This window comes from Pseudomonas sp. PDM16, from assembly GCF_014851865.1.
In the GTDB taxonomy this organism is placed as follows: Bacteria; Pseudomonadota; Gammaproteobacteria; order Pseudomonadales; family Pseudomonadaceae; genus Aquipseudomonas.
Genome location: NZ_JACVAM010000002.1, coordinates 903,752 through 961,422, shown reverse-complemented (window position 1 = coordinate 961,422; position 57,671 = coordinate 903,752). Strand labels below are relative to the sequence as shown.

Annotated in this window: 44 protein-coding genes and 2 pseudogenes (2 of these 46 running past the window's edge); 25 read left to right on the top strand and 21 right to left on the bottom strand. The window is 62.5% G+C overall.

Going from position 1 to position 57,671, the window contains the following annotated elements:
* A protein-coding gene (locus IB234_RS10955) for a type I secretion system permease/ATPase (RefSeq protein ID WP_192317814.1) crosses the window boundary here: on the top strand, positions 1-2,041 show its 3' portion. It extends 107 nt beyond the left edge of the window; the window shows 2,041 of its 2,148 coding nt (coding positions 108-2,148); the start codon falls outside the window, past its left edge; its stop codon occupies positions 2,039-2,041.
* 10 nt (positions 2,042-2,051) lie between these two features.
* A complete protein-coding gene (locus IB234_RS10950) occupies positions 2,052-3,410 on the top strand; it encodes an HlyD family type I secretion periplasmic adaptor subunit (RefSeq protein ID WP_192317395.1) in 1,359 nt (452 codons plus the stop codon).
* A 14-nt stretch (positions 3,411-3,424) separates the two neighbouring features.
* Here the strand turns inward: IB234_RS10950 and soxR are convergent, their stop codons facing one another.
* The gene (gene soxR, locus IB234_RS10945) at positions 3,425-3,877 is read right to left on the bottom strand and encodes a redox-sensitive transcriptional activator SoxR (RefSeq protein WP_192317393.1); all 453 of its coding nucleotides are present in this window, start codon (positions 3,875-3,877) and stop codon (positions 3,425-3,427) included.
* A 74-nt stretch (positions 3,878-3,951) separates the two neighbouring features.
* Here soxR and IB234_RS10940 point away from each other — a divergent pair, with 74 nt between their 5' ends.
* Positions 3,952-4,308: an antibiotic biosynthesis monooxygenase gene (locus IB234_RS10940; RefSeq protein WP_192317391.1), complete on the top strand. Its 357-nt coding sequence runs from the start codon at positions 3,952-3,954 to the stop codon at positions 4,306-4,308.
* A 5-nt stretch (positions 4,309-4,313) separates the two neighbouring features.
* Here IB234_RS10940 and IB234_RS10935 read toward each other — a convergent pair whose 3' ends face one another.
* The 6 genes and pseudogenes from IB234_RS10935 to IB234_RS10915 all read right to left on the bottom strand — a co-directional run bounded on the left by IB234_RS10935 (position 4,314) and on the right by IB234_RS10915 (position 11,004).
* Positions 4,314-4,904: a tRNA-uridine aminocarboxypropyltransferase gene (locus IB234_RS10935; protein WP_192317389.1), complete on the bottom strand. Its 591-nt coding sequence runs from the start codon at positions 4,902-4,904 to the stop codon at positions 4,314-4,316.
* Positions 4,905-4,979: 75 nt separating this feature from the next.
* Positions 4,980-5,945 (bottom strand): annotated as a pseudogene (locus IB234_RS24395) (methyl-accepting chemotaxis protein); the annotation flags it as partial.
* 318 nt (positions 5,946-6,263) lie between these two features.
* A pseudogene (locus tag IB234_RS24390) lies at positions 6,264-6,545 on the bottom strand (PAS domain-containing protein); the annotation flags it as partial.
* A 152-nt stretch (positions 6,546-6,697) separates the two neighbouring features.
* Positions 6,698-8,425 carry a bifunctional isocitrate dehydrogenase kinase/phosphatase gene (gene aceK, locus IB234_RS10925; protein WP_192317385.1) on the bottom strand — a complete coding sequence of 576 codons (1,728 nt, stop codon included), beginning with the start codon at positions 8,423-8,425 and terminating at the stop codon, positions 6,698-6,700.
* A 221-nt stretch (positions 8,426-8,646) separates the two neighbouring features.
* Positions 8,647-9,939: a dicarboxylate/amino acid:cation symporter gene (locus tag IB234_RS10920; protein WP_192317383.1), complete on the bottom strand. Its 1,293-nt coding sequence runs from the start codon at positions 9,937-9,939 to the stop codon at positions 8,647-8,649.
* Between the two features lie 288 nt (positions 9,940-10,227).
* Complete coding sequence (locus tag IB234_RS10915) at positions 10,228-11,004, bottom strand: TOBE domain-containing protein (protein ID WP_192317381.1); 777 nt, start codon at positions 11,002-11,004, stop codon at positions 10,228-10,230.
* Between the two features lie 371 nt (positions 11,005-11,375).
* Here IB234_RS10915 and nirB point away from each other — a divergent pair, with 371 nt between their 5' ends.
* From nirB to IB234_RS10870, 9 genes are all read left to right on the top strand, one after another.
* The gene (nirB, locus tag IB234_RS10910) at positions 11,376-13,934 is read left to right on the top strand and encodes a nitrite reductase large subunit NirB (RefSeq protein ID WP_192317379.1); all 2,559 of its coding nucleotides are present in this window, start codon (positions 11,376-11,378) and stop codon (positions 13,932-13,934) included.
* The gene (gene nirD, locus IB234_RS10905; RefSeq protein ID WP_192317377.1) at positions 13,934-14,287 is read left to right on the top strand and encodes a nitrite reductase small subunit NirD; all 354 of its coding nucleotides are present in this window, start codon (positions 13,934-13,936) and stop codon (positions 14,285-14,287) included. Before nirB ends, nirD begins: the two co-directional genes overlap by 1 nt.
* 287 nt (positions 14,288-14,574) lie before the next feature.
* The gene (locus tag IB234_RS10900; RefSeq protein ID WP_192317375.1) at positions 14,575-15,912 is read left to right on the top strand and encodes an OprD family porin; all 1,338 of its coding nucleotides are present in this window, start codon (positions 14,575-14,577) and stop codon (positions 15,910-15,912) included.
* A gap of 13 nt (positions 15,913-15,925) precedes the next feature.
* Positions 15,926-16,684 carry a molybdate ABC transporter substrate-binding protein gene (gene modA / locus IB234_RS10895; protein WP_192317373.1) on the top strand — a complete coding sequence of 253 codons (759 nt, stop codon included), beginning with the start codon at positions 15,926-15,928 and terminating at the stop codon, positions 16,682-16,684.
* 130 nt (positions 16,685-16,814) lie between these two features.
* Complete coding sequence (modB, locus tag IB234_RS10890) at positions 16,815-17,495, top strand: molybdate ABC transporter permease subunit (RefSeq protein WP_192317370.1); 681 nt, start codon at positions 16,815-16,817, stop codon at positions 17,493-17,495.
* A 14-nt stretch (positions 17,496-17,509) separates the two neighbouring features.
* The gene (gene modC, locus IB234_RS10885; RefSeq protein ID WP_412547919.1) at positions 17,510-18,604 is read left to right on the top strand and encodes a molybdenum ABC transporter ATP-binding protein; all 1,095 of its coding nucleotides are present in this window, start codon (positions 17,510-17,512) and stop codon (positions 18,602-18,604) included.
* Between the two features lie 366 nt (positions 18,605-18,970).
* Positions 18,971-19,783, top strand: a complete 813-nt coding sequence (locus IB234_RS10880) for a formate/nitrite transporter family protein (protein WP_192317365.1) — start codon at positions 18,971-18,973, stop codon at positions 19,781-19,783.
* A gap of 43 nt (positions 19,784-19,826) precedes the next feature.
* The gene (locus tag IB234_RS10875; protein ID WP_192317362.1) at positions 19,827-21,542 is read left to right on the top strand and encodes a bifunctional protein-serine/threonine kinase/phosphatase; all 1,716 of its coding nucleotides are present in this window, start codon (positions 19,827-19,829) and stop codon (positions 21,540-21,542) included.
* A gap of 110 nt (positions 21,543-21,652) precedes the next feature.
* Positions 21,653-22,654, top strand: coding sequence for an AraC family transcriptional regulator (locus tag IB234_RS10870; protein WP_192317812.1), 1,002 nt, complete (start codon positions 21,653-21,655; stop codon positions 22,652-22,654).
* Between the two features lie 21 nt (positions 22,655-22,675).
* Here IB234_RS10870 and IB234_RS10865 read toward each other — a convergent pair whose 3' ends face one another.
* Genes IB234_RS10865 through IB234_RS10855 form a run of 3 tightly spaced genes read right to left on the bottom strand, consistent with a single transcriptional unit; the run spans position 22,676 to position 27,394 of the window.
* Positions 22,676-23,290, bottom strand: a complete 615-nt coding sequence (locus IB234_RS10865; RefSeq protein WP_192317360.1) for an exosortase H-associated membrane protein — start codon at positions 23,288-23,290, stop codon at positions 22,676-22,678.
* The gene (gene xrtH / locus IB234_RS10860) at positions 23,290-23,802 is read right to left on the bottom strand and encodes an exosortase H (protein ID WP_192317358.1); all 513 of its coding nucleotides are present in this window, start codon (positions 23,800-23,802) and stop codon (positions 23,290-23,292) included. The genes IB234_RS10865 and xrtH overlap by 1 nt, the downstream gene beginning before the upstream one ends.
* Positions 23,803-23,815: 13 nt before the next feature.
* Positions 23,816-27,394, bottom strand: coding sequence for a DUF11 domain-containing protein (locus IB234_RS10855; protein WP_192317356.1), 3,579 nt, complete (start codon positions 27,392-27,394; stop codon positions 23,816-23,818).
* Positions 27,395-27,826: 432 nt separating this feature from the next.
* On the opposite strand from IB234_RS10855, the gene IB234_RS10850 reads away from it, so the two are divergent.
* Positions 27,827-28,624 (top strand): response regulator, encoded by a 798-nt coding sequence (locus tag IB234_RS10850; protein WP_318651998.1) that lies wholly within the window; start codon positions 27,827-27,829, stop codon positions 28,622-28,624.
* Positions 28,625-28,873: 249 nt separating this feature from the next.
* Complete coding sequence (locus IB234_RS10845; protein ID WP_192317352.1) at positions 28,874-31,135, top strand: 7TM-DISM domain-containing protein; 2,262 nt, start codon at positions 28,874-28,876, stop codon at positions 31,133-31,135.
* Between the two features lie 20 nt (positions 31,136-31,155).
* Here IB234_RS10845 and IB234_RS10840 read toward each other — a convergent pair whose 3' ends face one another.
* The 4 genes from IB234_RS10840 to ycaC all read right to left on the bottom strand — a co-directional run bounded on the left by IB234_RS10840 (position 31,156) and on the right by ycaC (position 36,556).
* On the bottom strand, positions 31,156-33,951 hold the full coding sequence (locus IB234_RS10840; protein WP_192317350.1) for a response regulator: 2,796 nt from the start codon (positions 33,949-33,951) through the stop codon (positions 31,156-31,158).
* A 9-nt stretch (positions 33,952-33,960) separates the two neighbouring features.
* Positions 33,961-35,214 (bottom strand): ABC transporter substrate-binding protein, encoded by a 1,254-nt coding sequence (locus IB234_RS10835; protein ID WP_192317348.1) that lies wholly within the window; start codon positions 35,212-35,214, stop codon positions 33,961-33,963.
* Positions 35,215-35,419: 205 nt separating this feature from the next.
* Positions 35,420-35,605 carry a hypothetical protein gene (locus IB234_RS10830; protein ID WP_192317346.1) on the bottom strand — a complete coding sequence of 62 codons (186 nt, stop codon included), beginning with the start codon at positions 35,603-35,605 and terminating at the stop codon, positions 35,420-35,422.
* A 318-nt stretch (positions 35,606-35,923) separates the two neighbouring features.
* Positions 35,924-36,556 (bottom strand): isochorismate family cysteine hydrolase YcaC, encoded by a 633-nt coding sequence (gene ycaC / locus IB234_RS10825; protein ID WP_192317344.1) that lies wholly within the window; start codon positions 36,554-36,556, stop codon positions 35,924-35,926.
* Positions 36,557-36,709: 153 nt separating this feature from the next.
* Between ycaC and IB234_RS10820 the strand changes: the two genes are divergently transcribed.
* A complete protein-coding gene (locus IB234_RS10820; RefSeq protein WP_192317342.1) occupies positions 36,710-37,615 on the top strand; it encodes a LysR substrate-binding domain-containing protein in 906 nt (301 codons plus the stop codon).
* A 57-nt stretch (positions 37,616-37,672) separates the two neighbouring features.
* On the opposite strand, the gene IB234_RS10815 is transcribed toward IB234_RS10820, so the two are convergent.
* Positions 37,673-38,197, bottom strand: a complete 525-nt coding sequence (locus IB234_RS10815) for a GNAT family N-acetyltransferase (RefSeq protein ID WP_192317340.1) — start codon at positions 38,195-38,197, stop codon at positions 37,673-37,675.
* Positions 38,198-38,292: 95 nt separating this feature from the next.
* Complete coding sequence (locus tag IB234_RS10810) at positions 38,293-38,742, bottom strand: acetyltransferase (protein ID WP_192317338.1); 450 nt, start codon at positions 38,740-38,742, stop codon at positions 38,293-38,295.
* A 404-nt stretch (positions 38,743-39,146) separates the two neighbouring features.
* Here IB234_RS10810 and IB234_RS10805 point away from each other — a divergent pair, with 404 nt between their 5' ends.
* Complete coding sequence (locus tag IB234_RS10805; RefSeq protein ID WP_192317336.1) at positions 39,147-39,932, top strand: SDR family oxidoreductase; 786 nt, start codon at positions 39,147-39,149, stop codon at positions 39,930-39,932.
* 410 nt (positions 39,933-40,342) lie between these two features.
* Here the strand turns inward: IB234_RS10805 and wecB are convergent, their stop codons facing one another.
* Genes wecB through IB234_RS10780 form a run of 5 tightly spaced genes read right to left on the bottom strand, consistent with a single transcriptional unit; the run spans position 40,343 to position 45,834 of the window.
* Positions 40,343-41,437 (bottom strand): non-hydrolyzing UDP-N-acetylglucosamine 2-epimerase, encoded by a 1,095-nt coding sequence (gene wecB / locus IB234_RS10800; RefSeq protein ID WP_192317334.1) that lies wholly within the window; start codon positions 41,435-41,437, stop codon positions 40,343-40,345.
* Positions 41,438-41,442: 5 nt separating this feature from the next.
* Positions 41,443-43,191 carry an ABC transporter ATP-binding protein gene (locus IB234_RS10795; protein WP_192317332.1) on the bottom strand — a complete coding sequence of 583 codons (1,749 nt, stop codon included), beginning with the start codon at positions 43,189-43,191 and terminating at the stop codon, positions 41,443-41,445.
* Complete coding sequence (locus IB234_RS10790; protein ID WP_192317330.1) at positions 43,188-43,871, bottom strand: methyltransferase domain-containing protein; 684 nt, start codon at positions 43,869-43,871, stop codon at positions 43,188-43,190. Before IB234_RS10790 ends, IB234_RS10795 begins: the two co-directional genes overlap by 4 nt.
* Positions 43,868-44,944, bottom strand: a complete 1,077-nt coding sequence (locus tag IB234_RS10785) for a glycosyltransferase family 4 protein (protein WP_192317328.1) — start codon at positions 44,942-44,944, stop codon at positions 43,868-43,870. Before IB234_RS10785 ends, IB234_RS10790 begins: the two co-directional genes overlap by 4 nt.
* The gene (locus IB234_RS10780) at positions 44,941-45,834 is read right to left on the bottom strand and encodes a hypothetical protein (RefSeq protein WP_192317326.1); all 894 of its coding nucleotides are present in this window, start codon (positions 45,832-45,834) and stop codon (positions 44,941-44,943) included. Before IB234_RS10780 ends, IB234_RS10785 begins: the two co-directional genes overlap by 4 nt.
* A 568-nt stretch (positions 45,835-46,402) precedes the next feature.
* On the opposite strand from IB234_RS10780, the gene IB234_RS10775 reads away from it, so the two are divergent.
* From IB234_RS10775 to IB234_RS10735, 9 genes are all read left to right on the top strand, one after another.
* On the top strand, positions 46,403-47,452 hold the full coding sequence (locus tag IB234_RS10775) for a nucleotidyltransferase family protein (RefSeq protein ID WP_192317324.1): 1,050 nt from the start codon (positions 46,403-46,405) through the stop codon (positions 47,450-47,452).
* Positions 47,453-48,276: 824 nt separating this feature from the next.
* Positions 48,277-49,152 (top strand): hypothetical protein, encoded by an 876-nt coding sequence (locus IB234_RS10770; protein ID WP_192317322.1) that lies wholly within the window; start codon positions 48,277-48,279, stop codon positions 49,150-49,152.
* Positions 49,152-50,084, top strand: a complete 933-nt coding sequence (locus IB234_RS10765) for an NAD-dependent epimerase/dehydratase family protein (RefSeq protein ID WP_192317320.1) — start codon at positions 49,152-49,154, stop codon at positions 50,082-50,084. The genes IB234_RS10770 and IB234_RS10765 overlap by 1 nt, the downstream gene beginning before the upstream one ends.
* Positions 50,081-51,457, top strand: a complete 1,377-nt coding sequence (locus IB234_RS10760; RefSeq protein WP_192317318.1) for a hypothetical protein — start codon at positions 50,081-50,083, stop codon at positions 51,455-51,457. Before IB234_RS10765 ends, IB234_RS10760 begins: the two co-directional genes overlap by 4 nt.
* Before the next feature lie 19 nt (positions 51,458-51,476).
* Entirely contained in the window at positions 51,477-53,318 is a 1,842-nt protein-coding gene (gene asnB / locus IB234_RS10755) for an asparagine synthase (glutamine-hydrolyzing) (protein ID WP_192317316.1), read from the top strand.
* Positions 53,311-54,309 carry a class I SAM-dependent methyltransferase gene (locus tag IB234_RS10750; protein WP_192317314.1) on the top strand — a complete coding sequence of 333 codons (999 nt, stop codon included), beginning with the start codon at positions 53,311-53,313 and terminating at the stop codon, positions 54,307-54,309. Before asnB ends, IB234_RS10750 begins: the two co-directional genes overlap by 8 nt.
* Positions 54,306-55,583, top strand: coding sequence for an O-antigen ligase family protein (locus IB234_RS10745; RefSeq protein ID WP_192317312.1), 1,278 nt, complete (start codon positions 54,306-54,308; stop codon positions 55,581-55,583). The genes IB234_RS10750 and IB234_RS10745 overlap by 4 nt, the downstream gene beginning before the upstream one ends.
* On the top strand, positions 55,580-56,368 hold the full coding sequence (locus IB234_RS10740) for a WecB/TagA/CpsF family glycosyltransferase (protein WP_192317310.1): 789 nt from the start codon (positions 55,580-55,582) through the stop codon (positions 56,366-56,368). Before IB234_RS10745 ends, IB234_RS10740 begins: the two co-directional genes overlap by 4 nt.
* 90 nt (positions 56,369-56,458) lie before the next feature.
* Positions 56,459-57,671: the 5' portion of an O-antigen ligase family protein gene (locus tag IB234_RS10735; RefSeq protein WP_192317308.1), read on the top strand. It continues 11 nt past the right edge of the window; 1,213 of the gene's 1,224 nt are visible here — the first part of the coding sequence; the start codon lies at positions 56,459-56,461; its stop codon lies off the right edge, out of view.

Sequence of the window (57,671 nt, the reverse complement as noted above, 5' to 3'; positions counted from 1 at the left end):
CCTATCCGCCGGGCTACCGATGCCCGAGCAACGCCTCAGTCCGGACCTGCTACCACGCGCGGCAGCCCGGGCTGGCCTGCAGGGGCGAGTTCTGCGCCGGGAGCTGGGGGCCATTTCACCGCTCAACCTGCCAGTGTTGCTGCTACTCAAGGACGGCCGCAGCGCCGTGCTGCGCAAGATGGGCCCGAAGAATCAGCTGCTGATCCTGCCCTGCGAAGCCAACGGGGGCGAACAATGGGTCAACCGGGACCACCTGGCAATCGAGTACAGCGGCAAGGCCTTTTTTGCCAAGCCACAGCATGAATTGGAAGAGAGCCGCACTCCGCTGGTCCCCAGAGTCGAGGCCTGGTTTCGAGACACCCTCAAGCTGTCCCGCTGGCTCTACACCGACGCCGTACTCGCGAGCCTGCTGATCAACCTGTTGGGCCTGATGGTGCCGTTGTTCGTCATGCAGACATACGACCGGGTGGTGCCCAACCAGGCCATCTCGACGCTGTGGGTCCTGGCAATCGGACTGTTCATCGGCACCGGCTTCGAGCTGCTACTGCGTGTCCTGCGCTCCTACCTGCTTGACGTAGCTGGCAAAAAGACCGACGTGGTGCTGTCCGCCACCCTTTTCGAACGCATCACCGGCATGTCGATGGCGGCTCGGCCCGCTACGGTCGGCGGTTTTGCCCAGAGCATCCATGACTTCCAGGGCCTGCGCGAATTCCTTACCGCAGTCACCCTGACCAGCCTGATCGATCTACCCTTCTCCCTGCTGATGATCCTGGTCATCGGACTGCTCGGCGGATGGTTGGTGATCATTCCGCTGCTGGCCTTTCCCATCACCGCAGTATTCGCTCTGATCATTCAGGCCCGCCTGCGCGATACGGTGCAGAAGAGCCTGGCACTAGGAGCCGAGCGACAAGCGCTGCTGATAGAGACACTGGGTGGCCTGGAAACCCTCAAGGCCTGTAGCGCCGAGAGTGAACGCCAGCACCGATGGGAAAAAACCCATGGTGCCCTAACCCGTCTCGACAGCCACGCCCGTTTTCTCGCCGCTCTGGCCACCAATGGAACCATGTTCCTCCAGCAGCTGGCCGGCATGTCGACGATCATCGCCGGGGTCTACATCATCATCGCCGGCAATCTCAGCGTCGGAGCCCTGGTCGCCAGCTACATGCTCGGCAGCCGGGTGCTCGCCCCACTCGGACAGATCGCCAGCCTGATCACCCGTTATCAACAGGCACGATTGACCATGACCAGTACTGACGCGCTGATGGCTCTGCCTCAGGAGCGCCAGGCCAAGCAGCGCCCGCTGGAGCGCACCCACCTCAAGGGCGCGCTGGACGTGCGCCAGGTCAGCTTCAGCTACCCCGGCCAGAGTGCCCCGGCCCTGAACAAGGTCAGCCTGCACATGGCCGCTGGTGAGCGCGTCGGCATCATAGGCCGCAGCGGCTCCGGAAAGAGCACGATGGCGCGACTGCTGATGAACTTCTACACCCCGAACGAGGGGCAGATCCTACTCGACAACCTGGACCTGCGCCAACTGGACGTAGCCGACCTGCGCCATCAGATAGGCTACGTCGCCCATGACCTACCGCTGCTGGCAGGCAGCCTGCGCGACAACCTCACCCTCGGTGCCCGCTATGTCAGCGATGCACGCATGCTGGAAGTGGCCGACCTGACCGGGGTGTCCGAGCTGGCCAGGCAGCACCCGCAGGGCTTCGACCGGCCCGTGGGCGAGCGCGGCCAGCTGCTGTCCGGCGGCCAGCGCCAGGCCGTGCTTCTGGCTCGCGCGCTGCTGCTAGACCCTCCGATCCTGCTGCTGGACGAACCCACCAGCGCCATGGACAACACCAGCGAAGACATCCTGCGCAATCGGCTTCAGAGCTGGTCCCAGGGCAAGACCCTGCTACTGATTACCCACCGCAGTTCGATGCTCAGCCTGGTCGACCGCCTGATCGTGCTGGACTATGGCCATATCGTGGCCGACGGACCGAAAGAAGCTGTGATCGATGCTCTGCGCCGTGGCCGGGTCGGCCCGGCAGCGGTCTAGGAGATAGCGCATGGAACTGACGCAATCCCTGCGTGACTACTTCGGCAGCCTGCGGCAGCAGAAGCAGGACACCGAGTTCATGCCCGAGGTGGACGGCGCAATCCTCGAAGACTCGCCCTGGCTGGCCCGCGCTACAGTCTGGGCAGTCAGTGCCTGCCTGATCGTCGCCCTGGTCTGGGCCAAGTTCGCCGTGCTGGAGGAAGTCACCACCGGCGAGGGCAAGGCGATTCCATCAAGCAAGGTGCAGGTCATCCAGAATCTGGAAGGCGGCATCGTCACCGAAATCTTTACCCGCGAGGGCCAAGTGGTAAACAAAGGCGACGTACTGCTACGCCTCGATGCCACCCGTTTCATTTCCAACAAAGGTGAAACCGAGGCCGATCGCATGGCCCTGCAAGCCCGGGTCGAGCGTCTGAGCGCCGAGGCCGAGGGACGCCCCATCGCCCTGTCTGACGAGTTGGTGAAAGAGGCCCCGCAACTGGCCGAGGATGAGCTGGCACTGTATCGCTCCCGCCAGCAGCGGCTGGCGGGAGAGCAGAACACCCTGAAAGAACAGCTGCGGCAGAAGACCCAGGAACTGGCTGAGTTCCGTGCCAAGGCTCAGCAATATCGCTCCAGCCTGGGTTTGGTGCAGCAGGAGTTGAACATGTCACAGCCACTGGTGGCCGCGGGTGCCATCTCGGAAGTGGAGATACTTCGCCTGCGCCGCAGCGCGGTGGAGATGCGCGGATCGCTGGAGGCCACCAATCTGGCTATCCCTCGCGCCGAGGCCGCCATGCAGGAGATCGAGAGCAAGCTCAACGAATCGACCCTGGCCTTCCGCACGGAGGCGCTTAAAGAACTCAACGAGGTTCGTACCGAGCTGAAGAAGATCACCTCCACCAGCGTGGCCATCGAAGATCGAGTCAGCCGTACTACCGTCAGCTCACCGGTGCACGGAGTGATCAAGCTGCTCAAGGTCAACACCATCGGAGGCGTGGTGCAGCCCGGTGACCCCATGGTGGAAGTCGTACCCCTGGAGGACAACCTGCTGATCGAGGCACGGATCCGTCCGCAGGACGTGGCCTTCCTGCACCCCGGCCAGAAGGCCATGGTCAAGTTCACCGCCTACGACTACACCATCTATGGCGGGCTCAAGGCCAAGCTGGAACTGATCAGCGCCGATACCATCACCGACGAGGAAGGCAACAGTTTCTACCTGATCCAGGTGCGCACTGACAGAAGCCATCTGGGCAAGGACGACCATCCCTTGCTGATCATTCCCGGCATGGTTGCCACGGTAGATATCGTCACTGGCGAGAAGAGCGTATTGGACTACCTGCTCAAGCCGGTGCTCAAAGCCCGCTCCGAAGCCATGCGCGAGCGCTAGACTCCGCCGCTCACCTACTCCGCCTGCCAGTGCGCACCCGGCCCCTCCGCCGCCAGCTGGTCGCCGGGGTTGCGCAACGGGCAGGCCTCCAGAGAAAGACAACCACAGCCGATGCAACCATCCAATTGGTTGCGCAGCATCAGCAGCTTTTCGATGCGTTGATCCAGATCCTCCCTCCAGCGTGCCGACAGCGCTGCCCAGTCCGCAGCCGTCGGGTTGCGCCCCTGCGGCAGCTCACCCAGTGCCACCGCGATCTCCGCCAGAGGAATACCGACCCGTTGTGCCACCTTGATCACCGCCACCCGCCGCAGTGCGTCACGCGGGTAGCGCCGCTGGTTGCCGGCGTTGCGGCTGCTGGCGATCAGCCCCCTGGCCTCATAGAAATGCAGGGCCGATACCGCTACGCCGCTGCGCTTCGCCAGCTCGCCAACGCTCAGGTCTCTCGGAGTGTGCAGATGCTTCTTCATGACGCTTGACCTCAAGTTAGATTGAGGTTTTAACCTCCCCGGGCATTCGACATCAAGCCCAGGAAGACAACGCCATGCTCATCCCCAGCGCCTATTGCAACACTGCGGACAACAGCGACCCGGGCCGTTTCGCCCTGCTGATCGACATCGAAGTGGAAGCCAGCGGACGTACCGCCATCGCCCGACGGCTGGAGGAATACCTGCAGCAGCTGCGCCTGCTGTTTCAGGAAAACAGTGGCTACCTCGGGGCAGAACTGCATGATAGCGATGACAATCATCTGCTTGGCTGCCTGAGTTGGCGGCGCCGTGCCGACTGGGAGGCCGCCTGGGACTGCGAGAGTACCCGCAACGAACTGTTCGCCGACAGCTTGCTGCGCCTCGGCGCCAGAAGCATCCAGTTCGACAGCTTCCTGATCGCCGAACACCCCTGAGCCGTTCAGCCGCCGTGATTGCGCCGGTAGGTGTCCTCGCCCATCGCGGCGATCTGCCCCTCGATCAACGCCTCGAAGGGACGTAGCAGCGCACCAAAACGCGCAGGGGCATCCTGTAGTTCGAGGGCGACTGCGATAGCCTCGATGGTGGCCAGCGCACCTTCGGCCGGCGCTTTGCGAAGACGATATCGCGACTGCAGGCCCAGCGGCAGGCAGGCGCGCGGCAGAGCAGCCAATTCCGGATTGAGATGGAGCAGCTTGCGTGCCTTGCGCCAGGTACCGTCTGGCACCACCAGCAAAAGCGGGCGCTCATCGCCACCCTCAAAAGCCCACGGCAGTGTCCTGGCCTCCTCCCCGGGGAACAGCAGGCAGGCACGATAGGCGGGATCCAGCTGCAGATCGGCGAAGTTCTCCCCCACCCGCAGCTCGGCATTCTCCAATCCCAGGGCAGCCAGGCGCGCGGTGTTCAGCGCATGCCCCTCCTCGCCCGGGTGCTGCAGGATCAGCACCCGGGTCCGGCTTGGCAGCCGAGGGATAAGGTGGCAGAGACAATGATTCTGCGGGCGGGCGCAGCGCTCGCAGCGTGCTCGGGTCATGAAGGTTCCTCCGGCCGCGCAGTGTGCCACAGCGGCCGGTGCCATGCGCCGGAGTCCCGAACCGGCACGCGCTCATCAGCGGTTGAAGCGCTCCGCCAGACTGTGCAGATACTCGGCCATCTGCTCCAGCTCCTGACTGATGCTCGCGCCCTGCTGAGCCTGCCCGGCGCTATGGTCGGACAGCTGGGCGATGCGGGTGATCTGCTGGCTGATATCCTCGGCCACGTGCGCCTGTTGCTCGGAGGCCGCGGCCATCTGCTGGCTCATCCCGGTGATGCGGCTCACCGCATGACTGATGCCATCCAGCGCCTCGCGCACAGCCTCGACGCTGCGCACGCTGTCGCGGGAAATCTCTTCACCACGGCTGGCGGTGTTCACCGCCTTGTCCGCACCGTTACGCAGCGACGAGATGATCTGGTGGATCTGCTCGGTGGACTCTCGGGTCCGGCCGGCCAATGCTCGTACCTCGTCGGCCACCACGGCGAAACCACGCCCCTGCTCGCCGGCCCGCGCTGCCTCGATGGCGGCGTTGAGCGCCAGCAGGTTGGTCTGTTCGGCAATGGAGGTGATCACATCGGCGACACTGCCGATGGACTGGGTCGATTCGGCCAGCTCGTTCACTGCCTGGCCGATTTCCTGCACCGCACCAGCCATCTGCTGCATGGCTTGCAGGCTGCCGCCCGCCAGGCTGCGCCCCTGCAAGGCCAGACGGTCCGCCTCTTCGGCAGCATGGGTAGTGTTCTGCACGTTGTGGGCGACTTCCTGGATGGTCGCCGCCATCTGGTTGATGGCCGTGGCCGACTGGTCCGTTTCGCTGCGCTGCTGCTCCAGCAACTCGGCGCCGGAGCGTGACAGCTCGGCGGACTGGGCGGCACGCTGACGTACGTTCTCGCCGGCATCCTCCAGCCGGGTCAGCGCCGTCTGCAGACGCGCTTCCTCGCTGATCATCGCCATGTCGAGCAGCGCCTGAGCGCCACGGTTATCGCTGTAGGTCAATGCCACCAGCGCGCTGGTGAAGGCCCGTGGGTGCTCGGAGAGCGTCTTGCGGATCATCTGCCGCTTGGCGTACAGCTGATAGGAGCCGAGCGCGAACATCACCACCAGTGTGAAGCCCATCAGCCAGAGCCCCTTCAGGAAGAAGTGAGCGCAGAGGATGATCAACCCGGCGAGTATCAGCGGCCAGCTGCGGATGAAGTCATAGGTCCAGTAGTCAACGCGCGACACCGGCGGTTTGCCCGCCCGCAGGCGCCCATAAAGAGCTTCGGCACGGCGTTTCTGCTCTTCGGTCGGTACGGTTCGCACCGACTCGAAGCCGATCATCCGGCCATTCTCGTACACGGGAGTGACGTAGGCGCTGACCCAGTAGAAGTCGCCGTTCTTGCAGCGATTCTTGACGATCCCCATCCAGGGCTTGCCCTGTTTGATGATGTCCCACATATGGGCGAATACGGCGGGAGGCATATCCGGATGCCGCACCAGATTGTGCGGTTCTCCGATCAGCTCCTCACGACTGAAGCCACTGATGGCCACGAAGGCATCATTGACGTAGGTGATCTTGCTGTTCAGATCGGTGGTGGAAATCAGGCGCTCAGCACTGGTGAAGGTGCGCTCGCGTTGAGTCACGGGAAGGTTCTGACGCATAGGCGACCGTCCTTGGGGAAATTGAAGGAGACTTCCTGGCCCTACCTAATCTGGTCTAGCACATCCGTACCAAACCGGCAGATAGCCAGCATGCAACCTTCATTTCCCAGACGAACGGTAGGGACTATTTTCAGGCGCCAGAAACTGGCCGATCAGACGATCAGATCCGCCTTGCGACGATACGGGAACACGTCGATCACCTTGCCCGCGCGAATCGCCTCCTGAAGGCTCTGCCAGTACTCGGCGGTGTAGAGATCGCCGTGCAACTGACTGAACAGGCGGCGCTGGCCGAGATCGACGAACAGGAAGCGCGGGAACTCCTCGGGAAACACGTCGTTCGGCCCCACCGAATACCACGGCTCGCTGGACATCTCGTCCTCGGGGTAGCGCGGCGGCGGAATGCGGCGGAAGTTCACCTCGGTGAGGTAGCTGATCTCGTCGTAGTCGTAGAACACCACGCGGCCATGGCGGGTGACGCCGAAGTTCTTCAGCAGCATGTCACCCGGGAAGATATTGGCGGCCGCCAGCTGCTTGATCGCCAGGCCGTAGTCCTCCAGCGCCTCGCGCACCTGGGCCTCGTTGGCGTGTTCCAGGTAGATGTTCAGCGGGGTCATACGCCGCTCGGTCCAGCAATGGCGGATCAGCACGGTATCGCCGTTCTCGATCTCGACGGTGGACGGCGCCACCTCCAGCAGTTCGGCCAGGCACTCCGGGTCGAACTTGGCCAGCGGGAAGCGGAAGTCGGAGAACTCCTGGGTATCGGCCATGCGCCCTACCCGGTCGACACTCTTCACCAGCCGGTACTTTTCGATCACGGTGTTGTGGTCGACGTTCTTCGACGGCGAGAAGCGATCCTTGATGATCTTGAACACGGTGTTGAAGCCCGGCAGGGTGAACACGCTCATCACCATGCCGCGCACACCGGGAGCCATGATGAACTTGTCGTCGGTACCAGCCAGGTGGTTGATCAGTGCCCGGTAGAACTCCGACTTGCCGTGCTTGTAGAAGCCGATCGAGGTGTACAGCTCGGCGACGTGCTTGCCCGGCAGGATGCGCTTGAGGAAGCCGATGAACTCCGCCGGAATCTCCACTCGCACCATGAAGTAGGAACGGGTGAAGGAGAAGATGATCGAGACTTCGGCCTCGTCGGTGATCAGGGTGTCGATCTGCACACCCTGCCCCTCGCGGTGCAACAGCGGGAACACCAATGGCCACTGCTCGTCAGGAGTGAAGATGCGGCCCACCAGGTAGGCGCCCTTGTTGCGATAGAGGGTCGAGGAGAACAGCTCGATGGTTAGTTCCTGATCCTTGCACACCCAATCCGGCAGATTGGTGCGTAGCTGCTGCTCCAGCTTGTCCAGGTCGCGGTCCAGATCCTCGAAAGGTGCGTTGTAGCTGTAGTCGGTGAAGATCTGTCGCAGCGCCCGATTGAGATCCCCGCGCGGATGGTAGCTGCGCGTCTGCGGAGTGCGCTCGTGGGGGCGTAGGGAAGGACGGGTGGTATGGATGAACATGCAGCCGTCGCTGATCTGATCGTGGCTGAACAGGCCGCAGAAGATCGAGTTGTACCAGGTCTCTGCCAGCTCATCGTCGTTGCGCAGATCGATCAGGCCTATATAGGCACTCTTGGCCAGCGGCCACAGATCGATGTCCAGCAGTTGCTCGTCATTGAAGGCCTCATGCAGGCGACCGGTGACTTCCGCCACCTTCTCCTCGTAGAGGCTGATGCGCGCCGCCGATGCGCGCTGTGCCTCCTGCCACTGAGCCTGCTCGAAGCGGGCGCGGGCGCCGTTGGTGATCTCGCGGAAGTGGGCACGATAGTCGTCGAAACCATCGAGGATCATTCGGGCGATATCGGCGGCAGGCCGTTGCTGCGACATGGGAAAGCCTCTGCTGCATGTGCGGAACCGCGAGCTTAGCCAGTGCCGAGGCCGAGGAAAAGCCGACCTTCGAGCAATACCGCTCGGTCAGCCTCGATCCGATGTCACGTCAGAGCAAGAAAACCAGTGGATGGACCGTCCCCGGGAACGCCGGAGCAAAAAAAGCCCGTCTCGAAGGACGGGCCAGGAGAGACCGCCCGCGAGGCGGGCGGTGAGGATCGTCAGGCTACTTCCGCACCCTGTACTGAATCTTTCTTGCCACCACTGGCCAGCTCGCGCTGCAGGGTGTCCTCATCGAGCTGCTTGCACCACTTGGCGACCACGATGGTGGCAACGCCGTTGCCGATCAGGTTGGTCAGCGCGCGGGCCTCGGACATGAAGCGGTCGATACCCAGGATCAGCGCCAGGCCGGCAACCGGCAGATGGCCGACGGCGGACAGGGTGGCTGCCAGCACGATGAAGCCCGAACCGGTAACGCCCGCCGCGCCCTTGGAAGCAATCAGCAGCACGGCCAGCAGGGTCAGCTGGTGAGTGATGTCCATGGTGGTGTCAGTCGCCTGGGCGATAAACACAGCAGCCATGGTCAGGTAGATCGAAGTACCGTCCAGGTTGAAGGAGTAACCGGTAGGGATGACCAGACCGACCACGTTCTTCTTGGCGCCCAGCTTCTCCATCTTGGCCAGCATGCGCGGCAGCGCCGACTCGGAGGACGAGGTGCCGAGCACGATCATCAGCTCTTCACGGATGTACTTGATGAACTTCAGGATGCTGAAGCCGTGGGCGCGGGCGATACCGCCGAGCACGATCAGCACGAAGGCCACGCAGGTGATGTAGAAGCAGATCATCAGCTGGCCAAGCTGCACCAGCGAGCCAACGCCGTACTGGCCAATGGTGAAGGCCATGGCGCCGAAGGCACCGATCGGCGCGAGCTTCATGATCATGTTGATGATGCCGAACATCACGTGGGCGATGCGATCAATGAACTCCAGCACCGGCTTGCCGTAGTCACCCATGCGCTGCAGGGCGAAGGCGAAGATCACCGAGAAAAACAGTACCTGCAGGATGTCGCCGTTGGCGAACGCGCCGACCACGGTGGCCGGGATCACGTTGAGCAGGAAGCCGATGGTGCTCTGCTGCTCGCCAGCCTGGGCATAGGCGGCGATCTTGCTGGCATCCAGGGTAGCCGGATCGACGTGCATGCCGACGCCAGGCTCGACCACGTTGACCACGACCAGGCCGATGATCAGCGCGATGGTGGAGACGATCTCGAAATACAGCAGCGCATAGCCGCCGGTCTTGCCCACCGCTTTCATGTCCTGCATACCAGCGATGCCGCTGACGACGGTGCAGAAGATGATGGGAGCGATGACCATCTTGATCAGTTTGACGAAACCGTCACCAAGCGGCTTCAACGCCACGCCGGTCTCGGGATAGAAATGCCCGAGCAGGATACCGATGGCGATGGCCGCCAGTACCTGGACGTATAGAGTCTTGTATAGGGGAGTGCGAGTCATGGCAGTTCCTCGTTCGCGACATTCGCTCGGCAATCCGTGGCCGACGATGCAGCGGCTGATGCGCTTTCCCTCCTTGCCGGAGGGTTTTGTTGTTGGAAGGCCCTGTTGCGGGTTGAGCCCCCTATCGCAAGCGCTGTGCCACACTCGTATTAAATTAAAAATCCTTATATTTCATATAGTTAACTAAAATCAAGAAATCTCATAAGCCCGAAACTGGCGATAATCCGCCACCAAAAAGGCGGTTTTCCCCCACAAGGATGCTGGCCAGCATGGTCAGAAGCTCGATGCCTAGAGCGTGCAGAGAATGATCTGCTCCGCATCGACCAGAAGCTGCACGCTCTGGCCTGATTCGAGGCGTTGGCTTACCACCTGCACCTCAGGCAGACCGCAGACAAGCTGCCCGCCTCCACTCAGTTCCACCAGAGCCTCGCAGTAGCCTTCGAAGCAGCGCAGCTCGGACAAACGACCGAGCAATCGACTCTCGGCTGGGTTTTCTTCCACGGGCGCGAGATGCACCCAGGAGGCCTTGATCAGGGCGCAGAGCTCCACCCCCATCCTCAATCCCAACCGCTGGGTACTGGATCTGGTGATGATTGCCTGCAGCACCTGCCCACCGTCCAGCTCAAACACGACGAGATCATTGAGACCGCGCGGATGGATGGCCAGTACCCTCCCGATAAGCTGGTTGCGCGCACTGCTGTGCAAGCTGAGACGCTCGGTCAGTTGCAACAGGCCAGCCAGCTGCGGAGTCGCACCGAGACGATCCAGAAAGCGCTGATGCTCTGCCCAGTAGCGTCGGAACGACTGGATCAGTTCCTGACCCGCCGAGGTGAGACGGGTTCCACCGCCACCCCTGCCGCCGACCGCACGCTCCACCAGTGGCTCGCCGGCCGCATTGTTCATGGCATCGACGGCGTCCCAGGCGGCCTTGTAGCTCATTCCCATGGTCTTGGCTGCCTGGCTGATCGAGCCACTGTCGGCAATGCGCGCCAGCAGCTCGATGCGCCCCTGGCCAGCCAGGTTCCGGCCGTTGCGAGTGATCCAGAAACGCCCTTCCAGCTTCATTTCTCGTACTTCATCTTCTGATTGCCGCCCGATGGTATCACCGGCCCGAACCGCAGCACCGTAGCGAATCACAATGGGGCGGAAGGCCCTTCGGGCGCCTCCTTTTGGGTCTTACCGGACACGAGCTTGCCCCTTCGAATCGACGAGTACCGCATGAGCAGCGGCTTTGCGGCTTAACCTAGTTGTTGGCACAAGCGCTGCATAAGCCTGAACGAGCCGCCCACTCGATCAATGGCGATCGGGCACACGGGCGACAACGATGCCCCGCGACGGCATCGCACAGAACAGGCAAAGGCGCCTGAGACCGCAAGGTTTCAGGCGCCTTTTTTATTGCCGCGGAAAAACCTGATGAGCTTTGGCCGGGAAACGCTATGAACAGCACAGCAGCTACCACTGACAAGCAACGACTGATCGTCGTCGGCAACGGCATGGTCGGCCACAACTGCGTCGAGCAACTGCTCGCGGGCGGCGCCCTGGCGCACTACCGCATCGAGGTGTTCGGTGAGGAAGCCCAGCGCGCCTACGACCGCGTGCACCTGTCCGAATACTTCGGCGGCCGCGATGCCGAGTCCCTGGCCATGAGCGCGGCGTCTCTCTATGAAGAAGAAGACCTGACCCTGCACCTCGGCGCCCAGGTGCTGGAGATCGACCGCGACAAGCGCGAAGTGGTCACCGCCAAGGGCCGCTTCGGCTACGACAAACTGGTACTGGCCACCGGCTCATACCCCTTCGTGCCGCCGATCGAAGGTGCCGAGGGCGACTCGCGCCTGGTCTACCGTACCCTCGATGATCTCGACGGCATCCGCGCCGCCGCCAACGGCAAGCGCCGTGGCGTGGTGGTCGGCGGCGGCCTGCTCGGCCTGGAAGCAGCCAACGCCCTGAAGTCCCTGGGCCTGGAAGCCCATGTGGTGGAATTCGCCCCGCGCCTGATGCCGGTGCAGCTGGACGACTTCGGCGGCGCCGCCCTCAAGCAGCGCATCGAGGACCTGGGCGTCGGCGTGCACCTGTCCAAAGCCACCCAGTCAATCAGCGCCGGCAGCGAGTACCGCTACCGCATGAACTTCGCCGGCGAGGATTTCCTCGAGACCGACCTGATCGTGTTCTCCGCCGGCATCCGCCCGCAGGACGCCCTTGCCCGCGCCTGCGGTCTGGAGCTGGGCGCCCGTGGCGGCATCAACATCAACGACCAATGCCTGACCAGCGACGAACACATCTTCGCCATCGGCGAATGCGCGGCGTGGAACGGCAGCATCTTCGGATTGGTCGCCCCAGGCTATCAGATGGCCCGCCTGGTGGCCGCGCAGCTCTGCGGCCAGGAAGGCTCCCCCTTCGTCGGCGCGGACATGTCGACCAAGCTCAAGCTGCTCGGCGTGGACGTCGGCTCCATCGGCGACGCCCACGGTGCCATGCCCGGTGCCAAGAGCTACCGCTATATCGACGAGGCCACCTCCAGCTACCGCCGCCTGGTGGTTTCCGCCGACGGCAAGCAGGTGCTTGGCGCCGTGCTGGTCGGCGACAACAGCTACTACGACACCCTGCTGCAATATGCGCAGAACGGCATCAAGCTGCCGGAAGACCCGGCCAGCCTGATCATGCCAGCCGGCGAAGGCGCCCCGGCGCTGGGTGCCGACGCCCTGCCGGACACCGCCACCATCTGCTCCTGCCACAACGTCAGCAAGGGCGCGATCTGCTCGGCCATCGACGGCGGCTGCACCGACATCGCCGGGGTCAAGGCCTGCACCAAGGCGGCCACCGGTTGCGGCGGCTGCGCGGCGCTGCTCAAGCAGGTGGTCGAGCACGAGCTTACCGCCCGCGGCGTGGCCGTGGACAAGAGCCTGTGCGAGCACTTCGCCTACACCCGCCAGGAGCTCTACCACTTCGTGCGCGTCGAGGGTCACGAAACCTTCGAGGCGCTGCTGGCCAAGCACGGCAAGGGCCACGTCGGCTGCGACATCTGCAAGCCGGCCGTGGGCTCGATCCTCGCCTCCTGCTGGAACAAGCCGATCATGAACCCGGCGCTGGTGCCGCTGCAGGACACCAACGATACCTTCATGGCCAACATGCAGAAGAACGGTACCTACTCGGTGGTGCCGCGCATCCCCGGTGGCGAGATCACCCCGGAAGGCCTGATCGCCATCGGCGCGGTGGCGAAGAAATACGACCTCTACACCAAGATCACCGGCGGCCAGCGCATCGACCTGTTCGGCGCCCAGCTGCACGAGCTGCCGGAAATCTGGGGCGAGCTGATCGCCGCCGGCTTCGAGACCGGCCACGCCTACGGAAAATCCCTGCGTACGGTGAAGAGCTGCGTCGGCAGCACCTGGTGCCGCTACGGCGTGCAGGACAGCGTCGGCATGGCGCTGCTGCTGGAGGACCGCTACAAGGGCCTGCGCTCGCCGCACAAGATCAAGTTTGCCGTCTCCGGCTGCACCCGCGAATGCGCCGAGGCGCAGAGCAAGGACATCGGCGTGATCGCCACCGAGAACGGCTGGAACCTCTACGTGTGCGGCAACGGTGGCATGCGCCCACGCCACGCCGAGCTGTTCGCCACCGACCTGGATGACGCCACCCTGGTGCGCTACATCGACCGCGTGCTGATGTTCTACATCCGCACCGCCGACAAGCTGCAGCGCACCTCGGTGTGGCGCGAGTCGCTGGAAGGCGGCCTGGACTACCTCAAGGACGTGGTCATCCACGACAGACTGGGCCTGGGCGACGAGCTGGAGGCGCAGATGCAGCTGGTGGTCGACCGCTACGAATGCGAGTGGGCCAACGCGCTGAAGGACGAGGAGAAGCTCAAACGCTTCCGCACCTTCGTCAACGAACGCGGCGGCGACCCGGACATCCACTTCGTCCGCGAACGCGGCCAGCGCCGCCCGGCGCGCACCGATGAATTGCACCTGATCCCTGTGACCGAGGAGGCCATCTGATGAACACCGCCCTGAACCTTGAAAACGCCTGGCAACCACTGTGCAGCGCCGCCGACCTGGTGGCCAACTCCGGCGTGGTCGCCCTGGCCGGCGGTGAGCAGGTCGCCCTGTTCTACCTGCCAGACACCGAACAGAAAGTCTTCGCCATCGGCAACCGCGACCCCAAGTCCGGCGCCAACGTGATCGGTCGCGGCATCATCGGCCACCTCGGCGGCGACCTGGTGATCGCCTCGCCGCTGTACAAGCAGCACTACCGCCTGAAGGACGGCAGCTGCCTTGAATATCCTGAGCAGCAACTGCCGGTATGGCCGGTTCGGCTGCGAGGCGAGAGCGTGGAAATCGGCCTGGTCTGAGACATCGACGCACACCTGCGCAACGGTCACGAGTCGATTGAAGGCGCCGGACCACGTGCTCTGGCGGCCCGGAATGGGCCACCAGAGCAACCAGGAGGCGACCTAACCGAACCAGGGCCCCTCCCCCAATCGGCCGACGCCCGAGTCCTAGGAACCCGAATTTCCCACTCTCCCGTATGGAGAATCTGCCGTACCGACAAGCGTTATATACAAAAAGATATTACGATGGCGCCCGAATGGCTGTGGCGCGTCATCGACGCACGCCCACCCTCAGTTGGAGAACCACCATGCACAAGACGTGTCCCGGCCTGTTAATCGCTGTCGGCTTGCTTGCCCAGCAGGCCTCTGCCGCCGGTTTCATCGAAGACAGCAAGGCCACCCTGGGCCTGCGCAACTTCTATTACGACCTGAACACCAAGAACACCGCCAATAACAATGGCGAGGCCAGCGAGTGGGGCCAGGGCTTCATCTTCAACTACACCTCCGGCTTCACCGAGGGCACTGTCGGCTTCGGTCTCGACGCGGTCGGCTTGCTCGGCGTCAAGCTGGACTCCGGCGGTTCCAACACCAAGGCCGGTCGTGATCGCACGCCGGGTCAGCTGTTCCCGCTCGACACCGATGGCAGCGCCGAGGACGAGTTCAGCAAGGGCGGCCTGACCGCCAAGGTGCGCCTGTCCAAGACCGAGGCCCGCCTGGGCACCCTGCAACCGAAACTGCCGGTGGTGAACTTCAACGACGGCCGCCTGCTGCCGCAGCTGTTCGAGGGTGGCCAGATCACCTCCGCCGAGATCGACAACCTGCTGCTCACCGCCGGCCAGCTGGAGCACACCACGACTCGTGCCTCCTCCGACAGCATCGGCCTGCGCATCGCTGGCGCCAGCGTGGTCAACGGCCAGCAGGCTGACAGCAACAAGTTCTATTACGGCGGCGCCGACTACAAGATCACCAAGGATCTGCTGGCGCAGTACTACTACGGCAACCTGGAAGACTTCTACAAACAGCACTTCCTCGGTCTGACCCATAACTGGTCCATCGGCCCGGGCGTGCTGAAGTCCGATCTGCGTTACTTCCACAGCGACTCCGATGGCAAGAACGGCAGCGTCGCCGGCCGTGCCGAGGGCTACCGCGCCCAGGGCGAAATCAGCGCTGCCAACACCATCACCGCCACCGAGGTCGACAACCAGACCTGGAGCGCACTGTTCACCTACACCCTGGGTGCCCATGCGCTGAGCGGCGGTTACCAGCAGGTCTCGGGCGACAGCGCCTTCCCGTTCCTCAACCAGGGCGATGGCTCCACCGCCTACCTGATCACCGACCGCCAGATCGGCAAGTTCCTGTCGGCCGGAGAGCGCACCTGGCTGGCCGAGTACGCCTACGACTTCACCTCCGTCGGCGCACCGGGCCTGAAGGCGATCATCACTTACCTGTCGGGCGACAACATCGACGCCGTTGGTGGCGACCGCAAGGAATGGGAGCGTGACTTCCGTCTGGACTACACCTTGCAGAACGGTGCCCTGAAAGGCCTTGGCTTCTCCTGGCGCAACGCCTCCCTGCGCGGCAATACCACCGCCAATGACCAGGACGAGAACCGCCTGATCGTCAGCTACACCCTGCCAATCCTCTAACAGGAGAACCACCATGAACCCCCGTATTCCCCATGCTCTGCTGGGCTTGTGTGCCGGACTGATCCTGGCGTGCGGCGCGCAAGCCGAGGAAATCCAGGTCGCCGTGGCCGCCAACTTCACCGCTCCGCTGCAGGCCATCGCCGGTGACTTCGAGAAAGCCACCGGGCACAAGGTGGTCGCCTCCTACGGCGCTACCGGCCAGTTCTATGCGCAGATCAAGAACGGTGCCCCCTTCGAAGTATTCCTGGCCGCCGACGACACCACCCCGGCCAAGTTGGAAAGCGAAGGAGAAGGTGTTGCCGGATCGCGCTTCACCTATGCCATCGGCGCACTGACCCTGTGGTCGGCCCAGGAAGGCTACGTCGACGACCAGGGAGCCGTTCTGAAAAGCGACAAGTTCCGCCATCTGGCCATCGCCAACCCGAAAACCGCACCCTATGGCCTGGCAGCTACCCAGGTGCTGGATAAGCTGGGCCTGAGACAGAAGGTCGCGCCAAAGCTGGTCGAAGGACAGAACATCACCCAGGCTCTGCAGTTCGTATCCAGCGGCAACGCCGAACTCGGCTTCGTCGCGCTATCCCAGGTATACAAGGACGGCAAGATCACCAGCGGTTCGGCCTGGCTGATCCCGGCAGAGCTGCATGACCCAATCCGCCAGGACGCGCTGATCCTCAACAAGGGCAAGGACAATCCGGCAGCCAAGGCATTGGTGGACTACCTGAAAGGCGAGCAGGCGGCCGCCGTGATCCGTTCATACGGCTACCAGCTGTAGCCACCGACGCATCACGTCTTGTAGGGTGTCGCGGGGCCGCCCAGGCCCCGCAGGACAAGTGAAGCCCGTGTAGTCGACCACGCGGGCTCACCCGTTCCGGACCCTTTCAGTTTCGAGGAAATCCCCAGCGATGCCATTGACCAGCGCCGACTTCTCCGCGATCTGGCTGACCCTGCAGCTGGCATCGCTGACGACCGTGCTGCTGTTGTTGATCGGAACGCCCATTGCGTGGTGGCTGGCGCGTACTCGTTCCCGACTCAAGGGACCGGTCGCCGCCGTAGTCGCCCTACCCCTGGTATTGCCACCCACGGTGATCGGCTTCTATCTGTTGGTGACCATGGGCCCGCACGGCTTCATCGGCCAGTTCACCCAGAGCCTGGGACTCGGCATTCTGCCCTTCAGCTTCGCCGGTCTGGTGGTAGGGTCGATCTTCTACTCCATGCCCTTCGTCATCCAACCCATCCAGAATGCCTTCGAGGCCTTGGGTGATCGCCCGATGGAGGTGGCCGCCACGCTGCGCGCCGGGCCATGGGACAGCTTCTTCACCGTAGCCCTGCCGCTGGCTCGCCCTGGCTTTCTCACCGCCACGGTGCTGGGCTTCGCTCATACCGTGGGTGAGTTTGGCGTGGTGTTGATGATCGGCGGCAATATCCCGGACAAGACTCGCGTCGTCTCGGTCCAGATCTTCGATCACGTCGAGGCCATGGAGTACGCCCAGGCCCATTGGCTGGCCGCCGGAATGCTGCTGTTCTCCTTCCTGGTCCTGCTGACGTTACACGTCAAGGGACGCGTCCGACCGCTGGAGCGCTGACCGTGGCCGATACCATCGCTTCTGCCGACAAGGGCATCCGGGCAAGATTTCGTGTGCCCTACGGCGAGTTCCAGCTGGACCTGGACCTTCAACTACCCGGCCGCGGCGTGACCGCCCTACTTGGCCACTCGGGCTCTGGAAAAACCACCTTCCTGCGCTGTGTCGCCGGCCTCGAACAGGCCCGCGAGGGTTTTCTCGAAATCAATGGCGAACTCTGGCAGGACAGTGCGCGAAATCACTTCCTGCCCACTCATCGACGCGCACTGGGCTACGTGTTCCAGGAAGCGAGCCTGTTCGAACATCTATCAGTGCGCCGCAATCTCGAATACGGGATGAAACGCATCCCCTCCCAGCAGCGTAAGGTAGCGCTCGACCAGGCCCTTGAGCTGCTCGGCATCGGCCACCTGCTCGAGCGCATGCCCGCTCGGCTCTCCGGCGGCGAGCGGCAGCGTGTCGGCATCGCCCGTGCCCTGCTGACCAGCCCTGGTCTGCTGCTGATGGACGAACCGCTGGCCGCCCTGGACCTCAAGCGCAAGGCCGAGATCCTTCCCTACCTCAAGCGCCTGCACGACGAGCTGGACATCCCGATCCTGTATGTCAGCCACTCACCGGATGAAGTCGCTCGCCTGGCCGATCACCTGGTCGTCCTTGAGGACGGCAAGGCGCTTGCCGATGGCCCGATCGCCAGCATGCTCGCCCGCCTCGATCTGCCCCAGGCCCACGAAGAGGATGCGGGCGTGGTGGTCCAGGGCGAGGTGCGTGGTTACGACGCCGACTATCGACTGCTTGATCTGGTGCTGCCCGGCGGCTCGCAGCTACGCATCACCCATCCACCGGTGCAGCCCGGCGAGATGCTGCGTGTTCGTATCCAGGCGCGCGATGTCAGCCTCAACCTCGAGCGTCCCGCCCACAGCAGCATCGTCAACCTGCTGCCCGTGACCGTGCAGAATCAGGTGGAGGCCGACAACGGCGCCCACGTCCTGGTGCGCCTGGACATGCAAGGCACGCCGCTGCTGGCACGCGTCACCCGCTACTCCCGCGATCAGCTTGGCCTGCATGAAGGCCAGAGCCTGTGGGCGCAGATCAAGTCCGTCGCGCTGCTGGCGTAAACATCCGCCGCCCACGTCCAGGCCAGGGGCTTGTGGTGAATTGAACACGCCGAGAGGCAGGCCTGGCGGCATCGGTACGAGGCAGAGTGTCCACCTTGCGCACCCTTTTGGCGCCTTAGCTGGTCAATCAGGCCGCATCTGCAACGCCGAAGCCCCGTGCCCAGTGGATTACACGAAACTGGCACAGCGCCTGCATTGATCCATGCGACACCCGCCCGATAGCGGTGGGTGGCCCGATCGATCAATGCCGATCGAGTGGCTGTAGGCCACGGGCACTGAACAGGCAAAGGCGCCTGAGACCGCGAGGTTTCAGGCGCCTTTTTTGTTCCCTGGAAAATGATCGCATCCACGACGAGAGAGCACAGCATGTCCTATCTGATCCCTGCCGAGTTCGCCACCAAGATGGTCGATGCTGGCGAATCGAAGATCTACATGTCCACCCGCGACACCCTGATCCGCGCCTTCATGGCCGGCGCCATCCTCGCCCTGGCCGCGGTGTTCGCCATCTCCATCACGGTCCAGACCGGTTCGCCACTGCTTGGCGCCGCCTTCTTCCCGGTCGGCTTCATCATGCTGTACCTGATGGGCTTCGACCTGCTCACCGGGGTATTCGTCCTCACCCCGCTTGCCCTGCTGGACAAGCGCCCGGGCGTCACTGTCGGCGGCGTGCTGAAGAACTGGGGCCTGGTGTTCACCGGCAACTTCGCCGGCGCATTGACGGTCGCCGTGATGATGGCCTTCGTTTTCACCTACGGCTTCTCCACCAGCCCCGGCGCCATCGGTGAGAAGATCTCGCACATCGGTGAAGCGCGCACCCTGGGCTACGCCGAGTACGGCCTGGCCGGCTGGCTGACCATTTTCCTGCGCGGCATGCTGTGCAACTGGATGGTGTCCATGGGCGTGGTCGGCGCGATGATTTCCACCACCGTCAGCGGCAAGACCATCGCCATGTGGATGCCGATCATGCTGTTCTTCTACATGGGCTTCGAGCATTCGGTAGTGAACATGTTTCTGTTCCCCTTCGGCATGATCATGGGCGGTGACTTCTCGGTGATGGACTACATGATCTGGAACGAAATCCCCACCGCCCTGGGCAACCTGGTCGGCGGCCTTGCCTTCACCGGTCTGACGCTCTACGCCACCCATGTGAAGACCGCGCCGAAGCGCTCCTTCGTCTGAGCCCTGCGGCCCCGCCAGCCGGCGGGGCCCACGCCGTTCCAGCATGAGCAGCCAATTGCGGGTTTCCGTCGGCCACCACTCCGACAAGGGGCGCAAGGAGGTCAACCAGGACTTCCACGGCCTGTGCATCCCCGACGACCCCCAGCTCTCCACCAAGGGCATCGCCATCGTCCTGGCCGACGGCATCGGCAGCAGCTCGGTCAGCCATGTGGCCAGCGAGGCGGCGGTGAGCAGCTTCCTCGAAGACTACTACTGCACCTCCGACGCCTGGTCGGTGAAGAAATCCGCGCAGCGGGTGCTGATGGCCACCAACTCCTGGCTGCACGCACAGACGCGGCAGAGCCAGTACCGCTACGACATGGACCGCGGCTACGTCTGCACCCTCAGCGCCCTAGTGCTCAAGGCCACCACCGCACACCTGTTCCACGCCGGCGACACGCGCATCCAGCGCCTGCGCGACGGCGCCCTGGAACGTCTGACCGAAGACCACCGCCTGTGGGTCTCGCGTGACACCAGCTACCTCAGCCGCGCCCTCGGCGTGGGCCCGCACCTGGAACTGGACTATCGCCAGCTGGCCCTGGAACCGGGCGACATCTTCCTGCTGACCAGCGATGGCGTGCACGAGTACCTCGAACCGGCCGCCATGGCCGCCCTGGTGCGCGCCTATGGCGACGACCTAGACGGCGCCGCCCGAGCCCTGGTCCAGCAGGCCTATTCGCGCGGCAGCGACGACAACCTCACCGCGCAGCTGGTACGCATCGACCAGCTACCACGCCAGGATGCCGGCGAGCTGCAGCAACGGGTCGGCGACCTGGCCCTGCCGCCGCTGCTACAGGCGCGCATGGAGTTCGATGGCTACCGCATCGTGCGCGAGATCCACGCCAGCAGCCGCAGCCACGTGTACCTGGCGCTGGACGGCAAGACGCCGGTGGCGCTCAAGGCCCCGGCCACCGAGATGCAGCATGACCGCGCGCACCTGGAGCGCCTGCTGACCGAGGAGTGGATCGCCCGCCGCATCGACAGCGCCCATGTGCTCAAGGCCCCGGCACAGAAACGCCGGCGCAGCTACCTGTACAGCGTCACCGAGTACATCGAGGGGCAGACCCTGCGCCAGTGGATGGTCGACAACCCGCGGCCGGGCGTGGAAAAGGTGCGCGCCCTGGTCGAGCAGATCGCCCGTGGCCTGCAGGCCTTCCACCGCCTGGAGATGCTGCACCAGGACCTGCGCCCGGATAACCTGCTGATCGACCCCACCGGCACCGTCAGGCTGATCGACTTCGGCTCGGCGCGGGTCGCCGGGCTCAGCGAGCAGGCACCGCAGCGCGTGCAGAACCCGCTGCCGGGCACCCTGCAATACATGGCTCCGGAGTACTTCATTGGTGAAGCCGGCTCGGCGCGTTCGGACCTGTTCTCCCTGGCCGTGATCGCCTACCAGCTGCTCAGCGGCCGCCTGCCCTACGGCGCGGAAGTCGCCAAGTGCCGCAACCGCAGCGAGCAACTGCGCCTGGCCTACCACTCGGTGCAGGACGCCGAGCGCAGCATCCCGCCCTGGATCGACGAAGTGCTACGCAAGGCCCTGCACCCCGACCCGAACCGGCGCCATGCCGAACTCTCCGAGTTCGTCCACGACCTACGCCAGCCCAGCACCGAATACCTCGACCGCGTCCGCCCGCCACTGCTGGAGCGCAACCCGCTGCTGTTCTGGCGTGGCGCAAGCCTGATCCTGGCCGCCCTGCTCGCCTGGCAGCTGTTCGGCTGAGGCACAACGGCGCGGTACTGCGGAAACCCCATCGCCCATGGCCGGAGCGGCGCTTGTTCCTGCCCACCATGGCGCCTTACCATCCGGGCACCTCAACGCCGAGCCACGCCATGCGCGAACGCACCATCGCCAGCCACTTCGTCCGCGCCGCCTTGCGCGGCGCCGACCGCCAGGGCCGTGACTACGCCGCCCTGCTGCGCGAAGTGGGCATCCAGCCGGCGCTGCTCGAAGAACCGCGCGCACGCCTGGCTCCCGAACAGTTCACCCGCCTGCTGCAAAGCCTGTGGGCGCTGCTCGACGACGAGTACATGGGCTTCGGCGCCATCCCCAGCAAGCGCGGCACCTTCGCCATGATGTGCCATGCCATCATCCACTGCCACAGCCTGGAAAAGGCCCTGGTGCGCGGCATGCTGTTCTACGGCCTGTTCCCCGACGCGCCACGCGTGCAGTTGCAGCGCGAAGGCGAATGGGTGCGCCTGACCCTGTACAGCTCGGCCCTGTGGGACCCGGACCACTTCCTCACCGAGAGCCTGCTGGTGATCTGGCACCGCCTCGGCAGCTGGCTGATCGGCCAGCGCATCCGCCTGGAAGAAGCCAGCTTCGTCCACCCCGAGCCGCCGCACAGTGCCGAGTACGACCTGCTGTTCCCCTGCCCTCGTCGCTTCGACGCCGAGTACACCGGCCTGCTGTTCCACAGTCGCTACCTGGGCATGCCGCTGCTGCAGGACGAACGCACGCTCAAGCAGTTCCTCGAACACTCGCCAGCCGATCTGCTGGCCCGCCCCGACGGCGGCGACAGCCTGGCCAGCCGCATCCGTCGCCTGCTGGGGCGCGACTGCGCCCACTGGCCCGACCTGGAAAGCGTTGCCACCCAGTTGCATATCAGCCCGCAGACACTGCGCCGCCATCTGCGCGAGGAAGGCAGCAGCTTTCAAGAGCTGAAGGATCACCTACGTCGGGATCTGGCTATCTATCACCTGGGCCGGGACGAGCTGTCGATCCAGGCTATTGCCGAGCAGCTTGGCTTTTCCGAGCCCTCGGCCTTCCATCGCGCCTTCAAGAAGTGGACGGGGCTCACGCCCGGCGCCTATCGCGCCAACCAGGATGGTTAGCGCTGGAAACAACCGACAGGGCTAGTCCGGCACCACCGGCTCCGCCGCTTGCAACAGGGTGCCGCGAAACCAGGCCGCACACAGCCAGCAGCCCAGCAACACGGGAACCACCAACGGCAGAATCAGTACACCGAACTGATAGCCGAGCGCGATCAGATCGGCCTGCATCCGCGAGATGGAGGTCTGCGCCATGTCCACTGGCAGATTGAGAAACACCGACCGGACCAGATCCATCCCCGCGCCAAAGGCCACGACAGCCAGTAGCAACAACATGCACAGACCGAGCTGGTTACGCGAAATATCGGTTCGGGTATCTGCGGCGAAAGCCAATGCCAGGAAGACCGGCATACCATAGGCGAAGATCATCGGCCGGGACTGGATCAGCAGTTCGGCGCTCTGGCCGGCCGGCACCTCGAGCCCCTTGTACGAGCCGGAGCCCAGCACGACCACTGCCTGGATCATCTCCCCCACCGATTCGACCTGGGTGATTCGCTCCCCGGTGAGCAGCGGCAGAAGCAGGTCGAGCACCGCAGCTACCAGCAGGGCCAGCAGCGGACCGCAGAAATACCAGATGGCGAAGGTGACCGGCAGCCAGAGCAGCAAGGGAAACAGGATCCCTCTAAATCCCCCGGCCATCAGGAAGCTCCGCCAAAAACCGCTGTCGCCTGGCCGTTGCGCAGCACGTAGCGCAGCCACAGCAGGAAGACCACGAAGACATCCAGCATGATCAGCGCCTGCCAGATGTAGAGGTGCGCCCAGTCGAACACCTCCATGTTCCACTGGCCGATGTAGAACAGGCTGACGATGCGAACGATGTTCACCGCATGAATGGACAGAAGCCCAACCAGAATGCCGATCATCTTCACCTGCCAGGTGGCAGGAAACGCCAGCATGGCCGCCAGCAGGATGATGGACGCCTCAATGCCATTGCACCCGGCCTCGATGGACATGGCGAAACCGGACGGCACGTCATAGAGGTAGATGCCACTGGAAATGGCGCCCGCATCGAAGGGAGCAACCACCCCGATGCTGACCAGCACCAGCAGTTCGGTGAAGGGTGTCACCAGCCACTGCTGTACCGGAGGGGTTAGCTCCAGTACGAACAGGACAGCCTGGAAGATGCAGAACAGCGTCAGAAAGCGGGCCACACCAGTACTCCCGTCAGGCGCGACGAGCGCGCCAGGCCAGCAGCGACATCAGCAAAGTCATCATCAGCAGACCCAGGTGCGAGAGCATGGGGGCGCCTACCGACTTCTCGATGACCGGGGCATCATCCGACGGATCGTTGTTGCTGCCATCGGGATCGCCAGGCGCATCGATATGAGCCTGGTTCACCAGCGGGCTGGGACCGCTGTAGTTCTCCTCCAGCAACGCCGTGATGGTGAAGGTCCTGCTCTGCCCTGTCGGCAGCGTGCCGACCTGGCAGGTTACCGTACCTGCACTGTTGCTGCAGGCACCGGCAGGGGTCGAGCTGACGTACTGCAGGCCGGTCGGCAGCGGGTCGATCAGCTGCGCGCCCAGGCTGTCCACAGCCGCGCCGCCGGCACCACCGTTGTTGGTAACGACGATGGTGTAGACGACATTCTCGCCCTTCACCAACGCGGCCGGGCTGGAGGTCTTGGTGCCACCCAGGTCAGCGACGATATCGTCGCGACGGGCCGAGGTCGTCTCGATGGCTTCGTTGTTGTCCATCTGCGTCTCGGCCTCGCTGACCTCGACTCTGACATGGTTGTGGCTGCTGCCCACTGCCACGCCGGCGACCCCACTCACCGACTCCGCACGCATCACATAGGTGACCTGACGCTGATGGGTGGCGCCACTATCGAAATAGCCGGAGAAGTTACAGGTCAGCACACCCGAGGTCGCGCCGATAGCCGGCTCGCTGCAGCTGTACTGGGTCGGATCGGTCACCTCGACGCCGCCTTGGTAGACACGCAGGCCGCCCTGGTAGCTGAAGACCGCGGTAGGTGCCTCACCGCCCGGCGAGTTGACCGGGAAGCTGTCCTCCATCGTCAGGCCGGTGCCTGCCGACGGGCCACCGTTGTCGATGCTGATGGTGTAGGTCGAGGTCTCCCCCAGTCCCACGATATTCGGGTTGTCGGATTTGTTGACGACGATATCCAGTACGGCGGCGATCACCTCAGTGGTGGTGCCAGCCGTGTTGGGCTCAACATCGTTTTCTTCGGTGGTGGTAGACACCACGACCGCATTATTGATGATGTCTCCTTCCGTCACTGCCCGCACGCGATAGCGGACGTTATGCGTAGTGTTGTTCGGTACGCTCGCCCAGGTACATCTCAACGTTCCACCGACGCTACCGACAGCGGGCACATCCGGGCAGGTACCGCCGCCATCCACGCTATCCAGACCGAGGAACGGCGCATTGCCTGGCAGGGTATCCACCAGCTCGACACCACTGGCGGTCGAGGGGCCGTGGTTGCGCACCGAAGCAGTGAATGCCAGAGGCGCTCCAGCAGGAATGGTGGGGCTGGGGCGAGTTTTCAGTGCCTGGATGTCGACCAGAGCGGTCACACTGCTGGTGGTCACGTCATCCTCGTTGTTGCTGCGATCGCCATCGCCGACGTCGAGCGAACTCACGGTCGCCCTGTTGGTGCGAGCGCCACTGGTGGCGACCAGGGGGCGTACCACGATGGTAATGGTCGAGGTATCACCGCTGGCCAGCTCACCCAGGTTGCAACGCAGGTTCTGAGTGCCGCCATCGAGCGGGCCGAGTGTCGCGGAATAGGCGCCGGAGTTACCGATGCGGCAGCCGAAGTTGGTCGCTGGCGCGGGCGAGATGCTCACTGACTGCAGACCGCCGTTGCCAGCTCCCGGCAGCAGGGAGGTCAAGTTGTCCTCTACCATCACGTTGGTCGAGGCATCAGGGCCGGCGTTATTCACTACCAGGGTGTAGGTCAGCGAATCGCCCGTCTTGATCGGGTTGCCGTTGCTGTTGTCCGTCTTGACGATGGACAGGTCGGCCCTCTCGTTCGTCACGGTGGTCTGTACAGGATCGGTGCAGTTGTTGGTAGCGTTGTCCACCGGGAAGGAGACGCCGCTCAGCGCGGTGCAGGCCGTGTTCTGCAAGGGGCCAGCGGTTGGAGAGTTGACCTGCAGCGTTATGCTGGGCGCAGTCGCGCCAACCGCCAGCGGACCGGAGCGCGAGCAATCGATCACCACCGGATCGGCAACCAGATCGCTGGCGGAACAGTTCCATCCGGTCCCCGAGGGAGCAGTCACCAGAACGAGTCCCGCCGGCAGGGTATCCGTTACACGAACCGTCTGCCCTGCGACTACAGCCAGGGGACCGTTGTTGCGCGCGGACAGCGTGTAGTTGAAAGCCTCACCCAGCGCTACCGGATAGCTGGGGCCGTTCTTGACGGCAACGATGTCTGCCTCGTTGCTGGAGTTGATATTGACAGTGCTGGAGTTATTGCTGGAGTCGGAGTCGCCGACGGTCGCAATCTGCGCGGTGTTGCTCAGATTCCCCAGGTCGTTTGCCACGGCGTGGACCTGGATGGTGGGCATGTCGCTGAAATTGCTGCCGCTCCAGCCGGTGCGCGTACAGGTCAGCACGCTACCGGCGGTACCGCAGGACCAACCCGCACCGGCCGTATAGGCGGTCGGCGTCGCGAATGACAGCCCGGCGCCCAGGGTATCGGTCACGGTGATAACACCGGTAGGCTGCTGGCCGCCGCGATAACTGGGGGTAAGGGTATAGGTCACCGCGCTGCCTTGGGCTACCGCCCCCGAACCCGGCGGAGTGGTTCTCGCCTTGACGATGGCGACATCGGTGCCTGGCTCGAATACCAGAGGGACGGTGTCGACGTTATTGAACTGATCGCCATCCGGCACCGGGCTGCCGTTCTGCTGCAGACCAGCCACTCGGAATGATGCGGAGACGTTGCCGAAAGTATTGGAAACGGCTGGCACCGTAATGCTCGGTGCGGATGCGCCCACGGCCAGCGCCTGGTCACGTTCGCAGGTGATCAGATCGCTGGTGTTGCTCCGCGGGTATCCCGAGGCGGGCTCACAGGTCCACCCGCTGCCAGTCGGGCCAGTCGGGCGAGCAGTGATCGAAGCACCTGCCGGCACCTGGAAGGTGACCCTGGTGCGGGAGTTGGCCGGCATGTCATCCGGCCCGTTGTTGATGATTTCCAGCTCATAGTCAAAGGGAGTGCCCGCCTGGATGCCGACGCCGGCAGTCGATGTGGCATTCAGCTGGAGATCGGATGCTGCCTGGGCAGTCGTCGTCTGAGGGGACGAGTTGTTGCCGGTGTTCGGATCCGTGCTGGTACTGGCAAGCGAGGCCGAGCTGCTGTAGACGCCGGCGCTCGGCAAGCGCACATCCACCTGGATGGTAACCGTCTGGTTCAATGCCAGATTCGGCAGCCCCGAGCAGGTGACTCGCCTGTCAACGGCACTGTAGGTACAGGTGCCACTTCCACCGAGCACGCGGTAGCCCAGATATACGCCATAGACCGACCCAGGCGCTTGCGGAAGATTGAATTCGGCGGTGATTCCGGTGGCGGCGCCAGCAGACTGCGGACCGTTGTTGCGCGCTTCCAGGCTGTAGACATAGGTGCCACCAGCAGCGCCAATATTCGGCGAGTCCTGGAAGTCCAGCGCCAGATCCGCGGCGAACGTCGCTGTCGAGCATGCGAGCAGTGCAGTGGCCAGCAACCCCTTCGGGGCCACAGCGCCAGTGAAGCGAATTCCATCCAGCCATTCGAAACGCATGCCCGTACCACTCCCTACAGAATTGAATGCACATCCACAAGGCCAAAAGGACATCACACGAGAACATGCGGCCCTGTCGGCGCCGGCTCGGGGAGCCAGCCCGGCGGCGACCATAATCGGCAGCCAGAATCGGGGCGCCATCGTCGCAGAAGCGCCTCCGGAGAAGCTTTGCTGCAGCGGACAAGTGCTTTGCAGGAGAGGAAGCCGGCATCTCCGGGCGGACAGATGCGGGTGGAACTGGAGTAATCTGGCGTCAATGGCAGCCGCTGGCTGCGTGCTCGAACGATGCACCGGGGAAGGGAATGCCCGATCCAGGGGCCGGACTCCGTGATGTGCCTGTCCGTGTCGAAAGCGGCCACCGCACCTGACTTCCGGCAGAGCAGTGACATCTCCGGTAGACACCGTGCCACCCGCAAGCTAAGGAACAATGTCGTGGTCGAAACGCCCCAGCGCCCCCCACACATACTGGTAATCGACGACCGCCCGGAAGAGTTGCGATCCCTGCTTGACCTGCTGCGAGCACAGGGCATGCAGCTGTCACTCGCGGAGGACCCGCGCACCGGCCTGCAACGGGCGATGGCGCTCTACCCGGACCTGATCCTGCTGGATGTGCATATGCCGCAGATGAACGGCTTTGCGCTGTGCCGCCTTCTGCGCGAGGCGCCCGCCCTGGCGCAGACCCCGATCATCTTCCTGACCAGCGCTGCGAGCATAGATGATCGCCTGGAGGGCCTGAGCCTAGGCAGCGTGGACTACGTGATCAAACCCTGTGCCGCCGAAGAGGTTCTGGCCCGTATACGCATTCATCTGCAATTGATCTGGAGGGAGAAGGCAACGCCTACGGGCATCCCAGACGCCCTGCAGAACCCCGACCAGATGATCCTCCATGCGGCCATGCGCCTCATCGGCAGGAAGCTCGACCAGGTACCGCCGCTTGCGGAGATTGCGAAACAGGCCGGCACCCACGAGAAAAAGCTTTCCACCATCTTCCGCCAGCACCTAGGAATGACGGTATTCGCCTGGATTCGCGAGGAGCGCCTGCGCAAGAGCCAGGAGTTGCTCGCCGACAGCAACATGGACATCCAGGGAATCGCCGAGCTGGTGGGCTTCAACAGCGCCGCCAACTTCACGACCGCCTTTCGTCAGCGCCTGGGCATGACTCCATCGAAGTACCGCAGCCATGCCAGGAGCGGCGACGAGGTAGTGACCGAGGATCAGAGCGACAGCTGAGGATTTCTAGCCGCGTGGAAGCCGGCAACCTCATATGAGCCCGACAGAGGTATCATGGCGATTGGCCAAGATGCATTCCTATCGACCATTGAGTATCTCCCGTTGAGCCAACTGAAGTGCACGAGCAGGTACGGGTGGCTGATAGCCCTGTTGTCTCTGGTATGCCTGGGCCTTTCCCTACCGGCAACCGCATCGGCAGAGGCAGTGCAATGCAACTCGGACCGGACATCGTTACTGCCAGCGACCCAGTTGTTTGAAGACCCTGGCAAAGAGTTCAGCGTTACCGATGTAGCCGCTCTGGATGATGGCAGCTTCGTTACCACGACAAGCAAACTTCCCGCCCTCGCCTTCACTCATTCGGCCATCTGGCTGCGCGTTTCTCTGCACAACCCTCAATCCTGGCCTTGCGAACGCTGGCTGACCGTGGGTGATGCCCGCCTGGAAGATGTACAGGTGTACGTTCTGCAGAATGGAACCTGGACCGGCATGCAGGCGGGCAGCGCCTATCCGGTCAAGCAGTGGACCATTGCCGAGCGACAACCCCGTTTCCCGGTAGAAATAGCTGCGCAAGATAATGTGCAGATTCTGATTCGTGTCGTCAGCAGGAGCCTGATGCTCATCAACCCACAGCTCTGGGATGATACGGCCTTCTTCGAGCAACGCATGGATAGCCAGCTGAGCGACGGCATCATCTGGGGCCTGGTGCTGCTGATCCTGCCCATCAGCCTGGTCGCCGGCTACCTGTTGCGCTTTCGCCTCTTGATCATCAATGCGTTCGCTCTGCTCTTCTACTTCCCACTGACTGCCGTAGCCAACGGCTATCTCTTCTACCTGCCGTCACTGCTGCCCTGGTCGCGAGAGCTGGTGGCCGTGCTTTCGGCCATTTCCTTCTCCATCTTCTTCATCTATGCCTTCTTGCTGTTCCGGGTACGCAGGCTCCCACGCTGGCTGCAGATCACCTTCTTGCTGTACCTGGTTCTCGGCGCGTTTCTGCTGCTTTGGGGCGCCTATGGCGATTTCATCACGACCCGTAGCTACTTCACTTACTACCGCTACGCCGCGCATGTGCTGATTCCCCTCACTCTCGTCGTTGCCCTGTACAAGAAGGTCAAACTCAGTTGGCTAGCCTGGGGAATATCGGCCCTGTTTCTGGCTCAGGGCACCAAGGGCCTGCTATGGGAGGCGGAGAACGATATCTGGCTGTACGGCGAGGACAAACTTGGGTTGTCGTCGGCGCTGATCATCGCCTTCCTGCTCATCAGCACGCTGAACTTCGCGATCGCTCACACCAGAAGGCGCGAGCGCAGGGCATTGGCCGAGATCGCCTATTTGCAGCAGGCGGAACATGAACGCCTGGAAAGCCAGGTTCAACTCCGAACGCAGCAACTGCGTGACTCACTGCAATCACGCAGCGCCCTGCTCGCCCGCATCAGCCATGACATGCGCACCCCCCTGAACAGCATCATCAGCTATGCACATCAACTACAGGTCGGACCTGCGCAGTCATATCCGGAACGAATCGAGCGCAGCGCCCGGCAACAACTGGAGATGCTGGACGATCTGCTGGAGCTGTCACGCCATGAGCTGCTTCAGATAGAGATGAGCCTGGAGCCGGGCTATCTGTTCGGTTTCCTGCAGGAAATCGAAGAAGAGGGCCGATACATTGCCTCACGCCAGAACAACAAGCTGGTATTCAACCTGGATAGCAATCTCCCTCTCCTGGTCCACGCCGACTTCCGGCAGCTTCGCAGAATCCTGATCAACCTGCTCAACAACGCTGCCAAGTTCACCAGCGATGGGACTATCGTGCTACGGATAACCTGCCAGGAGCACCAGAATCAGCAGTTCTGCCTCGACTTCTCCGTACAGGACAATGGCATAGGCCTGCCGCACGGCATGCGCGAGAGCCTGCTGAAGCCATTCCATCGCGGCAGCAACGTCACCCATACCGAAGGCTTCGGCCTCGGCCTGTCCATCGTCAACGAGCTGTTGCAGCAAATGGGTTCCAAGCTCGTCATCGCCGACGGTCCAACCGGCGGGAGCATCTTCGGCTTCACACTCTGGCTGGAGGGTGCAACCGAGGAAGACCTGGACACGGTGTTCGTCGAAAGCCACCAGGCCTTCACCGACGGAGGCGGACGGCGCATCGTCCTGGTGGACGACGTCGAGCTGACCCGCACGTTCCTGGGCGACCTGCTCGGTGGATACGGCTTCGAGGTGAGGCTGGCCAGCAGCGCGGAAGAGGCGTTGGCCTACCTGGAGAGCGAGCCCGCCGATCTGTTGATCACTGACCAGATCATGCCCGGTATGAATGGCTGGGCGCTGCTCCAGGAAGTGCGCGCTCGCTACTCGGACCTGCCGGTGATGCTCTATTCGGCATCCCCGGCACGTGCTGAAAGACAATCGGCGGAGCTGCTCTTCGACGCGACCCTGCTCAAGCCTGCCAGCACAACCGACCTGCTGGCCTGTATCGAGCGTCTGTGCGCGAAGAGCACAGCCCTCACCGTCTGAATGGCCGAAGAGATTGCGGGCTAGGATATCGGCTCGGCAACGTCGAAGTGCTGCTTCAACACTCGCTCCGCCTGCTGTATCGCCAGATCGAGCTCGCCGATCAGCCCCCGGATCGCCGTCTCGTCCGCTGCGTCCAGCGCTACACGCATGGCCGCGCCCAGCTCGACCACCTGCCGAAATCCGGCGTGTCCGGCGGTCCCTATCAGGTCGTGGACGTGCTGACGCAGCACCGGGATATCGGGCCGCTCATACAGCCCTCGAAATGACTCGCCGCGTCTCCGGCAATCGGTGATGAGCATCTCCAGCATGCCGTGGAAGCGTTCGGGGGTAACCACACGCCGCAGATGCTCCAGTGGCTGGGGATCCAGCACCACCGCTTGCCCTGGCGGCTCCGTAGATGAATCTGTCGGCAGCGTCGTGGGTGACGGCTCACCGGGCACACAGCACTGCAGCAGGGTTTTCCAGAGGCGCTGCTCATCGATTGGCTTGGCAATATGTGCGTTCATGCCGGCAGCCAGGCACTGCTGAACATCCTGGGGACTGGCGTTGGCAGTCATCGCGATGATCGGCAGGCTGCCGAAACGCGGTTGCTCGCGCAACAGACGTGTCGCACTCAGGCCATCCATTTCCGGCATCATCAGGTCCATCAACACCGCATCGTAGGTGTCATCCTGAGCCTGCTCGAGCAGGGTGATCGCATGCCGACCATCCACAGCCTGATCGACACGCATACCCGCCCCCACCAGAAGCTCCCCGGCAACGAGGCGATTCAGCTCGTTGTCATCCACCAGCAGCACACGCAAACCATCCAGCGCCTTGATGGCACCACCCGACGCGTGCAGGGACTGCGGTACCTGTGCGCTCTGCGCCTCGGCAACCCGCACACGGAACCAGAAGGTACTCCCCGCTCCAGGCTGGCTGCGTGCCCCCACCTCCCCGCCCATCAACTCGGCCAGACTGCGAGAAATGGCCAACCCCAGTCCGGTGCCACCGAAGCGTCTGGTGATGGATGCATCTGCCTGCTGGAACGGCAGGAAAAGCGAGCCCATTTCCTCCTTCGAAATACCGATCCCCTGATCCTCCACCTCGCCACAGAGGACCAACGAGCCACCTGCGTCGCGCTCAAGCGCCAGGCGCAGGCTCACCCGCCCCCGCTCACTGAATTTGAGCGCGTTGCTGGCAAAGTTGAGCAGTATCTGGCTGATTCTCAGCGGGTCGCCCAGCAACAGCGGCGGATCGCCGGCCACTTCGGTCCGCAACTCGAGCCCCTTGCTGGCGGCCCTCTCCTCCAGCATCTGCGCCACTTCATCAAGCAACTGCTGCGGGGAGAACGGTATCGCCTCCACCAGCAGACGATCGGCGTCGATCTTGGAGTAGTCGAGAATGTCGTTCAGCATACCGAGCAGGTGCTGGCCAGCACGCAGAATCTTCTCCAGACGATCCTGCTGCGAAGGCTCCAGGGGGTGCCGCAACGTGAGCTGGGTCAGGCCGAGAATGGCATTCATCGGGGTACGTATCTCATGGCTCATGGTTGCCAGGAAGGTCGCCTTGGCCTTCGCGGCTTGCTCGGCCAGCTCCTTGGCATCCTCCAGCGCCCTGGCCTGGGCCTTGATGTCGCTGATATCCAGCCAGATGCCGTTGAACAGGGTGGAGCCGTTCTCGGCACGCCGGGCACTGGCCAGGGTCTTGAGCCAGAACCTGCGATTGTCGAGTTCCACCTGCATATCGACGTCCAGTGGCTGGAGGGTTTCCAGGCTGTGCTCGATGGCAAGCTCGATCTGCCGATCCACGTCAGCGTTGCGCTCGACACGTATGCCATCCAACCGCAGGCCGGTACCATCTGGCATCAGCGCCTCGCGGCCGATGAACCCCTGGGCCTTGCCGCTGAGGAAGGTAAAGCGCTGCGTGCCGTCCGCGTCGACCGTCAGCTGGAATACGGCCCCCGGCATCGCATCGGTGAGATCGATCAGTTGCTGCGACACACGCCGAGCCTCTGCGCTGGCTCTCGCCTCCAGCTCCAGACGATCGGCGCGCTGCATGCCGTCGCGGAACACCTGGAGAGCCTGCGCCATGCTGCCGACCTCGTCTCGGCGCTCGGTGTGCTCGATACGTCCGTCGTAGTGCCTGTTGCTCAGCTCGCCCATGGCGCGGGTCAGCTGCTTGATGGGCCGCGATATCTGCGTGAGCGACAGGTAGGCCGACATACCGATGATGGCCGTCAGCGCCAGCCCGAAGGAAATGGCGGTATTGAGCAGCGTACTGCGCGTGGTGGCATTGAGCTCGACGGACGACGCCTGGAAGTGGTCGATGATGTCGTCACGCAGCGTATCCATGTTGCCGCGCAACTCATGGAGCGCAGGGTCGAACTGCGAGTGGATGATGTCGAGGGCACGATCTCCACGCCAACGAGCAGCGGAATCGATGATCTGCCCCGCCAGCTCGAACACCCTCCGCTCCTGCTGTGCAATGATCTCCAACCTCGGCCCCGCGTCGTCGAGCAAGGGTGCAATGGCCGCGATCTTGCTTCGAAACTGCTCCTGGCGCTTGTCCAGCACGAGTTGGCTGGCTCGCATCTTCGCCTCCTCCTGCTCGGTCAGCACGGAGAACACCAGGCGGCTGGCGTCGCTGAGATCCAGCAGAGCGGAGCCTACCAACATGGATGCCTGGGCATCCCGGTCGAGCAGCGCTCGATAGTCTCGATCAACCGAATACAGATGGTGCATTGAGTACAGCGTGATACTGACCGATAGCGCCCCGAGCAACGCCACCAGCATCACGATCTTGCTGGTCAGATTGAGATTGGTGAAGAACCGCATGCAAGCCTCCTACGGGCTGGAAGCACCATCCATGATCTGCCGCATGCGGCTGACGGCCTCGCCATCGTCGATGCGCCCCAGAAGATGATCGCTCACCACCTGATAGATGGCTCGCTTGACGGGGCCGGGATTGGCGTTCCCCATGGCGATCGACCCCATGAGCGTGCGTCGCATGTTGGCACCGCGCATATCGGTGATGGCCTGCTGGCCGCAGCGGTTGAAGCTCTCCCGCGGTACATCGACGCGTGCAGGGGCGGCACCGGTCGCGATGTTCAGCTCACGCTGCAGCTCTATACGCATCAGGGTACGGACGAATGCATTGCGGGTTTCGTCGCTCGCTGTGTTCTCGGTGAAGAACATGTACTGGTCACTGTTGAACAGGAACACACCCTGCGTATCGGGAAAGCGCAAGCACTCGTAGTCCCTGCCGGGAACCATCGAATGATGATGGAACTCGCCATTGACCCAGCTCCCCTGCACCTGCATCAGCGCCTTCCCCGATCTGACCAGGTCGGTCGCCTGATCCCAGCTACGCTTCGTGAATCCGGGGTCTAGGTAGGGTCGCAGCTGACCGAATCGCCGGAAAATGCCTTCCAGCACCTGGATATCCCGCGCATTCGGATTCAAATCGAGAAACACCCGCCGATAGAACTCGGCACCACCGGCCCCGACCGCAACCGATTCGAACAGCAGCGTGTGCTCCCATTGCTCACGCCCGATGGCCAGAGGTATCAAACCGGCGGTCTTGGCCTTTTCGAGTATCGCCAGCAGATCGGGCCAGGTATCCGGTGGCACCAATCCCAGGCGAGCGAACTGCGGTCCGTTGATCCACAGCCAGTTTGTCGAGTGGGCATTGATCGGAGCAGCCACCCAGTGGCCCTGGTACTTGGAGAGGTGCTGGATGTCATAGGGGACCACCTCGTCCCACTCCTGCTCGCGAGCGACGTCATCCAGCACGACCAGTTTCCCCTGGCTGGCCCATTCATGAATGTCATAGCCGATCACCTGCGACGCCATTGGAGGACGCCCCGCGTCGACCCTCTGCCGCAGCACATCGCTGTAGCGACTGGTGCCGCTACCGGCGGCGGCCTCAGCCTGCCAGCGCAAGCCTTCTCGCTCCACGTGGCGACGGATTACGTCGATGCTGGACCGCTCGCCATCCGACACCCACCAGTGGGACACCTCGACGACCTCGTCGCTCGCCCAGACTGGCGAGCCCCACCACAGCACGCATGCCAGAGCCACGAAGCGCTTCAGCGACATGAGCACATCACCGGCAATCGGCTCGGACCGCTGGAGGCCGGTTGCGAAAAACATGCGCATGCCTGAGCACGCACAGACTCGCGCAGGGGCGTGGAATGGATCACGGTATGAATGGAGCCTGGCATGGAATCAAGCGCACCGGCAAAAAACTGTCCGCCAGGCTAGGGCCAGCCCGCTGGGTTTACAAGCCGCTGCTCGACAAGCCCTAGGCGGCCAGCGATTCCCCGAGTGCCGCCACGATGGCTTCTGCCCTCTCTCGAAGCCTGTCGAACTCACGCTGCTTGTATTCGCTGTCGATAGGGCCGCTGTCTCTGAGGAAGGCCTGGATGTCCCTGAATGCAGCGGCACGCTCATCCAGCATGCACTGGACATCTGCGGGTTTGCTGAGCATTTCTCACCCCTCATCGGGTCGTGGCCACCAAGGCCGGGAGAACACAGCCTATCCCCTCGATGATGACAGTCACAGTGACGCCTCGTCGCAGCCCTGCCCTCATTCCGCAGCCACGACCTACCGCTCGCCTCGCGTACACGCGTCGCCGGTACATCGATGGTAAACGGCTTGATCAAGACTCGCCCGTCTGGCGCCAGATGCCCGTTGCCGATCACCGAGTGCTCCCATCGTCGGCAGACAGGGTGGCTCCGGCCCAACGCCCACTCGACAGCAGAACGCCGGAGTCTTGCGAGACTCCGGCGTTCTGCTTCGGGCGCGTTACTTCCCGGCGGTCAATGCGTTGTAGCTGGTGATCAGATTGCGATAGTCCGGAATATGGTCGGAGCAGATCTTCGCCAGTCCTTCGACGTCGTTGCGCCAGTCGCGGTGCAACTCACAGGCGACGGCGAACCAGTTCATCAGCTGGGCACCGGCCTGGCTCATGCGGTTCCAGGCCGAGTCACGGGTGATCGGGTTGAAGGTGCCGGAAGCATCGGTGACCACGAACACATCGAAGCCCTCTTCCAGGGCAGACAGGGCCGGGAATGCCACGCACACCTCGGTCACCACGCCGGCGATGATCAGCTGCTTCTTGCCGGTGGCTTTGATCGCCTTGACGAAATCCTCGTTGTCCCAGGCGTTGATCTGGCCCGGACGGGCGATGTAGGGCGCATCCGGGAACAGTTCCTTCAGCTCCGGAACCAGTGGGCCGTTGGGGCCGGTCTCGAAGCTGGTGGTGAGGATGGTCGGCAGGTTGAAGAACTTGGCGAGGTCAGCCAGGGCCAGGACGTTGTTCTTGAACTTGTCCGGCTCGATGTCGCGCACCAGGGACAGCAGACCGGCCTGATGGTCGACCAGCAGAACGGCAGCGTTATCTTTGTCCAGACGGTTGTATTTGAAAGAAGTAGTCATGGTGGCGTTCCTCGCATTTCAGTGGTGCCGAACGGGGCGGCAGGGTTGGTGTTCGTCATGCAGTGCTTGCTGCATGTGGTAAAGATTAAATTCGACACCTTTGATGCACTAGACTGCAAAAAATACCTCTAGCGTTCTATTTGGAGAACGATCTTGGAAGACCTCAATACCCTCTACTACTTCACTCAGGTGGTGGAGCACGGCGGCTTTGCCCCTGCCGGGCGTGCCCTGGACATACCCAAATCCAAGCTTAGCCGGCGTATCGCCCAGCTCGAGGAACGGCTCGGCGTGCGCCTGCTGCATCGCACCAGCCGCCACCTCTCGCTCACCGAGATCGGCCAGGAGTACTACCAGCGCTGCGTGGCCATGCGGGTGCAGGCGGAGAGTGCCGCGGAGGTAATCGAACGTAATCGCTGCGAGCCTCGAGGCCTGGTGCGACTGGCCTGCCCTACCACGCTGCTCAACTCCTGGGTCGGCCCGATGCTGACGCGCTACATGCTCAAGTACCCGCTGGTGGAGCTGTTCATAGAAAGCACCAACCGCCGTGTGGACTTGCTGCATGAAGGCTTCGATATCGCGCTACGGGTCCGTTTCCCGCCGCTGGAAAACACTGACATGGTCATGAAGGTGCTGGGCAACAGCACTCAATGCCTAGTGGGGCAGCCGAATCTGCTCGAACGGCTTGCCGGAGACAGCTCACCCACGAGTCTGGGGAGACTGCCCAGCCTGCATTGGGGTGGCATGCAGCGGGACTATCAGTGGGAATTGTTCAACGGAGAAGGCGAACGCCTGCTCATTCCACACAGACCACGCATGGTGACAGACGACCTTCTGGCGCTACGTAATGCCGTGCTGGCCGGCGTAGGCATCGCCCATATGCCACGCGTGGCGGTACGCGAGGACCTGGCTGCCGGCACGGTGGTCGAGCTGTTGCCGGGCTGGTGGCCGAAGTGCGGCATCGTCCATGCAATCTTCCCATCCCGCCGCGGCCTGCTACCTTCAGTGCGCACGCTCATCGATTTCCTCGCAGAGGAGTTCAATCGCAGCGATATGGCCTGAACGCACTCAATAGGCCCTCAGACAAGCACCAACGCCGCATCATGGCTCTCGCAACCGCTAGCGAGGCCGCAATGGCCGTACCATGGCGCAGCGACTGCCAGGGGCGAATCCCTGTTGGTGCTCTGCACGCAAGGTATCGGCCAAGCGCCGATCAAGCGATGAGATGTCTTCTCGCCGAAACCCCAGCCGCTCGTAGAACGGGGCATTCCATGGCACATGGCCGAATGTGGTCAGAGTCATGGCATGCAGACGTGCAGAGCTGGCATGCGCAGCTGCCGCCTCTATCAGACGCCTCCCCCACCCCTGCCCCTGATAAGCCCGTGCGACCGATATCTCGTGTATATGCAAGGCATCCGCGACCCGCTCCGCGCTCAGGAAGCCGTATACGCCCACCGCATCGGCCACCACCCAGCATGTGGCGGCATCAATGAAGCGGTGATGTTCCTCGGCGGGCATAGGGCCACCATCGGCAACCCAACTCAGCTCGTCAATGGTGCGGAAAGCCTGCGCGGCGGAGCGCTCGATATCCGGAAACAGAGGCGCATCACCCCTGGTTGCCAGCCGGACATCGACACGTACCAAGCACGAAGTTCCAAGCACAATCGAAGGTTTGCTGTCTGGCACCGTCAAGACTCCGCTGGTTTCTGATAGCAAGTGAATGGTCCGTACCTGAGCGACTATTCGTAGCGAAGATGGAGGATCGGATAGGGTCTCCCGCAGTCATCGAACTCGGAGCGCCCGACGACACTGAAGCCCAAGCGCTCATAAAAAGCCCGAGCGCCAGGGTTCTGTTCATTCACATCGAGTATCAGCATGCGGTGGCTTTGTTTGGCGAATTCGACCAGATCCCTGCCGACTCCTTTGCCATGCTCTGCCGGGTCGACGAACAGGCTATCGATGGCGTTGCCAGTCATCCCCATGAAGGCCAAAGATCTCTTCTGCGCATCGACAGCCACGTGGAATGTGGCGATGGGCAGGTACTCATGCCTGACCTGCTGGGAAATCAGCTCCAGATGTTCTTCTGAAAGAAAATCATGGGTCGCGTCTACTGCGTGTCGCCAAATTTGAAAAAGCTCGGGAGCATCATCCGGCGTACTAAGACGAATGCTGTCGACGATATGCGTCATATCTATTCCTGGTGTGAATGGGGAGCGAATGGCCCGGCTGAGGGCCCAGCAGGGAAGGCTCGATGCAGGGGTGGCCAATGCGCAGCGCCATGAGGTGACGCAGAGCACTTGGAGCAACGAACAGAACGCCTCGTCTCTGCCCGAGCCGAATTACCCGACGATTCTGACTCTAAATCGTTCGTTGAGCGTTCGGAGTCTGAGCCGTATGAGCTCTGGCACTACTTCCCGCCCAGAGTGGGGAAGTACTGGATGCACCAGCTGATCCATTCGCCAAAAGTTGCCCCATGTTATCCATGCAACTGGGGCACTGATCGAGGCTGCCCAGGTAACATGCTCATGATCGCTTCGGCCAGTGTCTATCAATCCTTGAAGCGCTTCATCACTTAACAGCTTGGGGAGATCACATGGATCTGGGCATACAAGGGCGTTGGGCAATCGTCTGCGCCGCCAGCCAAGGGCTCGGTAAAGGCTGTGCGCTGGCACTTGCGCGCGAAGACGTCAATCTGGTTATCAACGCTCGCGGTGCTGAAACGCTTGAGCAGACCGCAGCAGAGCTGCGCAGCCAGGCACCAGGCATAGAAGTGCGCACCGTGGTCGGGGATGTCTCGCTGCCCGTGGTACGCCAGCAACTGCTGGCCTCCTGCGAGCCGGTAGACATTCTCATCAACAATGCCGGTGGCCCTCCTCCCGGGGATTTCCGCCACTGGGACCGTGAGGATTGGCTCAAGGCACTCGATACGAACATGCTCACGCCTATCGAGCTGATCAAGGCGGTCGTGGATGGCATGGCGGAGCGCGGATTCGGGCGAGTGATCAACATCACCTCCGGAGCGGTGAAGGCACCTATCGACATCCTTGGCTTGTCCAATGGTGCCCGCAGCGGGTTGACGGGCTTCATCGCCGGCCTGGCTCGCCAACCCAGCCTGGCGGCGAGAAATGTGACACTGAACAACGTGCTGCCTGGAGCCTTCGATACCGCACGCTTGCAGAAGACCCTGATGGCTGCCAGCCGAGGCGATAGCGATCTGGAGGCGGTCGCCCAGTCACGGCGCCAGGCGATTCCGGCGGGCCGTTTCGGCAGCGCTGACGAGTTTGGGGCGTTCTGCGCCTTCCTGTGCAGCATCCACAGTGGCTATATCACGGGGCAGAACCTGTTGATCGATGGCGGAGCCTACCCAGGTACGTTCTAGAGCGATCTCACCCAACGCCAAGATTGCGAAGAACCTCTTCGTAGCACGCCCATCCGGCCAGAGGGGATGGTGTTTGCGATCCTGAATATCTCGACCATTCAGAGGCCTCAAGCAGCCAGAACATGTTACGGAGGGATCTGAGGTGTTTGGACGCCGCCTACTTCAGCGGCGCCCTGTGGAACAGGGAGATAGAAACCATCCAGAGCCGCAAGCTCAAAGGCATCGCGATCCGTTGTACCGATGGCTGAATCGGATGTTCCTCAAGGGGAGCACTCCGCCTGCTGAGGCTTTCGCCATGGCCTAGCGAGTACACGCCCCCTGCTTGGCTCAAGGTGTGGAAAATAAGCCGCTTCGCTCGTCAGCCTGGATGATGAGCGTCGCCCTCCAAATAGCGAGAATCTCAGTATCGATTAGCAGCCGCGTGGAGAAAGCTGCTTATGCAGCGCCTCGAGAATCTGTCGATATGCCTTGCCATCCCCAAAAGGATTCTTCCAAACCACTTGGGAACGCTCCAGCTCCTGAGCCGCCTCGATGAGAGCGTCCTCGGCAACGGAAGAAACCAGCTTGGCCCCACCCGTTTCAAGGCTTTCCGGACGCTCGGTGTTGGGCCTGAGGATCAGGCAGCAACGTCGAAGTACGCATGCTTCCTCCTGCATGCCACCACTATCCGTCAGCACCAGAGCCGCCCCCTGCAGCAACGCAAGCATGTCCAGGTATCCCACCGGGTCGATCGTTCTAATGCGGCTCTTGTTCCTGAGAACCTCCCAGTTCCTCTGACCAAGGCGCGGATGAACGGGAAAGACCACCTGCAGCTCACGCTCCTCAGCGAGGCGTTGCACCGCATGCATGAGCTGTGCGAAGTGTTCTGGATCATCCGTGTTTGATGGCCTATGGCACGTCAACAACAGATAGCCTTCGTGCCGCAGTCCGAGGCTGTCGTGAATATTCGAGCGCTCGACGGCTAACTGGGAATAATGGAGTGTCGCATCGTTCCCCGTATTGCCGGTGATATGCACATCGGGGCCGCGAATGCCCTCTCTGGCTAACAGTTCAACCTGCAACGGCGAAGGACAGAACCAGGAGCTGGCAAGGTGATCGAGCAGGATTCGATTGGTTTCTTCCGGCATGCTCCGGTCGAAGCTTCGCAGGCCGGCCTCCACATGCGCCACCGGAATTCCTGCCTTGCTGGCGGCCAACCCACCTGCCAGGGCGCTGTTGGTATCACCCTGAACGATGACGCAGTCAGGTTTCATTTCCTGCAGGACAGGTTCTATTCCCAACATCATGCGCCCAAGCTGTACACCAGCCGGAGCTGACCCGACCCCCAGGTTGAAATGGGCGGAAGGAAGGCCGAACTCCTCGAAGAACATCCGATCCATAGCTGCAGCGTAGTGCTGATTGGTGTGGATCAGCGTATATGGCAAGCCATCGCGAACGCAGGCGGTGATCAATGATGAGAGCTTTATGATTTCAGGGCGAGTGCCGAGGACGAACGCCAAATGCATATCTTTTATCCTACCTGTCCTTGAGCTTCGCTCATGACAAACGTGTCCAGCGCGCCGTTGGCCATGATCACATTGCGGTCCGTATTGACCAGGGCGCTCAATCGATGAGTGATCAGCAATACTGCCAGACCAGGGCGTGCTGCACGAAGCTGTGTCAAGAATCGAGCCTCCGTCAGTTGATCCAAGGACGCCGTTGCCTCGTCAAGAATCAGCAACCCAGCGGAATGAAGCAGAGCCCTGGCCAGGCCGATGCGCTGCCGCTCCCCATTGGATATCCGTAATTCGAACGCCTCGACCGGTACGTCCAGGCCTTCAGGGAAACGCTCCACCAAGGAGTCGATGGCGGCGACTTTCAGTGCATCCAGAACCTGCTCATCCTTGTAACCGGGGCTCAGGAAGGTGACGTTGTCGCGCAGGGTTCCGGGGATCAATGTGGTGGATGAACCGACGTAGCCGATAACACCCTGCTCGATACCAAACTGCCAATGAATAGCCCCTTGGCTTGGTTGATGTTCGCCGATAAGCAGATCGACCAGGGTCGACTTTCCCGCTCCGGACTCGCCGACCAGACCGAGCCACTCCCCTCTGCGCAACACCAGCCGTAGATCGTTGATGACATCTCGACTTGTGCCGGGATATCGGTAATACAACGACTCGCACTCCAGCAAGACATCCTCCTGCTGTGGACGAGCGCAAGAGGCCCTTGCTCCTGGCACCGTTTCCCGCCCTGGCGCCCGACTAGCTGCCCGCTCAAGTTCGAAGCGGGAAAATTGAATCGCCTGCACGCTAAGTACCATCCGCCTGAAGCTAAGTGTCAGACGCAGCCCCAGCGCCGAAAACAACGCCAGTGAATGCATGTCGGCGGCACCGGCGTGATCGCTTGCAATTACTACAGCCGCACCAAGAATCAACAGGAACAACAGCTCCATGGCAGGCGACTGAATATCCGTGAGAGTCCGCTCGCGCGCCGTCGCATGAGCAAGGCCCCTGGCCAACGGTCTGTATCGCTCGAGAATCTCCGGCACGAGCCGGTAGAGCCTGACCTCCCGCATGGCGGCAAGGCTATCGGTCACCCAGCGCTGCATCAGGGTCTGATGCCTTATTCGCAGCCTGCCCTGACTCCCCCTAAGACGCTGCGACAGAAGGAAAACAGCACCAAGGGCTGCTCCCAGAGCTGCGACCATGGCTAATGTGGCCTGGGGCTCCTGCACCAGCAGAAACCCCAGCAGTGCCATCACCACCACACACTCGGTCAGCAGATCCAGCACGGGCAAGAGACTACCCATGACGATCCGAGGAACCGTGTAATTGACGGACACGTTGCCGCCTTGCACATGGGTGCTCAGGCGCTGTGGATCATCCGATAGCAACTCGTCCGCGAACACCTTCATGGATATCAGGAGAATCCACTGGTCAATCAATCGGCCACGCAACCAGGCAACCGCCGGACTCAGCAGGCCCTTGAACAGAATCAGCCCCAACAACAGCAACAGGAAGGGAGACAGAAGGCCGCCCATGCTGCTGCCCAATAATGCCTGAAGCTGGAGGTACCAGCCCGGCAGCGTGCTCTTTAGCGGCAGAAGCGTAGTCAGCAAGGCTGCGAGCAACAGGGCCGACAGGGCATCAAGAATCGCCTTGCTCATCTGAAGCAACAGCATGGAAACAATGCCGGCGCCACTTGCGCCACATTGCCTGACGAATCTCAACGTGCGCAGGGGCGCCGCCGCAAGCGACACAGAAAAACCTCGGATCATGAGCTCACTGCAATCAATGATTTGGGCAGGCCGAAAAAGCGCTCTCGGATGATCTGCCCCTGAGGCAACAGCGACCGCAGTTCTTGCAGGGACAAGAGCCTGGCGCTATCCACCAGCTCCTCGGCTTCCTCCCGGCTGGATGCGCGCGGCCAGTGGCCAAGAGACACCCTGCCCACCAGCCAGACACGAACCTTGCGCGGCAGCCAGTGAAAGAACGGAGTCATGCAGTGGGGCTCCAGCGGGCACCAGAAGTCAGGGGTCTGAATGAAATAATGATCGGCCACCCGCTCCAGCTCGCGGGCGAACTTCGCCACGCGATCCGCCTCCCCCACATGCTCGATGACGGAATTGGAGTGAGCGACATGAAAGGTCTTGTCAGGGAAGCTGCTCAGATCGCAACCATCACCCTCGACGAGTCTGAAGCGGGGGTGGCGCGCAACTTGGTCGCCATGGCAAATATTGATCAGCGTGATCGAGACACCACGCGAGTCCAGGTAATCCCGAGGGAGGAGGCTCCAGTAGCGCTGCGTTCCGCCCACATCCACCAGGTTGACATGGCCATGGCGAGCATAGGCCTGATCGATCATCGCCAACAACGGCCCGATACGCCTTACGCGCATGCGCGCGCCGAGCGAGCGGGGGTTGTCATAGTCGGTCAGGTAGGCGGCCAGTCGCTTCATGAAACCTCCTGCCGCCGGGCAGGCACGGCCAACTCCCGGTATGTGGCAATCAGCTCCTGCACCTTGCGCTGCCAGGTAAATCCGGCCTTGACCGCCTCCACGACCTCATCCGATACATTGCTACGCGCGGCGTGGGAAAGGCAGGAGCCCAACGCAGGAACATCGCCAACGGGAAACGTCAGATTCCATCCCACTTCACGGGTGATGGAACGACAACCCTCGATGTCAGAACAGGCAATCGGCACTCGTGCCAGCAAGGCCTCCAACACCACCGTCGGCATCCCCTCGCGCTCCGAAGCCAGCACCATGGCATCGCAGCCAGCCATCATCCGCGCCGAGGCGGTATCGTCCTGCCAGCCATGAAAGCGAACACGCCCAGCTACGCCGGATCGCTCCGCCAGCCCTTCGAGCCGTGAGCGATCCTCACCTCGTCCGACGATATGAAAAACCGCACGTTCTAACGATGGCGCACTCAACGCGGCAATCACATCATCGAGTCGTTTGACCGGGTCGAGCCGTCCGATCGACAGCAGCGCGGGTAGCCCGTCGAGACGTTCGACAGCCACGGCCTCCGCCTCACGCCGATCATCGATACAGTTCGGAACGATCAGCACCCTGGCCGGATGAAGACCGCGCCCGGCCAGATCGGCGATCCAGCCTTCATGTAGCAGTACCACCACACCGGAAGCCCGCATCAGAAATCGCTCGACCGTCAGGTCCCAGAACCTCTTGAGCGCACGCCGTCCAGGCCCGCCCGCGTCGTAGTAACAGTGCGGCGTATAGACCACAGGAGCCCCCCGCAGCCAGGCCAGGAAGGCAGCAGCGGCGGCAAAAGGAGTACGCGCCCCGTGAACATGCACCAGATCGCTTTCACCTATGGCTTTCCACAGGCTGCCATAGCCGCCCTGGCGAATATCGCCGGGAGTGCCAACGGCATCTACTTGCGGGGCAAGCAAGATCGGCTCGACGGCTTCCGAGTCCCGCATGGCGTTCGCCAACCCCTGGATATGGCGGGCCACGCCACTGGACAGAGGCTCGAACTCCTTGCTGACATGAAGAACCCGTAGCGTCATTGCGTAAACTCCGGCGACAGACGTCCGACCCTGTGTAGCAACCGGACAAGTCCGCCTGTTTCTGTGGAAAAGCTGGAGCTCAACCAGCGAGACTGGGCGGCCGCAGACGCTTCACGAAACGCCGAGTCCCGCTGCAGCCGGTGGCAAAGCTCAACGGCCTGCGCCGCTGACTCGACGCGCAAGGGCGGAGACAGCACGGAACGGGCGGCATCGTTGCCCTCCAAGGGCAGCCCCAGACCAACCACCCAATGCCCTGCAGCAGCGGCATCCAGCATGGCGGTCGAGCAATAGCCCAACACCATTCTCGGCTGGCAAGCCCCGGCTTGCAGCTCCGAATGAGGGGGACGTCTTATAGCATGAGCCGCACCGCCGTCATACGGGTCACGCTCCAGCGGATGCAGCAGAATCCGCAGGTGCGGATCGAGCGCCAGCAGTTCGCGGGCAAAATCTCGTAATGCGGGAGCAATATCCGGCCCCAGTATCTGGGCGTGGGTCTGCGACAGCAGAGACAGGCCTTGCGGAGGCTCATGCAAAAGGGCTCCGGCTACTTGCCTCCCCAGTGCATCCTCAACAAGCCTGTTCGGTGGGAGCTGTTCGGAATGGAAAGCCTCACGACTACTGCCACCCCAGATCAGATACCAGTCGGCCTGGACCGGGAAGAACTCATCCGTCGGTACTCCATGCTGCAGGCAAATGGAGGGCAGGCCATGACCAAGCGCCGCTCGGCTCATCAGATCGAAATCGTTGTGCAACAGCAGAACGCCCTCGGTGTCGCGCAGAGTACGCCCCAGACTACCTCGCCATAGGTGCCGGCGAGCCAGGCAGCAGGCCAGTATCAGTGGCCAACCTTTCGACAGCGTGCGCCCGAAGACGCCCATGGCGGCCAACATGGCCGTGCTTCCTGGTCGTGCTGGACGAGCGATCCGTAGATGGTCAGGAAAAATCTCGGCGGCCAACCGAGGATGAGCGAGTATGACAGGCTCGTATGCCGCCGCAGCGAGCGATGCCAGGCTGCGCTCCAGAGTGCCCCACCCACTCACCCCTGGCAGTGTCGCGATCAGAATGGCCCGTCGATGGCCGCCAGCCGGCAGCGTCTGCTCGGAACGTCGCATCAGTAGCCAGGCATCTCGCAGCAGGGCACCCAAAGCTCGCAAGCCTGCAATGAAGGGCGCCCTGCCTGCAGCCAGATAAAAGAGCTCATGACGTACGTCAGCCGCTTCATCGCCGTAACGCAGGTGCAGTTCCGCAAGGTATCCGGCAAATGATCGCGACGACTTCAAATGGTTACATCCTTGGCTCGATGGCATTACGCTACAGCCCCAGAAGCGCATTGCCAACCTGCCTCAGGCCCCTGACCCGACCATGCCCGCTCTCCATCCTCACCACCCCAGTGAAAGCGCACCTCGAGACGATGCCCGCCATCCCTCCAGCGCAGTGCTGGACTGTACTTTGTGGCTCATGGGTTTCGAGCGCGGATTCGAACGGGTGCCGGCACCGGAGATTCAATCCTTCGTGAGGCACCACGGTATCGCCGGCCTGCTCGATGCTTCCCGGGTCGAAGCGCTCGGCGACACATGGACGACCGCGTTGATGCAGGAGAAGCGAGCCATCGCATTTCGCGCCCTACAGCTGGGCGGAACACTCAAAGTCGTAGCGACAGCTCTTACCGAGCGGGACTTGCAGCCAGTGGCACTGAAGGGGCCCGCGCTGGCCATCCAGGCCCATGGTTCGCTGGGCTCCAGGGGTGGGGTGGACCTGGACATATTGATTCCGGAACGGCACTGGCCAATAGCACTCGAGGTGCTGAGCCAGCAGGGCTATCTGCCCGCCCCCGGGCAATGCCTGCCTCTTCCCAAGGGCACCCATGAACTGGTGCTGCTACACCAGAACCAGCCCCGCATCGAACTGCATCAGCGCCTGCTGCGCCACCAGCACCTGCTTCCAGACACTAGCGGCCTGAGCCAGGTGGTCGACATCCAGGGCACACCCGTCGCGAGCCTAGCACCGATACCAGCCCTGCCCTATTTGGTTGCCCATGCGAATCAGCATTGCTTCCGCCGGCTGATCTGGCTCATTGATATCTACGCTCTGCTTCAGTGTACAAACCTAGACCCGGAGCAGGTCGCACGGGAGTTCCAGAGAACCGGCACCTGTGCAATGCTCGATACCTGCCTCACCCTCCTCGAAAAACTTTTCGGTTTATCGGTAGCGGAGCCACTGCAACGGATACGCCGTCCCTGCCGAGCCAGCCGGGCCATGGTGACACTGGCGCTGGCGGCAATCAGGGATTCCCTCTCCGATGATCAGGTGGCAAAGCGGATCGGCCCGCTCAAGCGAGCGGCGCTGGATATAGCCCTGCAAGACGACTGGCGCGCACGGGTGCATGCCTTGAGCGGTTGGCTGAGCCCCACCGGCAAGGACAGCCAGTGGATAGAGCTCCCCAGAGGCCTGTCTTTCCTGTATCCGCTGGTACGCCTTTTCAGGTTACTGAGACGATCGGTCGGGTAACCCGCGCGACCTGACGCTAGCGAAGAGCCCGTTGATCAGACGAGCCATCGAACGCGAATAGCCACTGCGCAGACTCAAGGGGCGGATCTGCCCTCTCATACGTCTCCCCAGGCCACAGCTCCTACTAGCAGGCACTCACCGACAGAAAGTGGCGATCTCGACGCCAACTCAGGCGAGGCTCCTGTGCTCCACAGTCAGGACAGGGAAGATCCAACATACGGCGATTTAGCTTCTGCAGATCAGGGAAAGGCTGTTTTGCCAGTATCGTGATGACTCACGCGGGAAAAGATGAAGAGAAAGCTGCCGGAATGCAGCCTTCCTCTGAACTCGGGAAAACTCGACTCCGAAGCGCCGGGATCGCCTTCCCCCTTTGCAACGTCCTGACGGCTATGGCAAATTCCCGGCACCTCTAGGCATGAATGTACGACCGGAACCTGACGGCCGACAGAAGGCCTCAGCACTCCCTTTCAGGTTGAACCATGCACTCAACGGCAGTAAGAGCACCCAGCACCACTCGGGAAGACGAAATTTCACTGGGTGAACTTGCCCTTCGTGTCTTGCGCTTCTATCAACGCTTCGGCAGGTTGTTTTTTCTGCCAGCCCTTCTGCTCGCTCTGGCCGCCGCCATCTGGGTGGCCGGACGCCCACTGTATACCGCTACCGCCCTGATAGAGGTGCCAGGGGTCACGCTTGAAGAATGGCGACAGGCACAGCCCTTCCTGTGGGACGAACGCTGGGTAAGTCGCTCCTTCGGAGCTGGCGATGATGAAAATGACCAGGGCCTACGGCAAAGCGCGCTAAATGCCAGTTTCTGGACCAACACCGTGCGCTACCGTTCCGCCTTGAGCCGAGACGACCTTCGCGAAAATCCAATTCCGCCAGCGGAGTTCCAAAACACTCGTGGCCTTGGCCTGGAGCTGGGTATAAGAGCACGCAATGCGGAACAGTCGAACCTGAAGCTCGACGCCCTGACCCGGCACCTCCGCGAAGCTCTGGTGGCCAACAGCCTGATCGGCCTTGTCCGCAGCAGCCAGGTGGCGTTGGCACAACGCCCCAAACTCAGCCTCGATCTGCTGCAAACCGAATTCGAGATCGAACAGGCGCAGCAACGTGTAGAGGATATGCAGCGTCTACTGGAACGCTACCCGGAACTGCGCGACGTGAAGAACACGATTGTCTCGGTCAGCGACGGCGGCGGGAAGTATCTCGCCCCGCTACCCCAGATCGTGGCGCTGGAGGCGACGATCTCCGAGCTGCAAGCCAAGTCTCGCAAGACCCAGCGAGAACTGGAGAAGCTGAACTGGACCGCCCAGATACTGCTCGGCATGGACGAGACCATCCGAAATGCAGCCTCGGGCAAGGAAATCATCGACAAGCTGCAGGAAAACCGCACCAAGCTGCTGGCGGCCCACCCGCACCTGTCGGCCATGGAGCAGGAAGCCACCGAAGACATGAACCTCAAGCTGGCGTTGGCGGAAGCCCGACAGCAGGCCATTGGCATCAAGACCCGCTCGGCTCTCTCCAACCAACCGATCAAGATGCGCAGCCCACTCTGGGTTGGCCTGTTCGTATTCATTGCCACCTTCGCTGGCCTCAGCCTGGTCCTGGCAGCTCGCCTGCTGTTGCAGCCGCTGCATCGCCCTCTGGGCTGGGCCCCTGACTGGCTACGTCGTCGACTGATCGTGGGGGAGCAGAATTAATGCGCCTTCTCATCACCGGTGGAGCAGGAATGCTGGGCCGCAGGGCGACCCGCCAATGGCGCGCGACAGGGGGCGAAGTGGCAGTGCTCGACGACCTGTCGAGCGGCTTGCCGATGCCGGAGGAAGCGACTCTGTCGGTAAATGGCGACATCCGCGATGCCGATACGCTGACCGCCCTGCTCAATGATTTCAATCCAGCGGCCATCCTGCACCTGGCCGCCGTCCACCACATTCCCACGTGTGAGATCCGCCGCGCCCATTGCCTGGACGTCAACGTGGTGGGTACCGAGCGCCTTCTGGCTGCAGCCGAGCACGCAGGTATAGGACGCGTGGTGATCGCCTCGAGCGGCGCCGTCTACGCGTGGCAGGAAAGCCCGCTATCGGAGCTCGACAGTCCTCTCGCGCCTTGTGACAACTATGCGCTGTCCAAGTACAGCAACGAGCAACAGTTGAAGTTCTGGAGCAGCCGCGGTGACGGTGTGCGCAGCGGTAGGGTGGCACGCATATTCAACGCCATCGGCCATGACGACCCGAACGGACATCTGATTCCGGAAATACTGGCACAGCTGCGCGGCGCGACGGATGGAAAGGTGCGGCTGGGCAACCTGTCTCCGCGACGAGACTACCTGCACGCAGACGATATCGCCCGCGGCCTGATCGCCATGGTCAATGACCCCCGGCGCGACGTGCCCTTCGATACCCTGAACCTGTGCTCCGGCATCGAGCACTCGGTACAGCAACTGGTCCTGCAACTGGGGCAGATACTTGGCCAGCGAGTCGAGGTCGAGGTCGACCCGGCACGCGTCCGCCGTGTCGACCGCCCCAGCCAACTAGGCAATCCCGCACGCACGCGCGCGATCCTTGGCTGGCAACCGCAGTTGGGATTCGAAGAGGCCCTGCGCCAGGTGGTGTTTCCGGATCACGCACAGTGAAACCCAGCCCACCGGGACCATCGCTCTCACGCGACCTTGAGCAAGGGCAGAGCCCCGGGAAAGACACATTCAGACGTTCGCTACTGCTGGCCGCGGCCACCTACGGACTGGGACAGATCGCCAACTTCACATTCCAGTTGCGGCTACTGGATCAGCTGGGAACATCGGTCTACGGAACGGTCGGGCTCGCCCACCTGCTGCTGACCACTCTGATCTTCCTGGCGGACCTTGGATACACCTCGCTCTTCCTGCGGGAACGCAGTGGGTCGATCGAATGGGATCGTACCTGGCGCTACGCACTCGGGCACCGGATGATCGCGACCCTGCTTCTGCTGGCTGCGGTCATGGTCGGCTGGCCTCTTTGGAGCGACGACAAGTCTAGCCAGGAGTACCTGATAGGGGCCGCCGCCGGCTGCCTGTTCGCACTGTTCAACTACTCATCGCCAATGATCACCGAAGGCAGGCGCCTGGGTGGCCTGCTGATCGCCCAGGTTGCCTGGCCCTGCGCGCTGCTCAGTTGGTGGCTGCTTCAACAAATATCGCCCCTGTCGCCTGCGGTGTCGGCAGGCGTGGCGGTGAGCCTGGGCTATCTGGCGCAGGCAATCATCAGTGTGATCTGCAGCCGCCACCTGCTTCTCTGGCTACCCCTTGCAGGCAAGGGGCAGCTGGGAGCGGCTCTGCACCTCTCACTACTAGGGGTATGGGGCACGCTCCACGACCGCCTGACGCCCTTTCTGCTGGCACCACTGGCGCCGACGTTTCTCCCCTTCTTCCTGATCCTGAACCACATCCTGAGCGGCCTCTCCGGGGTAGTCGTGCAGTTCTCCAGGCTACTGCTCCCCGATGCCACGCACAGCCGGGGAAGGGCAAATATTCTCTCCGCAGCCTCACTGGTGCTCTGGGGAACTGCTGCGGCACTGTTCGTGGTACCGCTAATGGGTAACGTCGAGCTGTCGACCGACCAGAAGGAATGGCTGGCATTGGGCGCCATCGTCCTGCTCGCCTGGGGAATATCGACCTCGGGCGGCTTTCTGGCGCTGCTATTGATCAGCGCCCGTCAGGAGCGTCCGCTGGCCAGATTGCAGGGAGCGGGGCTGGCCTTCAGCGCACTCCTGCAAGCAGGTGCCGCCTGGATCGGCGACCCGGGCTACCTGTTGTGGGCCAGAGTCATTGGCCTGCTAGCTATTTTGGTGGCCATGCTCATGCTGCAGCATCTGCGCCCCAGCCGCTGGGGCGTAGCGGCCTTGATGCTATCGATGCTGGCCTGTACAGGTGTTGGACAGAGCCCCGTGCTGGGACTCGTGCTGTTGCTGTCGGCTACTGTCGCCCTGTGGCGGCGATCTTCCTGCTATGTTGAGCCCCTCAAACCATGAACACCCTCGAGACGTCGCCATGTGCGGATTGATTGCTGTACGCACACTCGGCGCCCCCGATAGCCTCGAACAACGAACTCGCAAGGCACTTGCCAGCCTGGCCCGGCGCGGCCCGGACGCCGAGGGACTGCTCTGGGTTGACCAGACACCGGCGACCCTGCTGGGCCATCGCCGCCTCGCCATCCTCGACACCAGCAACGCCGCTGAGCAGCCCATGCGCTGCCCCGTCAGCGGCAGCACCCTGGTGTTCAACGGTGCGATCTACAACTTCGTCGAGCTACGCGAGGAGCTTCGCGCCCTCGGGTGCGTCTTCGTGACCGACGGCGACACGGAAGTCCTGCTGCAAGGCTGGCGAGTCTGGGGGGAAGGCGTTTTCTCACGCTGCAACGGCATGTGGGCCGTGGTGATCTGGGATGCCCCCACTGGCGATCTGGTGTACTGCCGTGATCGGCTCGGTGTGAAGCCCCTGTACCTGCACCACAACGGCCAGCAGACGACGCTGGCCAGCGAAATCGGCGCCATTGCCCTGATGCGTGGAGGCTATCCGGCACCGAATGCGGAACGAATCTTCGACTTCCTCATCACCAGCTTCTCCGAACGCGGCAATGCCACCTTCTTCGAAGGCATTCACGCAGTCCCGCCTGGGCAGGTCTGCCGCATGAGTAGAGCCGGGCGCTTCAGCTCGGCCCCCTACCACCACTGGCCCGAGCCCGGCAGTGCAGCAGCACTGTCGGTAGAAGAGGCGCGCACGCTGGTCGAGAGCGCCGTGAGCCTGCGCCTACAGGCAGACGTACCGGTTGCCAGCCTGCTTTCTGGAGGACTCGACAGTTCCATCATCACCCAGGTCGCACTGAGTGCATCCCAGGCCCGCAGGCAAAAACTATCAGGCGCGTTTACCTACGCTTACAGCGATGGCGAACAGGCCGAATTCGACGAGTCTGCCCGCGCCGAGATGCTGATGCGCGGCAACGGCCACAGCGACCTGCACCACATCCTGCGCTTCCACCCCATTCCCTCCGCCGACGAACTGATGAGCTTGGTGAGCGTCCAGGGCGAGCCATTCAGCACCCCTTCTGCTCTAGCCAGCTTCCGCACCTATCGCGCCATCAGCAGCCAAGGCTATAAGGTGGTGCTTTCTGGAGAGGGCGCGGACGAACTCTTCGGTGGATACATTGCTCGCTATCACACCCTGGCAGCGCGGGATGCCTTCATGTCAGGCGAGTGGGGGCAGATGGTCAGGCTGCTGAGGCATCGCACCTTCTCGCCTGGTCTCCTGCTCAACCGCCTGGCCTGGGATCTGCCTCTGCCGCTGCTGGGAACCTTGCTGAGACGCCGCCGTCCGAGCGTCGGACTGATAAATGACGAGCTCTGGGCATCGCAGACGCACCGGCTCGAGGCGTTGCAGGGCAGCATGCGGGGCAACCTCGAAGACAGATTGCGCCAGGATGAGCTGGACAATCTGCTGCCAATGGCACTGCGTATAGCCGACCGCAACAGCATGAGTGCCGGAATCGAGCTGCGCAGCCCATTCATGGATCACCGACTCGTCGAGAGGGCCTTTTCCACACCAGCACTGACGCGAGTCGGAGAAGGACGCTCCAAGGCGTTGCTCAGAGACGCCTTCGAGGGCGTGCTGCCAAGGTCCCTCATCGAAACCCCCAAGAACACTGGCTTCGGCCATGCAGAACAGTTTCTCGTGGCGAACCTGCCGTGGCGCGAACTCCTGGAGGACCTGCCGCCCGGACTGAAGGACTACATAGATCTGGATGGGCTTCGCGCAGGCCTCGCCAGAGGCAAGCAACACAGCACCTTGTGGCTCGCGTTGTCGGTGGCCCTCTGGTACAGGAACATCTATGTCTGAACGGATCGAGGACTGGGGACTGGCGCCTGACATAGGACAATGTCGCCTGTGCGGCGCCACCGAGGCGCAAAGGCACTTCTGGCCGGAAGTCTACGCGGGGTCGGGGCAACAACTGCGCCGCTGCGGATACTGCGCCGCAGTCTATCTGGCCCCTGGCTTCACCGAGGCAGGCCTCGCGAGGTTCTACGCCGGCCCCTATCGGCGTCTATTTCCAGCCGAAGTCCCCTGGAATAGCATCTCCCGCTTCTTCGCCTGGCGTGGAGATGTCGAGGTTGCCCGCCAGCGCCTGTCGCTGATCGCTCCTAGATTGCCCCGCAACGGCCACCTGTTCGAAATGGGATCGGGCTTCGGTGCATTTCTCGGCCAGGCAGCAGCACTGCGCGAGGACCTGCAGCTGAGTGCCAGCGAGCCAGACCTCTCCCACCGGGGAACCTTGCTGGACCAAGCCAAGGTGGACTTCGTCGACGCGCTCGCCAATCTGCCCGACAACAGCCTGGATGGGATCGTGGCCTTCCATGTGCTGGAGCATCTGATAGATCCCCGCGGCTTTCTGGAACAGGCCGCGAGTGCGTTGCGAACAGGAGGCCAGCTGTGGATCGAGGTGCCCGACCTCATGGCCGACTGGCGGACGCGCCTGTTCGTACACCCGGCTCATCTGAGCTACTTCTCGGCAGACAACTTGCGGCGGCTCGCCGAGGCGGCAGGTCTGGAAGTGCTCTATTGCGGCCCTCACACGCTGCCCTCCCTCGACGGTACGCTGTGGCTCGAAGCCAGACGTCCGGAAAGACTGGCTGGATCGCCCATGGCACCAGCCGATGCAATGAGTGTAAACACCATCGACCGCTGGATAGAGAGGGTCGGCTGGGGCTGGAAGGACAGAATAAAGGTACAAGCCAAGAGAGTAGCCCTGGCACTGCTGGGACCTGGTCTGGTCGGAGAGCTGCAACGTTGGCGGCAGCATCGTGGCAGCCGCGAGAAATCACCAAGATGAGATTCCTCGTACTCGCGGCCATCGTGTTGTGGATTCACCTGGGCGATCTCGTCACCGCCTGGTTATATGACGGTGGCGCCTGGCCGGAAGCAGGCATGCTGCGCCCGTTGCGTGACCTGATGATAATCATCGTCGCGGGGCTCTGCCTGCTCACGGTGCGCCTACCGAAAGCGCTGCTGATTCCCATGATCGCCTACGGCGGTATTACCCTGATCTACCTGCTGCTCGGTCGCAGCGAAATCGCCCTCGGTATTCGTATCGGCTCGTTCGGCACGCTGTTGATACCGATACTGCTCTTCCTGGTGGGCTACTACTGCATCCGCGGACCGGAGCAACTGCGTCGATGCATAGCGCTGATGGCCGCCCTGGCCATCGCCAGTATCGTTTTCGGCGCCTGGGAGCAGAGCAATACCTGGTTCTGGGTAGAGACGATCAACTATCCGAGCTACATGCTGAACATCAAAGGCATGCTGCTGGGCGCCAACCCGGAAAACGGATTGCCCTGGAACTTCTACGGTGGCGTGGAGCGCGAGAGGCGCGCCGCGGGACTTCTGGCCTCCTCGCTGGCGCTGGGCATGTTCCTGGCTATGGTGTCTATCGCGACACTCGCGTCGCTGGAGCGGCGTGCCCGCTGGCAGGGCATCGCACTGACATCGCTGATGTTCATCGGCATCTGGATGTCGGGGACTCGGGGAGCAATGCTGGCAGCGAGCCTCGCACTGATCGGTTACCTGGCCACGGGCACTTCACTGTTTCGTAGCAGACTCGCACGCCTGATCATGGTAGCTGCAGCCTTCGTTGCCATTGGCATCGCGTCGTACGGCATCATTCACGCCAGCGTCAACTTCCTCGACGGCTCGACGATCGGGCACTGGGATGCCTTGAAAAAGAACTTCACGGACCTGCCGAGTGTACTTGTCGTCGGCGCCGGCCTCGGTGCTCAGGGAGGGGTCGCGGGCCAGCAAAGCTACGCTGCCATTGGTGGTGGCGAGGGCGCTATCTTCAGCATCGCCTTCCAGTTGGGGCTACCGGCTGCCCTGCTATTCCTATGGTTCTACGCCAACCTCTCGCTATTGCTATGGCGTGGCTATCGCGTGCACCAGGAGCCCATCGCCCTGGCCGCCTTCTGGCTTTCGTGCGGCCTGGCCACTACCTTCGTCAGCTCCGAACACATATTGACGGTATCCGGAAGCGGAGCCTTCTGGCTGCTATGCGGTGGAGCCTTGCGCAGCCTTTCCAGAACATCTCACCCCGTACTCAGGGAGTCCCTATGAGCGCGCACCCGAACCGCAAGCGAATCAACCTCTTCGGCTGTCCTCTCGATCTGATGTCCCTGCAGGACTTGCTCGACGATGCGAGCCGCGCGCTGGCCGGAGAGTATCGTCTCAGACTGGAAGGCCTGAACGTGGCCAAGCTGGTGGATGCACGCGGGGATACCCAGCTGATGAGCGCCCTGGAAGAGGCGGAGCGTGTCCATGTCGACGGGGCGGGCATCGCTCTGGGCCTCCGGCTCCTGGGCATCTCCGCCCCACCCCGCCGGGCAGGCATAGACCTGCTGGGAGACCTGTGCGCGCTGGCGGAGAAAACCGGCGCATCGGTCTATCTGCTCGGCGCACGCCGCGAGGTGGTGGAACTGACGGCACAATATCTACGCGAGCGCTACCCAGCGCTGCGCATTGCCGGCATTCGTGATGGTTACTTCAAGGCCGAGGAAGAGGCCAATGTCGCCGAGGCGATTCGCGCCAGCGGTGCAGATATCCTGTTCGTCGGCATGAGTTCCCCCAGGAAGGAGGTGCTGCTACAAAAGCACTGGCCAACGCTTGGAGTGAAAATCGGCATGGGCGTCGGAGGCTCGTTCGACGTGCTCTCCGGCAAACTGCCACGCGCGCCGCGATGGGTACAGGTGATCGGCATGGAATGGTTCTTCAGGCTGATCCTCGAACCTCGCCGGCTGCTCTGGCGATACGTGAGAACCAACGGCATCTACCTGACCCTGCTGATACACCAGAAGCTCAAGCTCTCGCTCGCCCGCCTGGCTGGCGCACGCAGCGAAACATAGCAATCATTTTTTGGGAACCCGGCCCTCTCACCGATGGCGGGATGGAACCGACACGAATGTCATTCGACCCCACATGACGAAGAGCCGCACATGATCCCCCACCACTACCGGGCAAAGCTTTCCAGTGCGTGCCCAACGTTGCTTATGGTGGGACTGATCGTGCAGATCAGCGGCCTGCTCTTCAACAACGATGGGAGCCAATACGCCACGCAGATTCATTGGCTGCTCTTCGCGCCGGCCCTCTTTCTGCTACTGAGCGAACGGCTGGCGCTCCCCCTATGGCGCCAGCCCAGCTCGATCATACTGCTGGTACTGCTAGGCTTCGTCGCGCTCAGCGGTGCCTTGCGCACGGATGCCGCACACTCAATCGGCTACTGGCTGAAGATAGCGCTGTTCATCCTGCTCTACATCTTCGCCATAGCCCATCTGGTCCAGCTCAAGCGAATCGAACGCGTACTGCTGACCACCGCAACGATAGCCGCCTGCTTCGCCTGGCTGACGCTGATCCACCAGTTCCTGATCCTCGACAAGCCCCTGAGTTATGACGCGATCAGAAACAGTGGACGCCTGTTCGAACTGGGCTGGAATGGCTTCGCCGATCTGGACCACCCGATCATTGCCGGCCTCTACTACGGACTCTTCTCGCTCCTGCTGCTGCATGCAGTGGTGGAAGAAGAACTCCAGGGCACAGCACTGGTACTCGCCCTGATCGGCCTCGTCGGTTTGCTCGCCTACCTGCTGCTGACATTCTCCCGAGGCGCATGGTTTTCGGTCGCGGCGGGAGGACTGACACTGCTCCTGCTGTCGCCCAAGGCTCGTGCGCGACAACTCCTGTTGGTCGGCTTACTCGCGCTGGCGGTCATGGCCGTGTACTTCTGGCCGGAGATACAGAATGAATGGCGCATCGGCACCAGCCGACGCGACCTGATCTGGCTCAACTGGCTGGATCGACTACCGGAGTTCTGGTTGCTCGGCGATGGCCCCGGACAGGACCTGGTCTATCGCTATCCGTGGGGTGACAAGGTGCTGCACGCCCACAGCCTCTACCTCCAGCTCTGGTACGAGTACGGTGTCGTGGGCTTCGCGTTGTTTCTCTCGTTGCTCGCGACCCTGCTGATGAAATCCTGGAAAGCGCGTGGAGACACCAGGGCAAGAGTTGCACTGTCTCTGCTGGTTTTCGCGCTGGTTGCCATGGTTTCGGATATCTATGCCGTGTTCCATCGCCCCAGTGCCTACTGGGTCATTCTGTGGCTCCCGGTCGGCCTGATACTGGGATTGAAGCGCCATGCCAGACAAGATGAAG

Excerpts from the sequence above, each read along its gene's own strand:
- IB234_RS10750 (WP_192317314.1), top strand. The coding sequence starts at position 53,311 with ATGTCTGAACGGATCGAGGACTGGGGACTGGCGCCTGACATAGGACAA.
- IB234_RS10830 (WP_192317346.1), bottom strand. The coding sequence starts at position 35,605 with ATGCTCAGCAAACCCGCAGATGTCCAGTGCATGCTGGATGAGCGTGCC.
- IB234_RS10790 (WP_192317330.1), bottom strand. The coding sequence starts at position 43,871 with ATGAAGCGACTGGCCGCCTACCTGACCGACTATGACAACCCCCGCTCG.
- modB (WP_192317370.1), top strand. The coding sequence starts at position 16,815 with ATGCCATTGACCAGCGCCGACTTCTCCGCGATCTGGCTGACCCTGCAG.
- IB234_RS10840 (WP_192317350.1), bottom strand. The coding sequence starts at position 33,951 with ATGCGGTTCTTCACCAATCTCAATCTGACCAGCAAGATCGTGATGCTG.
- IB234_RS10745 (WP_192317312.1), top strand. The coding sequence starts at position 54,306 with ATGAGATTCCTCGTACTCGCGGCCATCGTGTTGTGGATTCACCTGGGC.
- IB234_RS10920 (WP_192317383.1), bottom strand. The coding sequence starts at position 9,939 with ATGACTCGCACTCCCCTATACAAGACTCTATACGTCCAGGTACTGGCG.
- IB234_RS10880 (WP_192317365.1), top strand. The coding sequence starts at position 18,971 with ATGTCCTATCTGATCCCTGCCGAGTTCGCCACCAAGATGGTCGATGCT.
- IB234_RS10870 (WP_192317812.1), top strand. The coding sequence starts at position 21,653 with ATGCGCGAACGCACCATCGCCAGCCACTTCGTCCGCGCCGCCTTGCGC.
- IB234_RS10765 (WP_192317320.1), top strand. The coding sequence starts at position 49,152 with ATGCGCCTTCTCATCACCGGTGGAGCAGGAATGCTGGGCCGCAGGGCG.
- nirD (WP_192317377.1), top strand. The coding sequence starts at position 13,934 with ATGAACACCGCCCTGAACCTTGAAAACGCCTGGCAACCACTGTGCAGC.
- IB234_RS10780 (WP_192317326.1), bottom strand. The coding sequence starts at position 45,834 with ATGTTGGCCGCCATGGGCGTCTTCGGGCGCACGCTGTCGAAAGGTTGG.
- aceK (WP_192317385.1), bottom strand. The coding sequence starts at position 8,425 with ATGTCGCAGCAACGGCCTGCCGCCGATATCGCCCGAATGATCCTCGAT.
- IB234_RS10940 (WP_192317391.1), top strand. The coding sequence starts at position 3,952 with ATGCTCATCCCCAGCGCCTATTGCAACACTGCGGACAACAGCGACCCG.
- soxR (WP_192317393.1), bottom strand. The coding sequence starts at position 3,877 with ATGAAGAAGCATCTGCACACTCCGAGAGACCTGAGCGTTGGCGAGCTG.
- IB234_RS10915 (WP_192317381.1), bottom strand. The coding sequence starts at position 11,004 with ATGAAGCTGGAAGGGCGTTTCTGGATCACTCGCAACGGCCGGAACCTG.
- IB234_RS10805 (WP_192317336.1), top strand. The coding sequence starts at position 39,147 with ATGGATCTGGGCATACAAGGGCGTTGGGCAATCGTCTGCGCCGCCAGC.
- IB234_RS10795 (WP_192317332.1), bottom strand. The coding sequence starts at position 43,191 with ATGATCCGAGGTTTTTCTGTGTCGCTTGCGGCGGCGCCCCTGCGCACG.
- IB234_RS10835 (WP_192317348.1), bottom strand. The coding sequence starts at position 35,214 with ATGTCGCTGAAGCGCTTCGTGGCTCTGGCATGCGTGCTGTGGTGGGGC.
- IB234_RS10855 (WP_192317356.1), bottom strand. The coding sequence starts at position 27,394 with ATGCGTTTCGAATGGCTGGATGGAATTCGCTTCACTGGCGCTGTGGCC.
- modA (WP_192317373.1), top strand. The coding sequence starts at position 15,926 with ATGAACCCCCGTATTCCCCATGCTCTGCTGGGCTTGTGTGCCGGACTG.
- asnB (WP_192317316.1), top strand. The coding sequence starts at position 51,477 with ATGTGCGGATTGATTGCTGTACGCACACTCGGCGCCCCCGATAGCCTC.
- IB234_RS10950 (WP_192317395.1), top strand. The coding sequence starts at position 2,052 with ATGGAACTGACGCAATCCCTGCGTGACTACTTCGGCAGCCTGCGGCAG.
- nirB (WP_192317379.1), top strand. The coding sequence starts at position 11,376 with ATGAACAGCACAGCAGCTACCACTGACAAGCAACGACTGATCGTCGTC.
- wecB (WP_192317334.1), bottom strand. The coding sequence starts at position 41,437 with ATGCATTTGGCGTTCGTCCTCGGCACTCGCCCTGAAATCATAAAGCTC.
- IB234_RS10900 (WP_192317375.1), top strand. The coding sequence starts at position 14,575 with ATGCACAAGACGTGTCCCGGCCTGTTAATCGCTGTCGGCTTGCTTGCC.
- IB234_RS10865 (WP_192317360.1), bottom strand. The coding sequence starts at position 23,290 with ATGGCCGGGGGATTTAGAGGGATCCTGTTTCCCTTGCTGCTCTGGCTG.
- IB234_RS10875 (WP_192317362.1), top strand. The coding sequence starts at position 19,827 with ATGAGCAGCCAATTGCGGGTTTCCGTCGGCCACCACTCCGACAAGGGG.
- IB234_RS10810 (WP_192317338.1), bottom strand. The coding sequence starts at position 38,742 with ATGACGCATATCGTCGACAGCATTCGTCTTAGTACGCCGGATGATGCT.
- IB234_RS10740 (WP_192317310.1), top strand. The coding sequence starts at position 55,580 with ATGAGCGCGCACCCGAACCGCAAGCGAATCAACCTCTTCGGCTGTCCT.
- IB234_RS10775 (WP_192317324.1), top strand. The coding sequence starts at position 46,403 with ATGGGTTTCGAGCGCGGATTCGAACGGGTGCCGGCACCGGAGATTCAA.
- IB234_RS10935 (WP_192317389.1), bottom strand. The coding sequence starts at position 4,904 with ATGACCCGAGCACGCTGCGAGCGCTGCGCCCGCCCGCAGAATCATTGT.
- IB234_RS10785 (WP_192317328.1), bottom strand. The coding sequence starts at position 44,944 with ATGACGCTACGGGTTCTTCATGTCAGCAAGGAGTTCGAGCCTCTGTCC.
- ycaC (WP_192317344.1), bottom strand. The coding sequence starts at position 36,556 with ATGACTACTTCTTTCAAATACAACCGTCTGGACAAAGATAACGCTGCC.